This is a genomic window from Kouleothrix sp. (assembly GCF_046328425.1).
Classification (GTDB): Bacteria; Chloroflexota; Chloroflexia; order Chloroflexales; family Roseiflexaceae; genus Kouleothrix.
The window spans coordinates 1-56784 of record NZ_JAXLWP010000004.1 but is presented as its reverse complement, the minus strand read 5'-3'; the positions used below and the strand labels follow the sequence as shown (position 1 = coordinate 56784).

The 56784-nt window shown below is 67.7% G+C and carries 48 protein-coding genes and 1 pseudogene (1 of these 49 only partly in view); 21 read left to right on the top strand and 28 right to left on the bottom strand.

Annotated elements, in window-relative coordinates; all coding sequences use genetic code 11:
* Both U0177_RS03105 and U0177_RS03100 read left to right on the top strand, forming a co-directional pair.
* Positions 1-776, top strand: partial view of a MurT ligase domain-containing protein gene (locus tag U0177_RS03105; protein ID WP_409569126.1) — the 3' portion only. 667 nt of this gene lie to the left of the window's left edge; only the last 776 of its 1443 coding nucleotides appear in the window; its start codon lies off the left edge, out of view; its stop codon occupies positions 774-776.
* A gap of 105 nt (positions 777-881) precedes the next feature.
* Complete coding sequence (locus tag U0177_RS03100; RefSeq protein WP_409569125.1) at positions 882-2219, top strand: vWA domain-containing protein; 1338 nt, start codon at positions 882-884, stop codon at positions 2217-2219.
* A 168-nt stretch (positions 2220-2387) separates the two neighbouring features.
* Here the strand turns inward: U0177_RS03100 and U0177_RS03095 are convergent, their stop codons facing one another.
* The 9 genes from U0177_RS03095 to infC form a co-directional block, all read right to left on the bottom strand.
* Positions 2388-3314: a PIG-L family deacetylase gene (locus U0177_RS03095; RefSeq protein WP_409569124.1), complete on the bottom strand. Its 927-nt coding sequence runs from the start codon at positions 3312-3314 to the stop codon at positions 2388-2390.
* Between the two features lie 234 nt (positions 3315-3548).
* A complete protein-coding gene (locus tag U0177_RS03090; protein ID WP_409569123.1) occupies positions 3549-5117 on the bottom strand; it encodes a methylmalonyl-CoA mutase in 1569 nt (522 codons plus the stop codon).
* 373 nt (positions 5118-5490) lie between these two features.
* Positions 5491-8031 carry a phenylalanine--tRNA ligase subunit beta gene (gene pheT, locus U0177_RS03085; protein ID WP_409569122.1) on the bottom strand — a complete coding sequence of 847 codons (2541 nt, stop codon included), beginning with the start codon at positions 8029-8031 and terminating at the stop codon, positions 5491-5493.
* Between the two features lie 12 nt (positions 8032-8043).
* The gene (locus tag U0177_RS03080; protein ID WP_409569121.1) at positions 8044-9972 is read right to left on the bottom strand and encodes a glycosyltransferase family 39 protein; all 1929 of its coding nucleotides are present in this window, start codon (positions 9970-9972) and stop codon (positions 8044-8046) included.
* 196 nt (positions 9973-10168) lie between these two features.
* Positions 10169-11209 carry a phenylalanine--tRNA ligase subunit alpha gene (gene pheS, locus U0177_RS03075; protein WP_409569120.1) on the bottom strand — a complete coding sequence of 347 codons (1041 nt, stop codon included), beginning with the start codon at positions 11207-11209 and terminating at the stop codon, positions 10169-10171.
* 536 nt (positions 11210-11745) lie between these two features.
* Positions 11746-12534: a TrmH family RNA methyltransferase gene (locus U0177_RS03070; protein ID WP_409569119.1), complete on the bottom strand. Its 789-nt coding sequence runs from the start codon at positions 12532-12534 to the stop codon at positions 11746-11748.
* Between the two features lie 49 nt (positions 12535-12583).
* Positions 12584-12937: a 50S ribosomal protein L20 gene (gene rplT / locus U0177_RS03065; RefSeq protein WP_409569118.1), complete on the bottom strand. Its 354-nt coding sequence runs from the start codon at positions 12935-12937 to the stop codon at positions 12584-12586.
* A gap of 77 nt (positions 12938-13014) precedes the next feature.
* Positions 13015-13227, bottom strand: coding sequence for a 50S ribosomal protein L35 (rpmI, locus tag U0177_RS03060; RefSeq protein WP_409569117.1), 213 nt, complete (start codon positions 13225-13227; stop codon positions 13015-13017).
* A 3-nt stretch (positions 13228-13230) separates the two neighbouring features.
* Positions 13231-13821 (bottom strand): translation initiation factor IF-3, encoded by a 591-nt coding sequence (infC, locus tag U0177_RS03055; RefSeq protein ID WP_409569116.1) that lies wholly within the window; start codon positions 13819-13821, stop codon positions 13231-13233.
* A 341-nt stretch (positions 13822-14162) separates the two neighbouring features.
* Here infC and groES point away from each other — a divergent pair, with 341 nt between their 5' ends.
* Positions 14163-14468 (top strand): co-chaperone GroES, encoded by a 306-nt coding sequence (groES, locus tag U0177_RS03050; RefSeq protein ID WP_409569115.1) that lies wholly within the window; start codon positions 14163-14165, stop codon positions 14466-14468.
* 130 nt (positions 14469-14598) lie between these two features.
* On the top strand, positions 14599-16233 hold the full coding sequence (gene groL / locus U0177_RS03045) for a chaperonin GroEL (protein ID WP_409569114.1): 1635 nt from the start codon (positions 14599-14601) through the stop codon (positions 16231-16233).
* 305 nt (positions 16234-16538) lie between these two features.
* Here groL and U0177_RS03040 read toward each other — a convergent pair whose 3' ends face one another.
* The 4 genes from U0177_RS03040 to U0177_RS03025 all read right to left on the bottom strand — a co-directional run bounded on the left by U0177_RS03040 (position 16539) and on the right by U0177_RS03025 (position 22300).
* Positions 16539-17162 carry a GNAT family N-acetyltransferase gene (locus tag U0177_RS03040; protein ID WP_409569113.1) on the bottom strand — a complete coding sequence of 208 codons (624 nt, stop codon included), beginning with the start codon at positions 17160-17162 and terminating at the stop codon, positions 16539-16541.
* A 260-nt stretch (positions 17163-17422) separates the two neighbouring features.
* Positions 17423-19333, bottom strand: a complete 1911-nt coding sequence (locus tag U0177_RS03035) for a B12-binding domain-containing radical SAM protein (protein WP_409569112.1) — start codon at positions 19331-19333, stop codon at positions 17423-17425.
* Between the two features lie 51 nt (positions 19334-19384).
* Positions 19385-21268, bottom strand: a complete 1884-nt coding sequence (locus U0177_RS03030) for a histidine kinase N-terminal 7TM domain-containing protein (protein WP_409569111.1) — start codon at positions 21266-21268, stop codon at positions 19385-19387.
* A gap of 18 nt (positions 21269-21286) precedes the next feature.
* Positions 21287-22300 carry an inositol monophosphatase gene (locus U0177_RS03025; RefSeq protein ID WP_409569110.1) on the bottom strand — a complete coding sequence of 338 codons (1014 nt, stop codon included), beginning with the start codon at positions 22298-22300 and terminating at the stop codon, positions 21287-21289.
* A gap of 498 nt (positions 22301-22798) precedes the next feature.
* On the opposite strand from U0177_RS03025, the gene U0177_RS03020 reads away from it, so the two are divergent.
* The 3 genes from U0177_RS03020 to U0177_RS03010 all read left to right on the top strand — a co-directional run bounded on the left by U0177_RS03020 (position 22799) and on the right by U0177_RS03010 (position 26279).
* Positions 22799-23554, top strand: a complete 756-nt coding sequence (locus U0177_RS03020; protein WP_409569109.1) for an RNA polymerase sigma factor — start codon at positions 22799-22801, stop codon at positions 23552-23554.
* 318 nt (positions 23555-23872) lie between these two features.
* A complete protein-coding gene (locus tag U0177_RS03015) occupies positions 23873-24262 on the top strand; it encodes a hypothetical protein (protein WP_409569108.1) in 390 nt (129 codons plus the stop codon).
* Positions 24263-24281: 19 nt separating this feature from the next.
* Positions 24282-26279 carry a hypothetical protein gene (locus U0177_RS03010; protein WP_409569107.1) on the top strand — a complete coding sequence of 666 codons (1998 nt, stop codon included), beginning with the start codon at positions 24282-24284 and terminating at the stop codon, positions 26277-26279.
* Positions 26280-26338: 59 nt separating this feature from the next.
* On the opposite strand, the gene U0177_RS03005 is transcribed toward U0177_RS03010, so the two are convergent.
* Complete coding sequence (locus U0177_RS03005; protein WP_409569106.1) at positions 26339-27436, bottom strand: hypothetical protein; 1098 nt, start codon at positions 27434-27436, stop codon at positions 26339-26341.
* Between the two features lie 142 nt (positions 27437-27578).
* Between U0177_RS03005 and U0177_RS03000 the strand changes: the two genes are divergently transcribed.
* Genes U0177_RS03000 through U0177_RS02985 form a run of 4 tightly spaced genes read left to right on the top strand, consistent with a single transcriptional unit; the run spans position 27579 to position 32054 of the window.
* Positions 27579-28382: a creatininase family protein gene (locus U0177_RS03000; protein WP_409569105.1), complete on the top strand. Its 804-nt coding sequence runs from the start codon at positions 27579-27581 to the stop codon at positions 28380-28382.
* A gap of 10 nt (positions 28383-28392) precedes the next feature.
* The gene (gene hisG / locus U0177_RS02995; protein ID WP_409569104.1) at positions 28393-29391 is read left to right on the top strand and encodes an ATP phosphoribosyltransferase; all 999 of its coding nucleotides are present in this window, start codon (positions 28393-28395) and stop codon (positions 29389-29391) included.
* A 33-nt stretch (positions 29392-29424) separates the two neighbouring features.
* The gene (locus U0177_RS02990) at positions 29425-30192 is read left to right on the top strand and encodes a PP2C family protein-serine/threonine phosphatase (protein WP_409569103.1); all 768 of its coding nucleotides are present in this window, start codon (positions 29425-29427) and stop codon (positions 30190-30192) included.
* On the top strand, positions 30186-32054 hold the full coding sequence (locus tag U0177_RS02985) for a hypothetical protein (RefSeq protein ID WP_409569102.1): 1869 nt from the start codon (positions 30186-30188) through the stop codon (positions 32052-32054). The genes U0177_RS02990 and U0177_RS02985 overlap by 7 nt, the downstream gene beginning before the upstream one ends.
* Before the next feature lie 336 nt (positions 32055-32390).
* On the opposite strand, the gene U0177_RS02980 is transcribed toward U0177_RS02985, so the two are convergent.
* Together U0177_RS02980 and U0177_RS02975 are read right to left on the bottom strand one after the other, a co-directional pair.
* Positions 32391-33008, bottom strand: coding sequence for a class I SAM-dependent methyltransferase (locus tag U0177_RS02980; RefSeq protein WP_409569101.1), 618 nt, complete (start codon positions 33006-33008; stop codon positions 32391-32393).
* 15 nt (positions 33009-33023) lie between these two features.
* Positions 33024-33770 (bottom strand): class I SAM-dependent methyltransferase, encoded by a 747-nt coding sequence (locus U0177_RS02975; RefSeq protein WP_409569100.1) that lies wholly within the window; start codon positions 33768-33770, stop codon positions 33024-33026.
* Between the two features lie 205 nt (positions 33771-33975).
* On the opposite strand from U0177_RS02975, the gene U0177_RS02970 reads away from it, so the two are divergent.
* Positions 33976-34257 carry a DUF507 family protein gene (locus U0177_RS02970; RefSeq protein WP_409569099.1) on the top strand — a complete coding sequence of 94 codons (282 nt, stop codon included), beginning with the start codon at positions 33976-33978 and terminating at the stop codon, positions 34255-34257.
* A 145-nt stretch (positions 34258-34402) separates the two neighbouring features.
* On the opposite strand, the gene U0177_RS02965 is transcribed toward U0177_RS02970, so the two are convergent.
* From U0177_RS02965 to U0177_RS02955, 3 genes are all read right to left on the bottom strand, one after another.
* On the bottom strand, positions 34403-35128 hold the full coding sequence (locus U0177_RS02965) for a hypothetical protein (protein ID WP_409569098.1): 726 nt from the start codon (positions 35126-35128) through the stop codon (positions 34403-34405).
* Between the two features lie 72 nt (positions 35129-35200).
* On the bottom strand, positions 35201-36367 hold the full coding sequence (locus U0177_RS02960) for a glycosyltransferase family 4 protein (RefSeq protein WP_409569097.1): 1167 nt from the start codon (positions 36365-36367) through the stop codon (positions 35201-35203).
* Between the two features lie 11 nt (positions 36368-36378).
* Positions 36379-37392 carry a polyprenyl synthetase family protein gene (locus U0177_RS02955; protein ID WP_409569096.1) on the bottom strand — a complete coding sequence of 338 codons (1014 nt, stop codon included), beginning with the start codon at positions 37390-37392 and terminating at the stop codon, positions 36379-36381.
* A 272-nt stretch (positions 37393-37664) separates the two neighbouring features.
* Between U0177_RS02955 and U0177_RS02950 the strand changes: the two genes are divergently transcribed.
* A complete protein-coding gene (locus U0177_RS02950; RefSeq protein WP_409569095.1) occupies positions 37665-38084 on the top strand; it encodes a BlaI/MecI/CopY family transcriptional regulator in 420 nt (139 codons plus the stop codon).
* A 66-nt stretch (positions 38085-38150) separates the two neighbouring features.
* Here the strand turns inward: U0177_RS02950 and rimO are convergent, their stop codons facing one another.
* The 4 genes from rimO to U0177_RS02930 form a co-directional block, all read right to left on the bottom strand.
* Entirely contained in the window at positions 38151-39626 is a 1476-nt protein-coding gene (rimO, locus tag U0177_RS02945) for a 30S ribosomal protein S12 methylthiotransferase RimO (RefSeq protein WP_409569094.1), read from the bottom strand.
* A 57-nt stretch (positions 39627-39683) separates the two neighbouring features.
* Positions 39684-40181 (bottom strand): YajQ family cyclic di-GMP-binding protein, encoded by a 498-nt coding sequence (locus tag U0177_RS02940; protein ID WP_409569093.1) that lies wholly within the window; start codon positions 40179-40181, stop codon positions 39684-39686.
* Positions 40182-40346: 165 nt separating this feature from the next.
* Entirely contained in the window at positions 40347-41168 is an 822-nt protein-coding gene (locus U0177_RS02935; protein ID WP_409569092.1) for a helix-turn-helix domain-containing protein, read from the bottom strand.
* A gap of 164 nt (positions 41169-41332) precedes the next feature.
* Positions 41333-43042: a DNA repair helicase XPB gene (locus U0177_RS02930; protein ID WP_409569091.1), complete on the bottom strand. Its 1710-nt coding sequence runs from the start codon at positions 43040-43042 to the stop codon at positions 41333-41335.
* 365 nt (positions 43043-43407) lie between these two features.
* Here U0177_RS02930 and U0177_RS02925 point away from each other — a divergent pair.
* From U0177_RS02925 to U0177_RS02905, 5 genes and pseudogenes are all read left to right on the top strand, one after another.
* Positions 43408-45060, top strand: a pseudogene (locus tag U0177_RS02925) (propanediol/glycerol family dehydratase large subunit); the annotation flags it as partial.
* A gap of 84 nt (positions 45061-45144) precedes the next feature.
* A complete protein-coding gene (locus U0177_RS02920; RefSeq protein WP_409569451.1) occupies positions 45145-45642 on the top strand; it encodes a glycerol dehydratase reactivase beta/small subunit family protein in 498 nt (165 codons plus the stop codon).
* A gap of 228 nt (positions 45643-45870) precedes the next feature.
* The gene (locus tag U0177_RS02915) at positions 45871-46284 is read left to right on the top strand and encodes a diol dehydratase small subunit (RefSeq protein WP_409569090.1); all 414 of its coding nucleotides are present in this window, start codon (positions 45871-45873) and stop codon (positions 46282-46284) included.
* An 82-nt stretch (positions 46285-46366) separates the two neighbouring features.
* Positions 46367-46804, top strand: a complete 438-nt coding sequence (locus U0177_RS02910) for a DUF488 family protein (protein ID WP_409569089.1) — start codon at positions 46367-46369, stop codon at positions 46802-46804.
* 19 nt (positions 46805-46823) lie between these two features.
* Entirely contained in the window at positions 46824-48101 is a 1278-nt protein-coding gene (locus U0177_RS02905; RefSeq protein WP_409569088.1) for an MFS transporter, read from the top strand.
* Between the two features lie 63 nt (positions 48102-48164).
* Here the strand turns inward: U0177_RS02905 and U0177_RS02900 are convergent, their stop codons facing one another.
* The 5 genes from U0177_RS02900 to gnd all read right to left on the bottom strand — a co-directional run bounded on the left by U0177_RS02900 (position 48165) and on the right by gnd (position 53598).
* Entirely contained in the window at positions 48165-48638 is a 474-nt protein-coding gene (locus U0177_RS02900; protein WP_409569087.1) for a hypothetical protein, read from the bottom strand.
* A gap of 218 nt (positions 48639-48856) precedes the next feature.
* The gene (locus tag U0177_RS02895; RefSeq protein ID WP_409569086.1) at positions 48857-49966 is read right to left on the bottom strand and encodes a TolB family protein; all 1110 of its coding nucleotides are present in this window, start codon (positions 49964-49966) and stop codon (positions 48857-48859) included.
* A 35-nt stretch (positions 49967-50001) separates the two neighbouring features.
* Positions 50002-51033: a diacylglycerol/lipid kinase family protein gene (locus U0177_RS02890; protein WP_409569085.1), complete on the bottom strand. Its 1032-nt coding sequence runs from the start codon at positions 51031-51033 to the stop codon at positions 50002-50004.
* Between the two features lie 46 nt (positions 51034-51079).
* Entirely contained in the window at positions 51080-52615 is a 1536-nt protein-coding gene (gene zwf / locus U0177_RS02885; RefSeq protein ID WP_409569084.1) for a glucose-6-phosphate dehydrogenase, read from the bottom strand.
* An 83-nt stretch (positions 52616-52698) separates the two neighbouring features.
* Positions 52699-53598: a phosphogluconate dehydrogenase (NAD(+)-dependent, decarboxylating) gene (gene gnd, locus U0177_RS02880; RefSeq protein WP_409569083.1), complete on the bottom strand. Its 900-nt coding sequence runs from the start codon at positions 53596-53598 to the stop codon at positions 52699-52701.
* A gap of 321 nt (positions 53599-53919) precedes the next feature.
* Here gnd and glk point away from each other — a divergent pair, with 321 nt between their 5' ends.
* The 3 genes from glk to U0177_RS02865 all read left to right on the top strand — a co-directional run bounded on the left by glk (position 53920) and on the right by U0177_RS02865 (position 56234).
* Complete coding sequence (glk, locus tag U0177_RS02875; protein WP_409569082.1) at positions 53920-54900, top strand: glucokinase; 981 nt, start codon at positions 53920-53922, stop codon at positions 54898-54900.
* A gap of 10 nt (positions 54901-54910) precedes the next feature.
* A complete protein-coding gene (locus U0177_RS02870; RefSeq protein ID WP_409569081.1) occupies positions 54911-55441 on the top strand; it encodes a gamma carbonic anhydrase family protein in 531 nt (176 codons plus the stop codon).
* Between the two features lie 205 nt (positions 55442-55646).
* A complete protein-coding gene (locus U0177_RS02865; RefSeq protein ID WP_409569080.1) occupies positions 55647-56234 on the top strand; it encodes a glucosaminidase domain-containing protein in 588 nt (195 codons plus the stop codon).
* Positions 56235-56784: the final 550 nt, after the last annotated feature.

The window sequence follows — 56784 nt, the reverse complement described above, 5'->3', positions numbered from 1 at the left end:
CGCCCTACACCTACTCGGCGCTGTTCTACGCGCACATCGGCCACTACGCCTGCCCGCAGTGCGGCCAGCGCCGCCCCGACCCGCAGTTCAAGCTCGCGCGGCTGGAGCTTGGCGGCACCACAGGCAGCCGGCTTATCCTGAGCTACAGCGCCATCCCGGCCAGCGGCTACCTCGAGATTGGCCTGCCGCTGCCGGGGCTGTACAACGCGCTGAACGCGCTGGCCGCTGCTGCAGCCGGGCTGCTGCTGGGCGTGGCGCCCGCGCGCATCCGCGCCACGCTCGAAGGCTTCAGCGCCGCGTTCGGGCGCATCGAGCGAGTGGACGCGGGCGGGCGGCCGCTGCTGCTGGCGCTGATCAAAAACCCGGTGGGCGCCAGCGAGACGGTGCGCATGCTCGCAGGCGAGCAGCCGGCCGCCAGCTCCCAATTGCCGGCTGGCGATGGCCTGCACCTGCTGATCGCGATCAACGACAAGTTCGCCGACGGCACGGATGTGTCGTGGCTGTGGGACGCCGACTTCGAGCGGCTGGCCGGGCGCGTGGCTGCGGCCGTGGTGAGCGGCACGCGCGCCGCCGACATGGCGGTGCGGCTGAAGTACGCCGGGGTGCCGGCCGAGCAGATCGGCGCCGAGCCCGACCTGGCGCGCGCGCTCGACCTTGCGCTGGCGCGGCTGCCGCAGGGCGCCACGCTCTACGCCCTGCCGACGTACACCGCCATGCTTGAGCTGCGCGCCGAGCTGGCGCGGCGCGGCTGGGTGCGCCCGTTCTGGGAAGATTAAAGTCGGCTCCGAATTCGCTGCGCTTGTCTATAGCGGAACCCTTTCGCCGCCGCCGCCGTCTTTGAGCTACGACATACAAAATGCTCAAGACACAGGAGGTCGGCGATGGATCCAATCACACATTCTACCCGGCGGGCCTCGTTGATTGTACTGGCCCTGGCGCTGCTGCTGCCGCTGCTGGCAGCCTGCGGCGGCGCTGCTGTGGCGCCGCAGGCCGCGCCCATACCTGCCCCGGCCGAGGCGGCGGCGGGTGCGATTGCAGCCCAGCCCGCCGCTGCGCCTGCGGCTGCCGCGCCGATGCTGGCGGCGGCCACTGCCGCGCCGGCGGCCCACGCGCCCGCCGCCGGCGCGGTATCCGCCCAGCCCACTCCGCCGCCCGTCGCTGCCAGCCAGCAAAGCGCCCCGCTGCGCGCCGGCGAGGTCGACGACAACGCCGATTTCGAGGCGTACCTCGGCTACCTCAGCCGCTCGCAGGGCGTGCGCGCGCATGCCGTCGACGTGAGCGAGCGCTACGTGCTGACGGTGACCGACGACAATGGTCGGCCGGTGCTCGACGCGCGCGTGCGGATCTTCAGCGGCGACCGCGCCGTGTTTGAGGGCCGCACCTACGCCGGCGGCAAGACGCTGTTTCTGCCGCGTGCGCTCGATCTGGGCGCCAACGACACACAGCTGCGCGTGCGGATCGATAAGGGCAACAGCCAGGCCGAGGGTACGCTGCTGCGTGGCGGCGACACCGCGCCGTCATTCGTGCTGCGCGGCGCCCAGGCGCTGCCCGCCACCCCCCGGCTCGACGTGCTGTTTCTGCTCGATGCCACCGGCAGCATGGGCGATGAGATCGGCCAGATCCAGCAGACGATCGCCAGCATCGCCGATCGCATCGACCAGATCACGCCGCGTCCGGCGCTGCGCTTCGGGCTGGTGGCCTACCGCGACCGCGGCGACGACTATGTGACCCAGGTGCACGATTTCACCGGCGACCTGGATGCGTTTCGCCAGACGCTGCTGCAGGTGAGCGCCGGCGGCGGCGGCGACGAGCCCGAGTCGATGAACGAGGCGCTGCACGCCGCGATCGAGCGCGTCTCCTGGGCCGACGACGCTGTGCGCCTGACGTTTCTCGTGGCTGACGCGCCACCGCACCTCGATTACCCGCAAGACTACGATTACGTGCAGGAGGCGCGCGCGGCGGTGGCGCGCGGCGTGAAGGTGTACACCGTGGCCGCCAGCAATACCGGCGACGAGGCCGAGTACGTCATGCGCCAGATCGCGCAGCAGACGCTGGCGCATTTCATCGTTCTGACGTACCAGCCCGGCCAGAATAGCGGCGCGCCTGGCGACAGCACCGTGCATCAGGTCGACCCGCAGCAGTTTACGGTTGAGCGGCTCGACGACCTGGTGGTGCAGGTGGTGCGGCGCGAGCTGGCTCAGGCCCAGGGCGCGGCCTAGCATCAGTACATTTCAGCTAAAGACGCTGGGAGTATTTGCCACCACGATGCCAAGGGCTTATACCAACTCCGTTTGATCTCTTTCTTTTGTGATGCCCTGCCCGGCGAAGCCGGGCAGGGCATCACAAAAGAAATTCGAGGGCGGCGAAGCCGCCCTCGAACCCCCACTCTAAACGCCCTCGAACAGGTCGCGCTCGGTGGGGCCGCCAGCCCAGGCTGGGATGGCGCGCGTGAAGCTCTCGGCGCCGAAGAAGCGCCGCAGCAGCGCGCGCGGCACCCGCCCGCCGAACGGCAGGCCGCCGCCCTGGCTGCGGTGGCACGCGCGGGCGCGCAGGTTTGCCTCGAGGTACTCGCCGCACGCCACAGTTGTGGTGACGGGCGTCGTCTCCTCGATGATCCGCACCAGGTCGATGTCGTTGTTGCGCCCGATGCGGCGCGGGTCGCGCCGGGCCAGGCGCACGCCAGCGACCGCCATGCGCACAAAGCGCGTGCTGAAGGTGGGGTAGTACAGCTTTTGCGGCTGCCAGGGGGCCAGGCCGCCCGCAAGCTGCTCGGGGAAGCGCGCTGGGTCGCCGGCGGCGGCAAAGGCTGCGCGCGTGGCGTAGTGAATATGGATATGGTCGGGGTGGCCGTAGCCGCCGTAGGAGTTGAACGTCAGCACTACCTGCGGTCGCAGCGCGCGGATCAGCGCGGCCAGCTGCCCGGCTACGCGCTCGAGCGGCGCCTGGATGAACGCGTTGGGGTGCTGGTTGTCGGCCGTGCCGGGCATGCCCGAGTCGCGGTGGCCAAGGAAATGCACTGCCGCCAGGCCCAGCGCGCGCGCGGCGCAGGTTTGCTCGGCGGTGCGCAGCGCGGCGGTGTCGGCGTAGCCCTCGAGCATGTGCGCGTCGACGGTGCCGCACTCGCCGCGCGTGGCGCAGGCGTAGTGTACCGCCGCGCCCTCGGCCACGTAGCGCGCGATCGTGCCGCCATTGCCAAAGCTTTCGTCGTCGGGGTGCGGGTAGGCGATCAGGATCGTGCGCGGCTTCGGCGCGCGGTCGAGCCAGAGCGTGTCGATGCCGTAGGGCGCGAAGTCGAGGTCCGGGGCTGTGGTCATAGCGCTACAATCCGCTCGTATGGCCTGGTTCACATCAGCGTTCCGGTCGATTGCCTCGGAAGCGTGGGGGCGCGATAGGCCACGCCCCGTACAGTGGCAGGCCAAAACCTAGTGAACTGAGCCTAACCGTCACACACAGGCGCTATTGTAGCATATGCGCGCCGGCGCAGAGAAAACCGAGCGGCGCTGTGCTGCCGGTAGCACAGCGCCGCCAAGACCATGCCGACCAGGTGCCTACAGCCGCACCTCCGGCCGGTACTCGCCCCACACCTGGCGCAGCACGCCGCACACCTCGCCAACCGTGGCCAGGCGCTTGAGCGCCTCGCGCATGGGGTAGAGCACGTTCTCGCTGCCCTGCGCGGCCTGGCGCAGCCCGTCGAGCGCCGCAGCCACGGCCGCGCCGTCGCGCTCGGCGCGCAGCCGCGCCAGCGAGGCGGCCTGCTCGTTCGATACCGTCTCGTTCGGCGAGAAGATCGGCACTGCGGCGGCCTGTGCGTCGGCGAAGCGGTTCACGCCCACCACCACCTGCTCGCCCGCCTCGACGCGCTGCTGGTAGGCGTAGGCCGAGTCGGCGATCTGCGATTGCACCCAGCCCTGCTCGATCGCGGCGGTCGCGCCGCCCATGCCGTCGATCTGCTCGATCAGCTGCCAGGCCTTGGCCTCGACCGCGTCGGTGAGCGCCTCGACCACGTACGACCCGGCGAGCGGGTCGGCTGTGGCGGCCACGCCGCTCTCGTAGCCGATGATCTGCTGGGTGCGCAGCGCCAGCGCGGCGGCCTGCTCGGTCGGCAGGCCCAGCGCCTCGTCGAAGCCGTTGGTATGCAGGCTCTGCGTGCCGCCCAGCACCGCCGCCAGCGCCTCGATCGTCGTGCGGACGACGTTGTTGAGCGGCTGCTGCGCCGTCAGGCTGGCGCCCGACGTCTGGGTGTGGAAGCGCAGCATCATGCTCGAATCTTTCTTGGCCCCGAAGCGCTCCTTCATGATCCGCGCCCACATGCGCCGCGCCGCGCGGAACTTGGCCACCTCTTCGAGGAAGTTCGGGTTGCTGACGAAGAAGAACGACAATCGCGGCGCGAACTCGTCTACCGGCAGGCCGGCCTTGATCGCCGCGTCGACATAGGCGATGCCGTCCGAGAGCGTGAAGGCGATCTCCTGGGCGGCGGTGGCGCCGGCCTCGCGGATGTGGTAGCCGCTGATCGAGATCGTGTTCCACTTGGGTATGTGCGCCTGGCAGTAGGCGAAGGTGTCGGTGATCAGGCGCATGCTCGGGCGCGGCGGGAAGATGTAGGTGCCGCGCGCGGCGTACTCCTTCAGGATGTCGTTCTGAATCGTGCCGCCTAGCTGGTCGGCCGGCACGCCCTGGCGTTCGGCCACCAGCTCGTAGAGCAGCAGCAGCACCGACGCCGGGGCGTTGATCGTCATCGAGGTGGTGACCTTGCCGAGCGGGATGCTGTCGAACAGCGTGGCCATGTCCTCGAGGCTGTCGATCGCAACGCCAACTTTGCCAACCTCGCCCTCGGCGCGCGGGTCGTCCGAGTCGAGCCCCAGCTGGGTCGGCAGGTCGAACGCAACCGATAGGCCCGTCTGGCCCTTTTCCAGCAGGTAGCGGTAGCGCAGGTTGCTCTCGCGGGCCGAGGCGAACCCGGCATACTGGCGCATCGTCCACAGCCGGCCGCGGTACATCGTCGGGTAGACGCCGCGCGTGTATGGGTACTGGCCAGGGTCAGGCTGGGCCTGGCCGGCATCGTCGGCGCGATAGACTGGCTTGATCTCGATGCCGGAGTCGGTGCGTATGTCGCTCATGCGAGTCTCCTGAATCAACGACGCTAGCGGGGCTGCCGTATTGATCAATTGCGCAATGCGACGCGATCATACCAAATGGGCCGGCCAGGGCAGTTACGATTTGGCTTTTGCGCGTGGCGAGGTGGTAACCAGAGTATAGGCGCGCCGCCGCCGGGTGTCAATCGCGCTGCGCCGCTGGGGTGCCGTCGAGGCGGCGAAGCCGCCCCGATATTTCTTTTGAGAAGCCCGCCCGGCGAAGCCGGGCAGGGCTTCTCAAAAAGAAAGCGATCAAACATGCCTCAGGGCAGCAACGCAGCTGCTGCGGCGCCCTGAGGCATATGCCACCGGCGCGGCATACGCGGCGGCGTTTTTTTGTCAGCTCATTGCGCGCCGGCTACGCGCGGATCGTCGCCTTCAGGTCGAACTCAAGCCCGCGCACGATCTTGGCGCGCACCTTGTTCACGTCGGCGTCGCTGAGCGTGCGCGCGGCCGAGCGGAACGCCAGACGGTAGGCCAGGCTGCGCTTGCCGGCGCCAACCTGCTGCCCCTCGTATACGTCGAACAGCTCGAGCGCCTCCAGGTCGGGGCCGGCGTACTTGCGGATCGCGGCGGCCACCTGGTCGGCCGGCACCTCGGCCGCCACGATCACTGCGAGATCCTGCGTGGTCGCAGGGAAGCGCGAGATCGCCTTATATTTCGTCGGCTGCGCCATGGCGATCAGCGTCTCAAGATCCAGCTCGGCCGCCAGCGCGCGCGTGGCATCGATCTCCAGCCGGTCGCGCGCCTCGGGGTGCAGCTCGCCCAGCACGCCGAGCTGAGCGTTGGGCTGCTGCCTGTCGGCCGTCCGCTTTGCATCTTTGCCCTGGGGCTGCGCCAGCTCGAGCCTCGCGGCGCGGCCGGGGTGGAAGCGCGGGTCGTCGGTGAGCGGCGTGAAGCGCACCTGGTCGGCCAGGTTCAGGCGCGCCAGCAGCGTCTCGATCACGCCCTTCAGGTCGAAGAAGTCGAACGGCTCGGGCCGGGGCGTCAGCCACGAGCGGCGCTCGCGCTCGCCGGCAATCGCCAGCGTCAGCACGCGCGGCTGGTCGGGCAGCGCCGCGCCCTCGCGCCGCAGGTACACGCGGCCGATCTCGAACAGCAGCACGCGCTCGCGCTCGCGCAGGTTCTGCGCCAGCGCCTCGAGCAGTGTCGGCAGGCCCGAGCGGCGCAGAAACTCGCGCTCGGGGGTGATCGGGTTGGCCAGCTTCAGGTACAGCGCCGGGCTGGCGTCGGCCGGCGCCACGCGCGCCACTGCGGCCATGTTCGTCAGCGAGTAGGTGATCGCCTCGTCGAGCCCGGCGCCCACCAGCACGTCGCGCACCTTTTCTTCGAGCTCAAGCGACGGGTTGGCGGCCTGCTCGGGCAGATCGTCGGCCAGGTGCGTGGTCGGGATGCGGTCGTAGCCGTACATGCGCGCCACTTCCTCGCACAGGTCGGCCAGGATGCTCACGTCCTGGCGGTAGCTCGGCACCGTCACGCGCACCGCCTCGGGCAGCACCTCGCAGCCGAAGCCCAGCGGCCGCAGCAGCTCGGCGATCTCGCTCGCGCTCAGGCCGATGCCCAGGATGCGCCGCACCTCGCGCGGCGTCAGGTCGAGCACCGGCGGCACCCACGGCCGCGAGTAGACGTCGATCATGCCCTGGGCGATCGTGCCGCCGGCCACCTGCTGGAACAGCTGCAGCGCGCGGCGCTGGGCCAGCGGCGCCAGCTCGAGGTCGACCCCGCGCTCAAAGCGCCGCGACGCCTCCGAGGGCAGCTTGAAGCCGCGCGCCATCTTGCGGATGATCCGCGGCTCCCAGTTGGCCGCCTCCAGCAGCACGCGCGTGGTCGTCTCGCTCACCTCGGTGGCCGCGCCGCCCATCACGCCGGCGACGCCGCCGTTCGGGCCGCTCGGATCGCACACCAGCAGCGCCGGCAGGTCGGTTCCGGGCACCGGGTAGACCTCGTGCTGCTTGCCGTCGAGCGTGGTGATCCGCTCGCCGGGGCGCGCCAGCCGAACGATCAGGTGCTGGCCGGCCACCTTGTCGGCGTCGTAGGTGTGGTTCGGCTGCCCTAGCTCGAGCATCACGTAGTTCGACACGTCGACGATGTTGTAGATCGGGCGCATCCCCGCCAGCGTCAGGCGGCGCTGCATCCACAGCGGCGATGGCTTGATCTCGATGCCCTCGATCAGCGTGGCGCTGAAGCGCGGGCATAGATCGGGCTCCTCAACCGTCACCTGCGCGCGCCCCTCGATGCTCGGGCCGGTCGCCGCGATCGTCACCTCGGGGATGTGGAGCCGCGCGCCGGTGAGCGCGGCAACCTCGCGCGCCACGCCGAGGATCGAGAGCGCGCGCGCGGTGTTCGGCAGGATGTCGATCTCGAGCACTTCGTCGCCCAGGTAGTCGCGCAGCGGCGTGCCCACTGGCGCGTCGTCGGGCAGAATGATGATGCCCTCGTGCTCGTCCGACATCCCGAGCTCTTTCTCCGAGCAGAGCATCGCGTCGGACATGACGCCGCGCACCGGGCGGCCCTTCAGCTTGACTTTGACCTTGCCCTCGGCGTGGCCGTCGTACAGCTCGGCGCCCTCTTTGGCGTACACGCCTTTGAGCGGGTGCGGCAGCCGGCCCAGCCCGCGGTACTGGAACAGGTTCGGCGCGCCGGTGACGACGGTGTGCGGCTCGGCCGCGCCGTAGTCGACCTCCGCCAGCACCAGGCGGTCGGCGTTGGGGTGCTGGCGCACCTCTAGAATATTGCCGATCACAATCTTCTCGGGGTCCCAGGCCAGCTCGGCGCCGGGCACGCCGATGCGCGTCACGTCGGCCACCTCAAGCCCCGAGAGCGTCAGCTTCTGGGCCAGCGCGTCGATCGGCATGTCGATGTCGACGAACTCGCGCAGCCACGAGATCGGAACTTTCATATCTGCTCCTTGCTACTCAACATGTATTTTTCCCACCAGGTGGTGGTCGCCGAGCAGGCGCCCGCCACGGCTGAACACGCCCGCGCGCTGCTGGCTGGCCTCATCGAACAAGCCAATGCGCAGCCGGTAGGTGCCGGGCGCCAGGCTGGCCGGGATGCTCAGCGTATGGCGATCCTCGATCCAGTCGCCCGCGACCCACTGGGTAGTCGGGAAGACGCCGCCGCGCGGCCGTGTGTTGTCTTCGGCCACAATCTGGTCGTCGGCGCCCACCAGGTGCACGAACACCGTCCAGTCGTGCGCCTGCCGGCCGCGCGCGTGCCACACCAAGGTCAGCTCGGCCGCTTCGCCCGCGCGCGCCGGCTGCTGCAGCTGCCAGCCCAGCAGCTCGGCGCCAGGGTCGCCCGGCATGCCGAAGCGCGCGTAGGTTGGCTGGCCCAGCCGCGCCAGCGCCGTGGCCTCGGGCAGCGCCTGCGGCGGGTAGGCCGGGCGGATCACGCCGAACGGTAGCCACAGTGCCAGGCAGAGCCAAGAACCGAGAACCAAGAGCCGCGTGCTGTTGGCCCAGAGGCGCTTCTTGGTTGTTGATTCGCGGCTCTGCCAGCTCGCGAGCCCGTACGCCATCACGATCGCAATTGCCGGCAGCGCCGGGAACAGCAGCCGCCCCTGCCACGCCACCAGCCCGGCCGTCAGCGCGAAGCTCACCACCCACGCCAGCGCCAGCGCGGGCAGCAGCAGTACGTACCACAGGCCGCCGACCACCGGCCATCGCCAGCCGCGCCAGGAGGCACCCCGGCCCTCGACCGTCGGCTGCGGATCGTGGGCCAGCAGCCGGCGCCCCCAGCCCGCCAGCGCCAGGGCCTCGAGCAGCACGAACGGCCAGATCGCCCAGCCGGGCGGCTGCACGTTCATCCAGCCGAAGCGCGCCCAGAACGAGGCGTGCAGCTGGCTTAGCGCGCCGCCCCACGCCGCCAGGCTGCGCGGGTCGAACGCCTGGGTGGTGAACTCGGCCTGAAACACCGCCAGCCCGAACAGGTCGCCGTACAATTGCAGGTTGCGCCAGTACCACCAGCCGCACACCAGCAGCGTCGCGCCCGCCAGCAGCGCCAGGCTCGCCAGCGGCCCGCGCCTGGCGCGCAGACTGCGGTCGAGCGCGGCGATCCCAGCCACCGGTGCCAGCAGCAGCGCGCTCTGTTTCGTCAGCAGCGCCAGCCCCAGCACCACGCCGAGCCCCAGCGCATAGCCACCCGCCCCTGCGGCACGCCGGCGCTCATCCGCCCGGCGCAGTGCCAGCCACAGCAGCAGCGCGCTCAGCGCCGCCAGCAGCGCATCGTTTGTCACCAGCGCCGAGACAAAAAGAAACTGCGGGTTAAGCGCCACCAGCGCCGCCGCGATCAGGGCGAAGGATGCAGGGCTCAGGGCGAACGCCGCCCGGTTGTCTGGGTCTTGCGCCCTCCGCTGGCCGCCCGCGAACTCGCGTGCCGCCAGGTAGGTGAACACCACCGTCGCAGCGCCGGCCGCCACCGAGGCCAGCCGCGCCAGGTGCCAGCCCAGCGTCGCGCCGCTCCAGGGCCAGAACTCGCGGCTGCCGTGCGCCACCGCGTTCGGTTCGCGCGCCGGCCCGGCGCCGGCAGCCGGCGCCCAGGTGAAGCGCGGGTTGGCCGGCCAGTCGATCGCGCGATCGGCGGCGGGCAGCCAGGCCACCAGCGGCGCCGCCAGCAGGTAGGCCAGCGGCGGCTGGTGGCCCTCGCCAGGCACCTCGTCGGCGCGCTGGTCGGGCAGGCGCCGCTCGCGCGCCACAAAGAACACATACCCGGCGTGGCCCGGCTCGTCGGGCCCCTCGCCCAGCGGCACCACGGCGCTGTAGAGCGCCGCGAGCGCGATAAACGCCACCACCAGCCCGATCAATCGTGCGTGTTGAGCGTTGAGTTTTGAATCATTCATCGTTGATTCTTTGGCGGAACTACGCAGTTGGCGCGCTCAACTTTGGGCAGAGCGGTACTTTATTTCTTATCTGTGTCGATGTCGCGCGTAGCACGCACATCGACACAGACAGGCGAGCAAGTACCATGCTGCCGCTGGCAAATAGACAGCGCCGCAGAAGTCACTCAAAACTCAGCACTCACAATTCAAAACTCGGCTAGCCGAACTGCTGCAGGAAGCGCTCGTCGCCGCTGAAGAACCAGCGGATGTCGTCGATGCCGTACTTCAGGATGCCAATGCGCTCGGGGCCGAAGCCGCCCGCGAACCCGCTGAACTCGGCCGGGTCGTAGCCGCCGTTGCGCAGCACGTTCGGGTGCACCATGCCGCACCCGCCGATCTCGAGCCAGCCGGAGTACTTGCAGATCCGGCAGCCCTTGCCGCCGCACAAAAAGCAGGTCACGTCCAGCTCGGCGCTTGGCTCGGTGAATGGGAAGTAGCTTGGGCGCAGGCGCACCTGCGTGCCCTGGCCGAACAGCCGCTCGGCCATGCCGTGCAGCGTGCCCTTCAGGTCGCCCATAGTCACGTTGCGCCCCACCATCAGGAATTCGAACTGGTGGAACATCATTTCCGAGCGCGCGGTCACCTGCTCCATGCGGTAGCACTTGCCTGGCAGCAGCACGCGCAGCGGCTCGGGCGCGTAGCGCCGCATGGCGTGGATCTGGCCGGGCGACGTGTGCGTGCGCAGCACTACCGGCGGCGCTCCGGGGGGCGTCTCGACGTAGAACGTATCCTGCATGTCGCGCGCCGGGTGGTCGTGCGGGAAGTTCAGCAGGCCGAAGTTGAACTCGTCGGTCTCAACCTCGGGGCTGTCCCACACCTGGAAGCCCATCTCGGCGAATGTCTCGATCACGTTGCGGATGACGATCGTGCTGGGGTGCAGGCGCCCAACCGACGGCGCGCGGCCCGGCAGGGTCACGTCGATCTGCTCGGCCTCGAGCTTGTCCATGCGCGCGGCGCGTTTCAGGCGTGCGTCGGCTTCGCCAAACGCTTGCTCGAGCTTCTGGCGCACGGCGTTGAACTTGGCGCCAACATCGCGGCGCTGCTCGGGCGGCAGCGCGCCCAGGCCCTTGCTCATGCGCGTCAGCGCGCCTTGCTTGCCCAGGTACGCGCCCTTCCATTCGGCCAGCTCGGCGGCGTTGGCTGCGTTCGCCAGCGCGCGCACCGCTTGGGCCTCAAGCTCGTTTAAATCTTCTAGCATATGTTCTCCTTTGGCGGGCCTCTGCATAAGCCAAACCACCAGCCGCGCAAGCCGGGAAACACAAAAGCCACGCACTCGCCAGGGACGAGGCGTGGCCCGTGGTACCACCCTGATTCGGCACGGCCATGCGGCGCATGGCAGTGCCCTTGTGGCCCCGATAACGGTGGGCGGCCGGATGCGGCTACTTCTCGCAAGTGTGGCGCTGGGTGGCCGTAGCTACAAGCTCAGCTCAACACCTGCGAAGGCTCACCGCTCGGCTCGGAAGGGAACTTCGGCGGGTTTTCCCGGCGGCGAATCACAGCCTCGTTCGCCGCTCTCTGATCGTTTCAGCCCGCGTACTCGCTTCGTCACAGCCATATTCGATTGAGCTAGAACTTACCCAGCTGGCGCGCTCAGCTTTCGGCAGAATGGCTGAGTCCACGCCGCCGCACGCAAAAGCGCCCGATTGCGCGAGCCGAACAACGCAGCTGCGTAAGTCGTATGAGTATTCAGCACTGAAGATAGAAGCACACTGCGCTATGTTCAGTGCTCGAGCGCTAGCTTCTGCCGAGCATACGTTGCCGCTGCGCCTCGAACAGGATAATGCTGCCGGCGACAGCGGCATTGAGCGACTCGGCGCGCCCGCGCATTGGGATGCCGATCAGCTTGCCGGCCAGCGCGCGCGCGTCGTCGCCCAGGCCGTGCGCCTCGTTGCCAACGATCAGCGCTGCGGGCTGCCGCCAGTCGGCGGCGTAGTACGGCATGCTCGCGCCCATGTCGGCTGCATACACATGATCGACGAAGGCCAGCCGCTCGCCAACCTGCTCCCAGCCGAGCTCTTGCTCGGTCGCAAGATGGAAATGCGCGCCCATTGCGGCTCGCACCACCTTTGGGCTATACAGGTCGACCGCGCCACGCACGCACAGCACCTGGGCTGCGCCCACCGCCTCGGCGCTGCGCAGCAGCGTGCCCATATTGCCGGGATCCTGGATCGCGTCGAGTACCAGAATGATCCCCGGCCGGCCGGGCTCAACCTCGGGCCAACGCGCCAGCGCCACCACGCCTTGTGGCTGCACAGTCTCGGCGGCGGCGGCCACCACCTGCGGGCTGGCCGGGTGGGCCCAGCGCTGGCCTTCCAGCCGGGCCAATAGCCCGCGCCCCGCCTCGGTCTGGGCCAGCTGCTCGGGCGCATACAGCGCCAGCTCAAGCGCGCCGGCGTGCGCGAGCGCGTCGGCGACCAGCCGTACACCTTCGAGCACAAACATCCGCTCGCGGCGGCGATCTTTGCGGTCGGTGGCCAGCGAGCGGATATGTTTCACATGCGGGTTTGCCGGGCTAGCGATCATAATGGATCTGCCGCGCGCAGGGCGAAGAGCGCGGCTCGCTGCTGAAGCGCTACCCTGCGCTCGTGGCCTGCTCGACCACGCTGGCGAACCCGGCGGGGTCGCGCACAGCCATATCGGCCAGGATCTTGCGGTCGATCGAGATACCGGCGCGTTTCATGCCGTTGATCAGCCGGCTATACGACGTGCCGTTGATCCGCGCGGCCGCGTTGATGCGGATGATCCACAGGCGCCGGAAATCGCGCTTCTTGTTGCGCCGGTCGCGGTAGGCGTACGACAGCGCCTTCAGCACCGTCTGGCGCGCCACGCGGATGCGCCGACTGCGGCTACCCTGGTAGCCCGAGGCTTCTTTGAGCAGTTTGCTGTGGCGCTTCCGCACCATCACGCCACGTTTGACACGAGCCATGGTTCGCTTGCCTTTTCTCTAAAAATCGTTGCTTCAAGCCGTTTCGCAGGTATCGCTAGCGGCGAACGGGGGTGTGCCTAGCGGCTGTGCTTCGAGCCGTAGGGCAGCGCGGCGCCCACCATGCGGTGGTTGCCGGTATGCGTCTCTTTCAGCTTATCGAGCTGCTGCAGCAGGCGCCCGGCCTTGCGGCGGCGGAAGTGGCCCTTGCGCCCCTGCGACTGCACGATCTTGCCCGTGCCAGTGAAGCGGAAGCGCTTGGCCGCGCCCTTGTGGGTTTTCATCTTGGGCATGAACTATTCCTCTTCGTCTGTATCGTCGTCGTCGTCGTCGTCGGGCGGCGCTGCGGCCGGCCGGGCTGCCTGCGCGCCGCTGGCTTCGCGCTGCGCCTGGGCAAGCTGTTTGTCGCGCTGCTGCTTGGCCTTGGCGTTTGGCGCCAGCAGCAGCGAGAGCGCGCGGCCCTCCATCAGCGGCTTCTGCTCGACCGTCGCGACATCGCGCAGATCCTCGGCCATCTGCTCGAGCATCTCGCGCCCGATGTCGGGGTGAAAGATCTCGCGCCCGCGGAACCGCACCGTGAATTTCACTTTGTCGCCGGCAAGCAGAAATTTGCGCGCCTGTTTCGCCTTCACATCGAGATCGTGATCGTCGGTTTTTGGCTTCAGGCGCACTTCCTTCAGCTCGGCCTGCTTTTGATTCTTGCGCGCCTCGCGATCCTTTTTGGTCTGCTCGTAGCGGAATTTGCCATAGTCCACAATCCGGCAGACTGGCGGGACGGCATTGGGCGCGACTTCCATCAGATCCAGGCCGCGCTGCTCGGCCAGCGCCAGCGCCTCGCGCAGCGAGACAATCCCCAGCTGCGCGCCCTGTTCGTCGATCAGGCGCACCTGTGGTGCACGGATGCGGTTATTTACGCGAAACCGATCTCTAATAGGAGGGCTCCTTCTGGCTAGCCATTAGACAACAAAAACCTAACCGCCACGAAGGCGAGGTCAGTGCGGTAGTATAGCATCTGGCCGCTGTTTCGTCAACTTTTGCAGACTCGGGTGATGAGTGCTAAAATGCTCTTGACAAATCCAATTTCTTTGTTTACTATAAGGGCGGTTAGCACTCGTTGTTCATGAGTGCTAACCGCTTTCATCTATCGCCAGGGGCAGAGCCGCTGCGGCGCGCCGCCCCGTCGTAGAGCAATTTGGTTGTGTAGCAAGGCCAAGGAGGTATAGGAAGTATGGCAGCCGACTTTCGCATCCGGCCGCTCGGCGACCGCGTCGTGGTTAAGCCAGCGGATCGCGAAGAGAAGACCAAGGGCGGTATCTACCTGCCCGACACCGCCAGCAAAGAGCGCCCGATGGAAGGCACGGTTCTGTCGGTTGGCGAGGGCCGCCTCGACGACAATGGCAAGCGCGTGCCCATGAACGTCAAGGCCGGCGACAAGGTGCTGTTTGCCAAGTACAGCGGCACCGAGTACAAGATCGACGACGTCGAGTACCTCATCCTGAGCGAGAAAGACATTCTGGGTATCATCCAGGAGTAGCGAGAAACAAGCAGCCAGAACGGCGCACATTGGAGAGTTCGGCGGGGCGCCTGCCGTGCTCCGATCGCTTCTGACTCTTGATTTCTGACCCCTGGCTTGTATTTTGAACATAGGGAGGATTTCCAAGCATATGCCGAAGCAGCTGCATTTCAACGAAGAGGCCCGGCGCTCGCTCAAGCGCGGCGTCGACATTGTTGCCGACGCGGTCAAGACCACGCTCGGCCCGCGCGGCCGCAACGTCGCGATCGACAAGAAGTTCGGCGCCCCGACCGTCACCCACGACGGCGTCACCGTCGCCAAGGAGATCGAGCTCAAGGATCCGTTTGAGAACATGGGCGCGCGCTTGCTGGTCGAGGTGGCCACCAAGACCAACGATGTGGCCGGCGATGGCACCACCACCGCCACCGTGCTGGCCCAGGCGATCGTCACCGAGGGCCTCAAGGTTGTCGCCGCCGGTGCCAACCCGATGCTGATCAAGCGCGGGCTGGACAAGGGCGCCGAGGCGCTGGTAGCCGAGCTGAAGAGCCTGGCCAAGCCGGTGCGCGACCGCGCCGACATCGCGCACGTCGCGACGATCTCGGCCGCCGACAGCGAGATCGGCGACCTGATCGCCGAGGTGATGGAGAAGGTCGGCAAAGACGGCGTGATCACGGTCGAGGAGAGCAAGGGCATCGCCTTCGAGAAGGAATACACCGAGGGCATGCAGATCGACCGTGGCTATATCTCGGCCTACTTCGCCACCAACCAGGAGCGCATGGAGGCCGAGCTCGAGGAGCCGTACATCCTGATCACCGACAAGAAGATCTCGGCGATCAACGAGATCCTGCCGGTGCTCGAGAAGGTGCTGCAGGTCACCAAGAACCTGGTGATTATTGCCGAGGATGTCGACGGCGAGGCGCTGGCGACGCTGGTGGTGAACAAGCTGCGCGGCACGATCAACGCGCTGGCGATCAAGGCGCCGGGCTTCGGCGACCGCCGCAAGGCCATGCTGCAGGACATCGCCATCCTGACCGGCGGCACGGTGATCTCCGAGGAGATCGGCCGCAAGCTCGACAGCGCGACGGCTGACGATCTGGGCCGCGCTCGTAAGGTGGTGGCCGACAAAGACAACACCACGTTTGTCGAGGGCCGCGGCGACGACCGGGCCATCCGCGCCCGGATCGAGCAGATCCGCGCGCAGATCGAAACGACGACGTCGGACTTCGACCGCGAGAAGCTGCAGGAGCGGCTGGCCAAGCTGGCCGGCGGCGTGGCAGTGCTGAAGGTCGGCGGCGCCACCGAGCCCGAGCAGAAAGAAAAGAAGCATCGCGTCGAGGACGCGCTCTCGACCGCGCGGGCGGCCGTCGAGGAAGGCATTGTGCCGGGCGGCGGCGTGGCGCTGATCAACGCGCTGGGCGCGCTCGAGCGCGTGCAGCCGGCCAACGACGACGAGCGCTTCGGCGTGCAGATCCTGCGCCGCGCGCTCGAGGAGCCGATGCGCACGCTGGCCCGCAACGCGGGCGAGGACGGCTCGGTGATCATCGATACCGTGCGCCGCCACCAGAAGGAGAAGGGCGACACGAGCTACGGCTACAACGTGCTGACCGGCGAGTTCGGCAGCATGCTGGAGCAGGGCGTGGTCGACCCGGTGAAGGTGACGCGGAGTGCAGTGCAGAACGCGGTTTCGATCGCGGGCCTGCTGCTCACCACCGAGGCGCTGATCACGGACATCCCTGAGGATAAGCCGGCCCCGCCGATGCCGGGCGGCGGCGGGATGGACTTCTAGGATCGCTCAGCGAACCTAACTGCCAGGGGCGCCGCTCGCGAGCGGCGCCCCTGGCTTGTTGTTGGAGCGCAACCACACCGGCCGCGCCCAAAGGCGTAGGCTCTCTACGTCCACCGGCGTAGCACCGGATCGTTCGCGCCGACGATGTGCCGTGGCACGCATTGTGCTTTAATAGCGACAGAACAAGTTAATGATTGCGACGGTCATTGACGAGCTGATAAAGGCCTCCAATATCTGCACGTCGCCCTCACTCTTCCCCCGGCTGCCGAAAGGCAGCCGTTTCTGCGTCTGGTATACCGTGTAGGTTACTCACGCGCTGGTGGCTCGGCATCGGGCCAGCTGGCGCTGGCGCGCCGGTAGTCGGCCGGCGTCAGGGCGAACACCAGCAAATCGGCTAGCCCGCCGTCGGCGGCGCGCGCCTGGTTGCGCAGGCAGCCCTCGTAGAGATAGCCCAGCCGCTCGGCGACGCCGCGGCTGCGGGTGTTGCGTGGCTCGCAGCAGATCGCCACGCGCTGCGCGTCAAGCTGTTCGAATGCTACGCGCGTGGCCAACCGCACGGCTTCGCTGGCATAGCCCTGGCCCTGGGCGGAAGGCTCCAGCCAGTAAGCTATATCAAACGCCGGGATCGACCAGTCGGTGGGGCGCAGGCGCATGTCGCCGATCAGCGCGCCGGTTTCGCGCAGGAACAGGCCGCATTGGAACGCCTCGCGCAGCGCCCAGCGCGCCTGGCTGTGCCGAATATGGCTGTGCGCGTCGTCGAGCGCCCACGGGCGCGCAAACCCTGGCAGCCAGGCGCTTAGCGCGGGCAGCGCCGCGTTTACCAGCGCGAGGAGCGCGCCGGCATCGGCCTCGGCGTAGCATCGGGCCGCCACGCGCGGGCCGGAAAATGTATCGGGTATGGCTATGAGGATGGGCCGCGCGCCTGACATCGAGCCTCTATTCTAGCCCCAATATGTTTCAGATAGCCACTAGGTCTTACGCAGTTCGTGCACACTGCCGAAGGCAGAGCGGAGCGCGGAAAACCGCACACAACGCTGCCGCAGGCAAAGCGCCCGATCGAGGGAGCCGAACAAGGCAACTGCGTAAATCCTAAGCCACAAACACGCAAAGATTATGCGGCTGCAGCGCGCATTCGCGACTGTGTGTCTTTGTGGCAAGCGCCTTATGCCCACCGTAAAAGGGATTGATCCTAGCCCCAGATCGGCACGCCGCCGAGGATGCCCCACGATGCGCGATCGAGCGCCGTGCCGCCGGGTAGCCACACGCCCGCGCCGCCGGCCGCGGCCCACGCGCCAAGCGGCGGCTCTTCGCCCTCGGCCAGAGTGTACTGCCAGATGATCTCGGCGACGCTGGCATATGCGGCCGGCTCGGCCTGCGCCGACCAGGGCAGCACCAGCCAGAGCCTTGGGCTTACGCGGGCGTATGCTGCAGCCGCGTCGCCGCCGCTGTACACCGCCACCCGGTCGAGGTAGCTGGCCTGAAATGGCAATGCCGCGCGCCACTGCCGCAGCTGCTCGGGCGCGTTGAGTGGCGTTTCTGCATCATAGTGAATATACACGTCGAATACCGAAAATGGGTTGGCCACGATCGCGGCCGCCAGGAGTGGCGTGTGCGCGGCGCGATCAGCGGCGCGCAGCACCACGTCGACGTGTGCCGCAAGCCGATGGATCAGCTGGCCGCCGTGAGGCGCGGGCGGGCACAGCCAGATCTGAGAGGTGGGGCTGTCGGCGGCCGGCTCCTGGCGCCGCACAAGCGCGTCGTGGCGTGGCTCGGGCATGCCCTCCACCGCGTCGGGTGGCAGGTTGGCGCCGTGCTTGAGCTGCCGGCGCAGCCGCCGCAGGTCGCCGAAGCCGAACGTGCTTGTCGCCAGCACGTAGTAGGGCGGCCGATCCTGGAAGCGCAGCCCATACTCGGCGGATGCCTGGCGCACCGCAGTGCCGGGCAGCACCTGCAGCGTGAAGATATCGTAGGTGCCGAGCGCCTCGCGCCTGATGAAATCGAGCGTCTCGGCGACGCCGGCCGCGTCGTCGGCAGGCAGGCCAAGGATGACGTCGAGGTACACCTCGATGCCGTGCTCGTACAGCCGGCGGGTGCCGGCCGCCCATTTTTGCAGGTCGGTGCGCCGGTGGCTGGCCTTCAGCGCGGCGAGATTCGCCGTCTGCAGGCCGACTTCGACATAGCGCACATTGGCCCGGTCGAGCGCCGCAACCACTTCGTCGGTCAGGTGCTCGCCGCGCAGCTCGGCGTAGAAGGTCATCTGGCGGTCGCGGTTGAGCTCGGCGAGCGCGCGCATCAGCGGCCAGAACAGCGGCACAAGGTTGAGGTTGGCTTCGACGAAATGTACGCGCCGGATACCCTGCTCGCGCCCCCAGGCGATCTCGGCGAGCACGCGCTCCAGGCCAAAGTAGCGGCTGCCGAGCCGCGGGCCCATGTTTCTACCATACAGGCAGAAGCTGCAGGCGTACGGACACCAGCGCGATATCTCGATCATCAGCGTGCCGTCGCGCGGGAGGCCCAGGTAGCCGGCAAGGTATGGCGAGGGTATCGCCGCCAGGTCGCTCAGCGCCGCGCGCTCGGCGGTGAAGTGCGTAGCGCCGTGCCAGCGGTACGCGATGCCGTGAATTGCCGCCAGCGGGCTTTCGGCGGCGCCTACCAGCGGGATGAATGGGCCGCCGTCGTCGCCCCAGTGGCGCAGCAGCTCGGCGAACGTTTGCTCGCCCTCGCCGATCACCGCCACGTCGACTGCGGGGTGCTCGAGCACCCAGCGGTTATCGTTTTGCACCTCGGGCCCGCCGACCACCACGCGTACGCTCGGCAGGCGCCGCTTGACGCGCTCGATGATGCCCAGGCTGCGCTCGCTGTTCCAGGTATACAGCGACACCCCGACGATATCGGGCTCGCGCGCGGCGATTGCGTCCTCTAGCAGCGCGTCGCCGGCGTGGTCGGCCAGGGCGCGCGGCAGCAGCTCGATCTCGAACCGGCTGCCCAGGCCCTGCGCGTAGGCGAACGCCTTGAGGTAGCCCGCCGCCAGCGGCGTATTCAAGCCTGGGTTGTTTGGAACGGGTAGCTGCACCAGCAGTACACGGAGTTTAGGCTTCACGAGAATGCCCCCAGTTTGTGCCGGGGCCATGATAGCACACCGCGCGAGCAGCTATGTAGTGGCGGACAAGCCCTCGGCCAGCTGGGGGGCAACGACGTGGGCCGGCAGCCACGCAATAAACGTTGATCCGACACCTGGCGTGCTGGCGACGCTGATATCGCCGCCCATGAGCCGGCACAGCTTACGGCTGAGCGCCAACCCCAGGCCCGTGCCGCCATGCTGGCGCGACGGCGACATATCGCCCTGCACAAACTCTTGAAACAAGCCCAGCAGCTGCGCTTCGGCTATACCAATGCCGGTATCGACCACCTCGAACGCAAAGCGGGCCTCGCCTGAATGCTCGGCGATGGCCGGCTCGGGCGCGTAGCGCATGACCCGCAGCGAGACAGTGCCGGCGCTCGTGAACTTGGCCGCGTTCGAAAGCAGGTTGAACAGCACCTGGCGCACGCGTAGCGGGTCGGCGTGCATCGCGCCAAGCTGCGGCGGCACCGTCACCTCGAAGCGATTGGACTGCTGCTCGATCATCGGGCGCATCAGCGCGACAATCTCGCCCACCAGCTCGGCCACATCGAACGTCTTGAGGTCGAGCGGTACTTTGCCAGCCTCGATCTTCGAAAACTCAAGGATGCTATTGATCAGGTCGAGCAGGTGGAGGCCGGATGTTTTGATGCGCCCGATATCCTGGGTGATCTCGCCGAGCTGCTGCTCGGCCAGCCCGAGCTCGATCAGCTCGGTGTAGCCCAGAATCGCCGTGAGCGGCGTGCGCAGCTCGTGGCTCATGGCCGAGAGAAAGGTGCTCTTCGCGCGGCTGGCTGCCTCGGCGGCCTCTTTGGCCTGCTGGAGTGCCAGCGTCTGGTGTTCGAGCTGCTGCTTCTGCGCCAGCAGCGCAAGCTCGGCGCGCTTGCGATCGGTGATGTCGCGCCAGACGATCAGCCGGCCGATCGGCTGGCTGTGATCGTCGCAAAGCACCGAGATCTGCAGATCCAGGTAGATCCACCTGCCCTGATACATCAGCGCGACCTCTTCGCGCACTGACGTGGCCGATTGGTAGCGTTTGAACAGGCCGAGCCACTGGCTCAGCACCTGGCCGACCGGCCGCCCAATCACCCCGCCAGGCCACTCGCCGACGATCGTGCGCGCCGCCGGGTTGAGATCGACGATGCAATCGTCCATATCGAGCACGAGCACCCGGTCGGCCATCTGCTCGACGACGCGATGGCGCGCCACCGGGGCCAGGCCGAGCAGCCGGTAGCGAAATACGCTCCAGGCGGCGATCGGGCTGGCCAGCGCAAACGTGATCGGCGTAAGGTCGAGCGAGGCCATGTCGGGGATCGGCACGCTGCCCGAGATCGTCAGCAGCGAGCCGAGCAGTGGGATCGACAGCCCAAATACGATCATCAGCACCTGGCGCTGATACAGCCGCTGCGCGCGCCCGACCTCGATGATCAGCAGCACCAGCGCCGAGACGATCAGCGCGTAGGTATAGGCCAGCGAGCCCCACATCCACGGCCCGTAGCCGTACACCAGCGCCGGGAATGCGCCCGCGCGATCGAGCTGCGGCTGCTGGCGCACCAGGTGGTGCGTCGCGTCGCTCCAGACCATCAGCGTGTTCGCGAGCGGCTCGATCAGCAGCGGCAGGGTTGCGCGGTGCAGCAGCGCATCGCGGCGGGTATACGCCAGCCCGAACGCCATCAGCCCTGCGGCGACGATGTCGGTTCCGCTGAATTGCAGGTTATCCCAGTAGATCTTGGTAGCGAGGCTGGGCGAGGCCAGCTCGGCCATGTAGCCTACTGAGTAGATGCTTGCGCCGGCCAGAAACAGCAGAAATGGCAGCGCCCCCACCACCTGGCGGTGGCGCAGCGCATACAGCATCAGGCTTATTGTCGTGGCAGTGGCCAGAGCCAGCAAAAGTTGAAATATGAGATACAGGCTCATGATAGCTTGAAATAGCCACTATGGCAGCAAATTATGCTCGTATAGCACTGCGCGCAGCACTGGCTCGATTTGCGCTTGGATCGCGGTGTTGGCGTAGCCGACCCACGCGGCGTTGCTCGTGACGTCGAGCGGGGCGGCCAGGCGCGCGCCGCGCTCGTCGGTGACGACCACGCCAGCCGCGCGCGCGACCAGCTCGGTGCACAGATCGTAGGGGTGCGCGCACAGGCCCGGCGCGTGCCCGCGGCTGATCAGCAGCGGGTCGACCAGCGGGCGCAGGTCGGCGATCCAGCGATCGTGGCCCATGATCAGCTCGTAGAGTTGGCCGCCGGTGCTGATGTATTGGTCTTCGAACGCCAGCGCGCGCCCGGCCGGCGCGGGGCCTAGCACGCGCCACACCAGGGCCTCGTCGATCGCGGCCAGCTCGGCGCGCGGCCCAGGGAAGAAGCGCGAGATCCCGCCGTAGCCCTGAGCGATCGTGGTGGCGCGCGAGGGCCGCAGGCTGAGCGGCTGGGTATTGCCGTTCAGCCGGTTCAGGCGCTCGCCGCCGACGCCCGCGCTGCTGGCCCACAGGGTGTCGCACAGGTGCTGCTTCAGCAGCGGGATCTCGGTCATGATCGCCAGCTCGATGTCGGCGAGGGTGGTATCGGGGCCGCGGTTTGGCGCGACGCCGGTAAGGATCCAGGCGCTGCGCTTCTGATACATCAGGCCGCGCGTGCCGTCGATAGGGTCGACGATGATCTGCAGCTCAGCGCGCTCGGGCTCGAAGCTAGTGGGCAGCGTCAGCTGGCCGCTTTCGCCCAGCCCTTCGGCCGTGAGCGTAAACGACCAATCGCGAGCGAGATCGCCGAAGTGCTGGAGCAGCGTAGCCTCCGAGACGCGGTCGATCGCAAAAATCGTATCGCCGGCCTCGTCGGCCACAACCTCGGCAAGCTGCTCGATTGCCGTGCGCTCGCAGGCGGCCACCACTGTATCGCGGATTGCCGCGTGGATGGCGCGCAGGCGCGCGAGCAGCCTGGCCTGATTACGAATCATGGTATCAGAGCACCCCATCAATGCCGTAGCTACGACTACGAGCACCTATCGACGGACATTCGTCGTGAGCGAGCCGGCAGTGTCGTTGGCGGCTGCCCCTGATCACTTGCACCGAACTTTTGCAAAGCCGTACTTGGCCACACCCCGCCGGCGCGCGAGAGGGCGCGCCATTCCGGTAGCTCAACCAGGTGCATCCGCAGGTAGAGACGCCAGAAGGCACCTGAGCGCTGATGCGGGATGCTATTTTAAGTATAGCATAGACGAGTTTATGCGAAAACTCTTCATGGTCAACGTTAAGATCTTGTAAACAAGCTCACCTCGGCCCTCCTCGCGGCACCCGCCGAACAGCGGCTAGCCTGCCGCACACTACCCTCGAACGACTACCGCAGTCTCACCGCAGTGGCGCCGCATTAATACCGCAGTGCGGCTTTGCTATGCTGTGCGCAGAAATATGTTCTGCGCGACCAGCGCAAACCCACGAGCGAAAAGGAGACCGCGATGATGACATTGAACGCAACCACCAAGCTATCGCACTGCGCCAGCGAACGGCTCCAGGCGGCTGCCGCAATCGACCCACGCACCCTGACGCTTTCGGCACTGGCCCAGCGCAGCGCCGCCGAGAGCGAGCATTTCTACCGCGGCCGGCCCCACGACACGCGCTTCGCCTACGAGCTATTCCGACGCGCGCTGACCGAGCGCGATGAGCACGCCTGGGAGTATGTGTTTCTGCACTATGCCCCGCTCGTCGAGAGCTGGGTGCGCCGCAGTGGCGCGTTTGCGGGCTGTGGCGAGAGCAGCGAGTTCTTTGTGGGCGCGGCATTCACCAAGTTCTGGCGCGCGATGTCGCCCGAGCGCTTCGCGACATTCCCGACGCTGGCTGCGCTGCTGCACTACCTGCAGCTGTGCACTAGCTCGGTGGTGATCGACAGCGTGCGCACCCAGTCGTGGGCCGAGATGGTCTCGGACGATGATCTGCCCCCCGGCCAGACACCCCAGGTCTCGCCCGATGAGCAGGCGCTCGAGCGGGTGGAGCGCGGCGAGTTCTGGCGCGAGATCGAAGGCCTGCTGAATGACGACGCCGAGCGCGCCGTGGTGATCGGGTCGTTTGTGCTGGGGCTGAAGCCCGGCGAGATCTACGACCGGCGGCCCGACCTGTTCGGCTGCATCAACGACGTGTATAACGTGAAGCGCAATGTGCTCAGCCGCCTGAGCCGCAACACCACCCTTCGCGGCCTGAGCGGCTATGCCGCATAGTGATACCAGATCCGTTTGATCGCTTTTTTACTACGATGCCCTGCCTGGCTTCGCCGGGCAGGGCATCGTCGTAAGAAAAGAACTTGCGCTAGCGGTTTTCCGCGCGGAGCGCGGAAAAACCGCACACGCCCAAAAGCACGATCGGATAGCGCCGGACTATAGCAACACCCTGGCGCGGCCCGCCATAGCGACAAGGCAACTGCCGACTAGTGCTACAATAGGGCGACTATGCGCCCGGCGAATACTCGCCGGCACGGCCGCATACCGACGATTCGCCGAGCGGCCGCGCCGCTCTTGCAAGCAGATTGCTATGGTGGAATGACTGCGAGACGAAATATGTTGATCTACGCGCTGCTATTTATCGCGATCGGCCTGACTGTCACCGGCGAGGTGCTGCTGAAGCTCGGCATGAACGTCGTGCGCGACGATGTTGGCGCGTTCTCGGCCAGCCTGCCGGTGCTGCTGCGAACCTTCACCGAGTGGCGCGTAGTGCTGGGCTTCGTGCTGATCTTCAGCGGTGCATTGTTCTGGCTTGGAGTGATCTCACGTGCCGACTTCTCGTTCGCCTACCCGCTGCTGGCGCTCAGCTACGTAGTAGCGCTGCTGCCGGCGCGCTTTGTGATCGGCGAGCAGATCAGCGCCAACCGCCTGGTGGGCGCGGTGATCGTAGTGCTGGGAGCGATTATCATTGGCTGGGAGCGGCGCTAGCAGTTCTGAGAAATGAGTTTTGAGCGTTGACTTGTCTGCCGGTATCGCCGGCTGGGCGATAGCCGAGGCGCGTGCGCTGCTCGGCTTTCTGCGCGAGCGGCAGCTGTGGGCCGCGCTGGCGGCCGGGCTGCTGGCGTGGGCACTGGCGTACCAGGCGCCATTCAGCTATCAGCTCGATATTGGCGGCGATCAGGGCAGCCTGAGCCAGAAGCACGACGCGCCGTTTCTGCGCGATTTCAACGACCCCGAGCCGCCCGATCGCTCGGCCGAGCCCCAGGTGACGCCATACCGCTGGACGCAGGATCGCTCGATGATCGTGCTGCCTGGTGTGGGCGGCAGCCGCTGGCGGGTGGCGATCCGCGCCTCGAGCGGGCGGCCCGACGGCCGGCCGACCGCCAGCCGCTGGAGCGACGGCTTCAGCACCACCGAGCTGGCGATCGGCGGCGGGGTTCAGCGCTACTACCTGGCGGCCGAAACCGATGCGGCCGGCGATCTGCGCCTGCGCCTCGACACCCGGCCGCTCGACGCCCCGGCCGACCCGCGCACCCTCGGCATGGTGCTGTTCCAGCTGAAGCTCGAGCCGACTGGCGGGCCGTACCTGCCGGCGCCACGCCAGGTGGGCCTGCTGGCGCTGGCGCTGGCGCTGGCGTACATGCTGGCGCGGCGGCTGGCGCTTGGCCCGCGCGGCGCGCTGGCGCTCGCGGTCGGCCTTGCGGCGAGTGCAGCGCTGCTGCTGATGTTCGCGCGCATGGCGCTGACGCTGGCCACGCCGCAGCTGCCGGCGATTTTGGCGGGCTGCTATGCTTTGGGGCTACTCGGCGACTTGGCGAACCGGCGCGTGCTCGCGGCGACGCTGCCTGGCGGGCACGCCGGCCAGCCGCTGGTAATGGCGCTGGTGGCGCTGGCGCTCGCGGCGCGGCTGGCGGGCATGCTGCACCCCTATGCAATCTTCAGCGACGCCGGCCTGAACACCAATAATCTGATCGAGCTTGTGCAGGGCAAGGTGCTCTTCACCGAGGGGCTGCCGTCGGAGTCGGGCGGCGGCCAGGCGCCCTACCCGCCGGGCCAGTACATTGTGCTGGCGCCATTTCAGCTGCTGCTCGTGCCTGGGCGCGATGCGCTGACCGCGCTGGAAAAGATCGGCAACGCGCTGGCCGATAGTCTGGCCGTGGGCCTGATCTGGTACCTGCTGCGGCGCGGCGGCTACCCCGAGCGCACGGCGCTGCTGGGCGCGGCGCTGTACGTGCTGCCGCCGCCGATGCTCAAATCGCTATCGGTGGGCGAGTTCGCGAATGTGTTTGGCCAGGCGCTGGCGCTGCCGCTGCTGGCCTATGCCGCGCTCAGCGCGCGCCGCCTGGCCGAGCCGCGCGTGTTCGCCGGGCTGGCCGTGCTGCTGGCGCTGGCACTGCTCGGGCACCTCGGCGTCACGATTTCGCTGGTGTGCCTGATGGGCTACCTGGGGCTGGTATGGCTGGTGCGGCCGGCGACGCGCCGGGCGACGCGCGCGCTCACGCTGGCGGGCCTGCTGGCCGGCGGCCTTGTCGCGCTGGTGTACTACGCGCCGCTGGCCGACGTGCTGATGTCGCGGGTTGGCGCCAGGCCGCCGGCCGACGCTGCGCACTTCGCGCTTGCGCAGCGCTTGGCCAACGAGCTGAACTTGACCGCAGTGCTGCGGCTGCACCCGCTGATTGTGGCGCTAGGCGCTGCTGGCGCCGCGCTGGTGGCGTTTCGGCCGCAGCACTGGGCATACCCGTGGCCGCGCCCGACGATTGGCGCGCTGCTGATGGCCTGGTGGGGCGGCACGCTGCTGTCGCTTGGCCTGCTGCTATTCGCAAGCCAGGGCGTACGCTGGCAGGCGTTTCTCTACCCGGCGCTGTGCCTGGGCGCCGGCCCGGCGCTGGCGCGGCTGTGGGCGCGTGGCCGCGCGGGACGGCTGGTGGCGATCGGCGTGTTTGGCTTTTTGCTATGGAATGGCGTCGACTACTGGATCGTGCAGATCTACACCTACCTGCACTGATCCCCGAGCAGACACGCCGGGGAGAATGCATTCCCTGGCCCCCTGGCGCGTGGCACCGGCTACTTTTCCTGGCCGATCTCGCGCGGCCCTCGCTGGCGCGCGCGCAGCCAGAGCGCGATTGCCAGCACCCAGCCCGACCACGCCAGCGCGCCGAGGCCAAAGCGCGCCAGCACCAGCACCGCAAAGATGCCGCCGCGCAGCATCCCGATCAGCAGCCGTCCGCGCAGCGTTGCGCGGCTTCGGGCGCTCCAATCCAATTGCTCCAGCTGGGGCAGCAAGTTGCGCCCCACACAATCTTCGAGCGAATACACATAGATCGTGTCGGTGTGCTCGGCCGCCAGCAGCAGGTCGCGGCGTAGCGCCGGCCAGGGCAGCGGCGCGTGGCCCTCGGTGCCGGGCTCGCCGTCGCCAACGCTGCCAACGCCGATCGCGTCGGCGCTGGCGCCGTAGCTGGCGATCAGCGCGCCACCCAGGTCGTTGCCCAGCAGGTCAATCGGCGCGCTGCTCGAGCACATCAGTACGTCGACATCGGATGGCAGGTCGACGATATCGAGCGCGCGCTGGATCAGGCTGGTGCCGGCGCGGCGGTCGTCGGCGATCACCGGCATCTGGTAGGTATACACCTCGTAGCCATCCAGGTGTATCGCCACGATCAGCTCGGCGTAGGCCGTCTGCGCCGACGGGTAGAGAATATTCTCGCGCGCCAGCCACAGCCGGCGCAGCAGGGCGCGCGGCATGCGCAGCGCGCCGGGCCGCGCATCTGGCGCTATGTCTTCGAGCGGCGGCTCGATGCTCAGGCCCACCGCCTCGAAGCGCAGGCCGTGTGCGCGCGCCCAGCTATGAAACGCGCCGTAGCACTCGAACGCGCGCGGGTAGTTCAGCAAATTGAAGGCGAAGCCCTCGGCGGGCGGCAGGCACAAGCTAGCGATCGCGCCAACGCCGTGCTCATTCAGCAGCCGCACGGCCTCGGCGCGCGCGTCGTCGAGCGCGGGCAGCAGCAGCGCCACCGCCCATCCCTGCGACGCCAGGCGATCCAGCACGCCCGGCCGCCGCAGCGCCCGCAGCAGCGCCGGGCCATCGAGCTCGGTGGCGAAAACCAGGCGCGGCTGGTCGCCCGGCGCTGGCTGGTCGTCGAGAAGATCGTGTTCGGTCGCCAATGCTGCCTGGCCTTTGCTATGCGTGAAGATAATACCGAGCAGTGTACCATATGCGGCGAATCTGCTAACGGCGATCGTACGTTATAATACACCCGCCATCGGCGGCGGGGATGATTATCGCTCGCGCGAATGGCTGACGCATATGACAGACACAGCACCCTGGGGCCGCTACGCCGAGCTGCGCCCCGCCGATCTCGATCGCATCGTCGCCGCGGCGCCGATTGCATATGTTCCTTGGGGCGCGCTCGAATGGCATGGGTCGCACCTGCCGTTTGGCCTGGAAGGCATTGCCGCCGAGGCGCTGGCCGAGCGCGTAGTGCAGCGCACCGGCGGCGTGCTGCTGCCGCCAACGTGGTGGGCGATCACCACGCTGCCACACCGCTTCTCGCTCTCGATCCAGAGCGAGGTGATCCAGGCGCTGTGGGATGGCGTCTTCGCCGAGCTGGCGCGCGCCGGCTTTCATATGGTGGTGGTGATCAGCGGCCACTACGCCGAGGGCCACGAGCTGGTGCTGATCGACGCCGCCGAGCACGCCATGGCCCAGCACGGCCTGCTGGTGCTGGCCATACCGCCGCTTGCGCTCGTCGACGAAACTATGCTCGACCACGCGGCCCACTGGGAGACGGCGTTGATGCTGGCGCTGCGCCCAAAGCTGGTCGATCTGACGGCGCTCGCGCCCGCGCCGCTCGACCCGTCCACCAGCGCGGTGCTCGGCGCCGACCCGCGGCGCGCGACCGCCGGCCAGGGCGAGTCGGCGCTGAAGCTGGCGACCGAGCGCATCGCTGTGGGCGTGCAGTCGCTCATGCAGCACGGCGGGCCGTCGGTGCTGCGCGAGCTGTACGCGCGCCGCCGCGCCAGCTACCAGGCCTACGTCGACCGCTACTTTCGCGGGTCGTGGGAGGAGGCGATCGCGATGTGGTGGGGGGAGAAACGAGTGAAGAGTTGAGAGCCGAGACATGACACTGCGCTTCGCGATCCCCTCCAAGGGCAGCCTCTACGACGACACGCTGGCGTTTTTCGAGAGCTGCGGCCTGAAGATCAGCCGCCCGAACCCGCGCCGCTACACCGCCGGCATGCGCGCGCTGCCCAATGCCGAGGTGCTGCTGCACCGCGCCCCCGATATCATCGAGAAGGTCGCGGCCGGCGAGATCGACATCGGCGTTAGCGGCCTCGACCTGGTAGAGGAGCTGCGCGGCGACCGCGAGGATCTGCTTGTGCTGTACGACGACCTGGGCTTCGGCCGCTGCGAGCTGGTGGTGGCGGTGCCTGAAGCTTGGATCGACGTAAGCTCGTGGCACGACCTGGCCGACCTGGCGGTGGAACTGCACGCCGAGGGCCGCACGCTGCGGATCGCCACCAAGTACCCGGCGCTGCTGCGGCGCTTCTGCTACGCTCATGGGATCAACTATTTTCGCCTGATCGACTCGCAAGGCGCCACCGAGGCCGCGCCCGGCCTGGGCTACGCCGACATGGTCGCCGACATCACCTCCACCGGCACGACGCTGCGCGACAATCAGCTGAAGATCGTCGGCGGGCCGCTGCTGCGCTCGCAGGCCTGCCTTGTGGGCAGCCGCCGCAGCCTGCGCAGCCACCCGGCGCGCATAGCCATGGTGCGCACGATCCTCGAGCTCGTCGAGGCGCGTCGGCGCGGCCGCAACTACGTGCAGGTCACCGCCAATATCGCCGGCGCATCGGCCGAAGAGGTGGGCCAGCGCGTGGCAACCCGGCCCGAGTTCGCCGGCATGCAAGGGCCGACGGTGGCGCCGGTGTACTCGGGTGCGGGCGACGGCTGGTATACCGTCACGCTGTTTGTGCCACACGATCGAGTGCTGCCGCTGGTCGATCACCTGCGCCAGCTAGGCGGCGGCGCGCTGGCGGTAGTTCCGGCACAGTACGTATTCGACGCGCGCTGCGACGCCTACGAACGCCTGCTGGCCGCGCTCGAAGTGGTATAATTTGCGCTCGGTCACGGATGCGAGAAGAAAGCCATGCCCCCGTTCGAAGCGCAGTCGAGCCAGTTTGGCCTGATCAGCGGCATCTATCGCCCCAGCAGCGACATGGTGCTCGAGGCCGCGCCTGCCGGGCTATTTGCCCCCGAGGCGCGTAAAGGCCGGCTGTATATTGTCGCCGAAATTGGCTCCGATGCTGCGCGCGGGCGCGATGCCAGCCAGCTGGTGCTGCAAACCATCCGCCGCCTGTTCTACGACGATAGCTCGTATAGTGTCACCTCGGCGCTGCGCAAGGCAATCAGCGCGGCCAACAAGGCGCTGTACGAGCAGAACTTCAGCGCGCCGCCCGCCAAGCGCGCCGTGGTGGGCATTAGCTGCGCGGTGATCAAGGGCAATGATCTGTACGTGGCCCAGGTGCGCCCGGCGCAGGCCTACGTACTGGCCGGAACGCGGCTGCGTGGCCTGCCGCCGCTGCCGGCAGCCGGCACGCTGGCCGGGCTCGCGTCTGGTGCGGTCGGCGCCAGCCTCTCGGTTGAGCCCGAGTTCTACCGCGCGGTGTTGAATCCGGGCGACGTGCTACTGCTGAGCACCAGCAACCTGGCGCCGCTGTTCGAAGGCCCCCAGGCGGTGCGCATGCTGCGCGCGGCTACTCCCGCCGATATTGCGGCCGCGCTGGGCCAGCATTGCGCCGAAAACGAGATCGGCGAGGCCCACGGGCTGGTCGCAATGATCCGGCCGGTGCTCAGCCCGGCCGCCGAGGCCGAGCCGCTGAGCCGTGCCGGCGTGCAACCGAGCGCGGCATGCTGATGCTGCGCCGCGCGCGCGGCCTGGCCGAGCGCCTCAGCGGCGATGCCGCGCTGCTGCTGCGCGGCGCGCGCGACCAACGGCGTAGGGCCGAGGCGCGCCAGGCCGGCGAGCGCCGCTCGTTCGAGCGGCTGTCTGAGCCTCCCGACGATCCGCCCGCCCCCGAACCCGCGCCGCGCCCCGATCCACTCGACCTTGGCGAAAGCCTCGACGAGCGCATCGCGCACGAGCGCCGCGAGCGCCGCGGCCGGCTGGGCGCGCCGCCTGTGCGCGAGGCCAGCGAGGAGCCGCCACCTTCGCGCCTGCTCGGCGAAGAAGAGTATGATGTCTCGGCGCGCGCCGAGCAGCGGATCGACCTGAGCGATACGCCTGGCATGGCCACGCTTGGCCGCTCGTATGGCGGCCGCAGTACCACACCCGGCTCGGCGCCGACGCTGGGCGAGTGGGCGGCGGCGCCATTCGCCAAGCTCGCCGGCACCGTCAGCGGCATGAACCGGCGCAGGCGCCTGCGCCGCCCGCCGCCGCGCGCGCTGCCCCGCCGCGGCAGCGGGCTCTCGTACCGCCGCCAGGCGCCGCCGTTTCCCTGGCAGTGGTTCTTGGTGCTGATCCTGGTGGTGGCCGCAGCCGTACTCTACGGCGTGAACCTTTCGCGCGAGATCGCCCAGCGCCGCGCCGACGACACGCTTGGCCGCGCCGCAACCGCCGTGGCAGCCCTGCGCGGCGCCGATGAACAATCGGCACAGCGGCTGCTCGACGCTGCCTCGGTGGCGCTGGCCGACGTGCGCAGCTCGGGCGCGATCACCGCCACGCTCGATAGCCGCCAGCGCTACGATGAGCTCGAGCGCGAGTACGAGCGCACGCAGGCCGCCATCCAGAAGCTCACGTATTTCGATGACCTGACGCTGATCGCCCAGCACCCGCTACAGGCCGGCCTGTTCAGCAGCGTGGTGGTGCCGCCGCCGCCACAGGGCATCACCAACACCGCCGCGTTCGCCAGCATCTACCTGCTCGACTCGAACGCCGGCGTGCTCTACCGCATGCCGCGTGGCGGTGGCCCGCTCGATCCAATGCTGCGGCCGCAAGATGCGGTCGGCCCCACCGTGGTGGGTAAGGTGAAGGCGCAGGCCTGGCGTGAGGATAATATCGTGGCGGTTGCCCAGAGCGGCGAGGCTGGTCCATTTACCTTTTATTTCCGCAATGGCGACGGCTGGGGCTACAATACGCTGGCCGGCAGCGAGACATGGGGGCGCGTTAGCGAGCGTTTCCGCGCCGTGAACTACGGCGGCAACCTGTACATCTGGGGCGCTGGCGAGGCTTCCGACCAGCTTCAGAAGTATATCAGCGGCAACTACGGCCAGTTCCCCGACCCGTGGATCAAGGATTTTGGCGGGCAGCGCACCGAGAGCGGCCTCGACCTCGCGATCGACGGCGATGTGTACCTGCTCAAGCCGGACGGCCACATCCTGGTGTTCAGCGCTGGCGCGTTCGCGCGCGAGATAACGCCGCAGGGGATCACGCCGCCGCTGACTACGCCGGCGGGCATGTTTGTCACTGGCGATCCCGAGGGCGGATCGATCTTTCTGATCGACTTCGACCAGCGCATCGTCGAGATCGACAAAAAGACCGGCGCGCTGCTCCAGCAGATCCGCGCGCGGCCCGATAGCCCCTACCAGCTCGAGCAGCTCACGAGCATGTTCGTCGATACCAGCGGCACGCGCCCGATCTTGTACCTGGTGAATGGCGGCCAGCTGCTACGCGGCTCGCTGCCCGATCGCCCGCGGCCGCTTGCTGCGCCCACCAGCGCGCCCATTACCACCACACCCGCGCCTGCCACCAACGCGCCTGCGCCAACGAGCGCGCCATAGGGCAGCTGCGGGTAGCTTCTGCCTGGCTCTTATACCAAATTCGCTTGATGACTGACACTGCGGTACTCTATCTCCATATCGTGTCCATTTTCCGCGCGGAGCGCGGAAAATGGACACAGAAGATGAGCAAGTACCATGCTGCCGCAGGCTCAATTCCGTACTGTGAGGAAACACGCAAGTGCCTAACTCCTATTCTTATTGTGTTGGACAACGTGGCGAAGCCACGTTGTGCAACACAATCTATACGTGATCAAGCGAAAGCGTATCAAACAAACGCGGCCTCAAGGCGCAGGTGCCTAGGGGCCGCGTTTGGCGCGTAGGGGGTACGGCTTTCTGTCAGGGCGTGGCGCGGTCGAGCACATACACGGCGTAATCGCAGATGCCGCTGCGGATGGGGTAGTTGCGGCGCACAGCGAAGAATGGCGCCAGCAGCGCGCGGTACTCGGCGTCGGTGCGAATGTAGCCGCCGCGATCGAGCCAGTGCATCAGGTGCCCGGCCACATTCCACGGGCTGGGCGGCGGGATATCCTCCATCACCAGGAGTGTCGCGCCCGGCGTCAGCACGCGGTGCAGCTCGGCCACAGTAGCGCGCACCAGCGCGTCGGGCATGTGGTGAAACACCCCCAGCACCAGCGCCGCGTCGAAGCGGGCTGTGGCCAGGCCAATCGCCGCCCCGCTGGTCACGGCGAAGCGGCCGGGGTAGTGCGCGCCGGCAAAGCGCACATAGTACGCTGCCAGATCCACGCCGGTGTAGTGCGCCGACGGGAAGCAGGGCGCGAACTCGCCAGTGCCGCAGCCGAAGTCGAGAAACTCGCGCTGCCCGGCGTCGCGCCAGGGATCGAGCTCGCGCGCGATTGCCGCTTTTTCGCCGCGAAAACCGTTCTCCACAATGCGGCGCAGCACATTCCAGGTCTGCGGGTTCTCCGACACGCGGTCGAGCACGTCTTCAAGCATAGAGCACCATCATAGTCAGGCGGGGCGCTGGGCGCGCAGAATAATCGACAGTCCGATCGGGAAGCCGCCGCCGCGCGCAAGCCAGGCTGCTTCGGTGGCGAGCGGCCAGCTGAGCGCCTGGTTGACCAGCGGCCTGGGCAGCACGAGGTCGGAGCTGCCATGCTCGAAGACCGGCAGCGCGCGCTCGAGCAGCCGCTGCGCCAGCGGCAGCGGAAACAGCAGCGAGTTGATGTACGAGCAGCGTTCGACCACCAGCCCGCCAGCTTCGAGCAGCGCGCGCGCTTCGGCGCTGGTGTAGCGCCGGCGCGTATGCACGGCCCGATCGTGGTTGCCGCGCAGAAACTCGTAGGCTGGCAGGCGTATGAGCAAGCGCCCGCCGGGCTTCAGCACCCGGCAGGTTTCGCTCAGGGCCTGCTGTTCGTCGGGCACGCCGCGGTGGTACAGCACGTCGAACGACGTCACCAGATCGAAGCTGGCGTCGGCGAAGGGCAGGTCGAGCACCGACGCGCGCGAGAGCGCCCCTGGCAGGCGCCGCAGGCCGAGCGTCAACGCGGTCGCGGCGATATCGATGCCGACGACGCTGCCATAGCGCGTGAGAAAGCGCGCGTTGCCGCCGGTGCCGCAGCCGGCGTCGAGAATGCGCAAATTCGGCTGGTTGGCGTAGACGTCGTCGAGCAGCGCGGCCACAATTGCGCGCATCCCCCGGTACCACCAGTGGCGGTCTTCGACCGCCGCCATCACTTCATACTCAACTTGTTCCATAGCTCGTGCGTTGCACCGGCCGGTATTTGCCGGCCGGGCGCTAGGCAGTGTACCAGAAGGCGTGGGCATCGGCAAATAGCGCGGCCGGCTCCGATTGACGAACCGCGCCGGGGCGCATACACTACAGAATATACCTGTTCTTGGCAGATGGCGGTTACGATGATGCTTCGATATCAGCGCAAATTGCGCGCATACAGGGGTAGCGATGAAATTATCACCGGAAAAAGTCGAGCAGCTTGCGGCGGCGCTGATCGATCAGCTCGCCGAGATCGACGGCGTGCTGTTTAAGGGCGATGACAGCCAGCTGCGGCTGGCAGCCCAGCAGATCATCGCCGACGAGCTTATGGTCGAAGAGCGCCTCGACGCCGAGATCCACAAGATGCTGCAGGCGTTTAAGTACGAGATCACCATGGGCCGTATGAGCTACGACGAGCTTTTCAAGAAAACCAAGCAGCGCCTGATCCGCGATCGGAAGCTCACGATGTGATGCTAGCCTCGCGCGACGCCTGGCTTGCAACGAGGAGTGCGAGGGGCTATGCCCTTCGCGCACCTCGACCCAAAAAAAGCAATTTCGGGGGCGGCAAAGCCACCCCCGAACCCTGCGCTGAGAATGTGCCGGCGTGATAACCCGATCAGCGCTCGCGCCCAGGCACCACGCCACGCCGCCGCATTAGCATAATCAGCGCGTGATCGCGCCAGAACAGCATCCAGCGCACCAGGAAATACACCGCTCGGTACAGCCGCCCGCGCCGCACGAAATCGTAATCGACCAGCGCCACGTGCGGGTCGGCGCCGCCTACCAGCATCAAGTTATGCGAGCGCAGCAGGTTGCGCCGCACCAGGAAGCTCCACAGGCGGTGTGGCAGCCGGGCCAACGCCCGATCGCGCGCGCGCTCGGCGGCGCTGGCGCTCGAGCGGCCATACAGATCGGGCATGCCGCCGGTGCTGCGGTAGAACGCCAGCGAGCGCCGGATGATCTCGCGCAGCTCGACGGCGATGATGTCGCGCTCGCTCGCGCTCAGCGCCTGGTAATCCAGCCCGAACAGCGTTTGTGCGTCGTGCAGGAATGGCTGGAGCACCAGCACCTGCGCCTTCCCGGCACTGTCGCGCGCAACGACATAGTAGCTAGGGATGGTGTGGCGCTTGCCCAGGCATTCGGCGTAGCGCTCGGCTGCGGCGCGCATCGCCTGGGCATGCGCCACGGCGCTGGCGGGCGTGCCGCCCAGATCGCTCTTCAGCTTCACCACGAATTGCTGATCGTCGGTACGATACACCTCGGTTTCGTTGCCGCCCGCGATACGCGCCAGCTCGAGGTCGCGATCGATCGGGGCGAACACTTCGTCGGCATATGTGATCATTCCGCCGCATTCCCTCGCTGCTTCAACTTGATACTGTGTAGTAGACGCGCCGCAGCGCCGGCAGGTTGCGCTTCAGCGCGCGGCAAGCCGGGCGTACAGCGCTTCGTGCTGCGCCGCAATCGCCTCCCATCCGAACTGCTGGGCCAGTGCCTGTGCGCCGCTTGCCAGCCGCTGGCGCTGGCGTGCATCGGCGGCGAGCATAGCGATCGCCTGGGCCAGCGCTGCCGGGCGCTCGGGCGGCACCAGCAGCACATTCGCGCCGTCGGCCAGCGGCGCTGGGGCCGCGCCTGCCGGCAGCGTAGTAATCGTCGGCAGGCCGTGCGCCAGCGCGGCCAGCAGGCTGCCACGCCGGAACGACGCTCCGTCGCTGTACGGCAGCGCGGCTATGTCGGCGGCCAGCAGGTGCGCCGACACTTCGGCGGCCGGGCAGTGGCCGGTGATAAGCACGCGCGCGCCGAGTCCAAGCGCGTCGATCTGCCGCTGTATGGTCGTGGCGTACGCGCGATCTTCTGGCGCGCTGGCCGCGCCGCCCACCACCAGCAGCCGCAAGGCGCCGGGCAGTATCGCCAGCGCGTCGAGCAGCGTGCCGAGCCCTTTGGTGCGCGAGATCAGCCCGAAATAGGCCACAAGAGTCTGCTCTTCCGGTACGCCAAGCCTGGCGCGCCAGGCCGCGCGGTCGAAGCCTGCAGGTGGAGCCACCGCGATGTTGCTGCCGATCGGGATGATCTCGGGCGGCGCGCCACGGCCGAGCAGCCGCGCGGCACCGGCCGCGTCGTCGCCGTTGGTTGCTACCACGGCATCCGCATCGGCCAGCAGGCGGCGTGTAACCCAGGCGCGCACCGGGCCGGCTTTGGGGAACAGGTATGGCTCCAGCAGGTCGTGCGCCGTCACGGCGATGCGCGGGCGTGCGGCCATGCGACGCAGCCGCCAGGGCAGCAGGTTGATCGCCGGGTGCATGGCGTACGCGCCGGTCTGGTATTGGATATGCAGCACATCGGGCCTGGTGGCGGCGAGCGCCGCAAGTACGGCGGCGTGGCTGCGCCAGCCCCAGCCGGATTGTGGCCTATGGAATACGGCCTGCACGCCGCTCAGGGGTACGGCGCGAAACGTACCGCCGGCGATGCTGAGGACGACGACGCAGTGCCCACGGCTCACGAGCGCCAGCCCAAGCCGCTGGGTGTAATCGCCGATCCCGCCGGGGTCGGGCGGGTATTCGCCGCTCAGAAGCGCGATCTGCATAGCGGGCCAGTTTAGAACGCGCGCCCGAGCAGCCGTTGCGTAATCGCGCGGATCTCGGCCACCGGGGCGCTGTCCGGCAGGCTACCGAGCGCGCTCAGCGCCTGGCGATGGTAGTGCGCCGCCACATCCTCAGTGTACTCTCGCGAGCCGGCCTGGCCGAGAATATCGAGAATCTGGCGAGCCGCAGCGTCGCCGACCTCGGGCTGGCCGTACAGCTGCGCCAGCTGGCCGCGCGCCTCGGCGGCGCCCAGCGCGTGGATGACGGGCAGGCTGAGCTTGCGGCGGTAGATATCGGCGGCGAAGGGCTTGCCAGTGACCTCCGGGTCGCCCCAGATGCCCAGCACGTCGTCTTGCACCTGAAAGGCCAGCCCCAGGTTCTGGCCGTAGTCGAACATCGCGCGGGCGGCGCTGGCGCTGGCCCCGCCCACCAGCGCGCCAAGCCCGGCGGCCGCGGCGATCAGCGCGGCGGTTTTGCGGCTGATCATCGCCAGGTAGTCGGCCTCGCTGATCGCCAGATTTCCCTCGAAGCGCAGATCGAGGAACTGGCCTTCGCAGATCGTCAGGATCGTCTGGTCGAAGCGCTTGAGCACCTCGAGCACCAGCTCGGCGGGCAGGCCGGCCGCGCTCAGCCGGTGCAGCGCCAGGTGTGCCACGGTGAACATGCCATCGCCGGTATTAATGCCCTGCGCCAGGCCCCACAGCTTCCACACGGTCGGGCGGCCGCGGCGCGTGTCGCTGTTGTCCTCGATATCGTCGTGGATCAGCGAGAAGTCGTGGATCAGCTGGATGGCGGCTGCGAGCGGCAGCGCCTGGCGTGCGTCGCCGCCGGCAGCCTGGCAAGCCAGCAGCGTCAGGTAGGGGCGCAGCAGCTTGCCGGGGTCGACATTCGCCGGCGCCAGCGTTTCGTCGCGCCAGCCGAGCTGGTATTGCTGCATGGCGTAGAACTCGGCGACGCGCGCTTCGGCCTCGGGAAATGCTGCGCGCATTTCCGCCTGGATCAGTGTTCGAATATCGGCTTGTGACATCGTTTATTCCATTACTATTATTAATAGTAAAACGACATAGAAATTATTCAATTGAATAATTACGCGCGCAATAGTATGACAAATGCTTGTAATCTTCTAGTAATCTTATGTAACCCGCTAGTAATCAAAGATGCTTGTCGATCGCCAAGCAAACTAATACACTACATACGCGGGCCGCAAATAAACTTGCACTACACTCGAGTAAAGCCACAACGGCCCACGTTATCAACAGTGCAAATCGGCGGACACGCCATTTGAAAGGAGCTCCTCCTATGCCGCTCAACATGCGCTTTCGTTTCAGCCCGACAAAGGACGGCCTTGTCAAAGTGCTGGGTCCGCTCGAGACCGATATCATGCAGATCATCTGGCAGGATGAGCGCAGCACCGTGAAGAAGGTTCACCGCAAACTCTCGCAGCAGCGCGACATCGCCTACACCACGGTGATGACGACCATGAGCCGCCTGGCCGAGAAGGGCGTGCTGAACCGCCACCGCGAGGGCCTGGCGTATGTCTACACCCCGGCGATCACCGAGGACGATTTCGTGACGATGGTCGTTCAGCAGGTGCTCGATGGCCTGCTGGACGACTACAGCGAGACCGCGATCGATTACATGGTCGATTACCTTGCCCGCCGCAACCCGAGCGAGCTGCGCCGGCTTCAGAAAGCGCTGCAGGCCCGCGTCGCCGCTTGAAGAGACCCCGACCCCGAATGACACGACGACAAGATGACAGTTTTTCTCTCCTGGACTGTCATCTTGTCACCCAGTGATCGCGTCATTGCCCACCAGATCGCCCCATAGGTCGTATTCCAGCGCCTGTGTTACTCGCACCCTTGCGAAGCTGCCTACTGGCGCGCTACCCCAAGCAAACACTTGCCCATCGACCTCAGGCGCGTCGCGGAACGAGCGCCCAACAATCAGCGGCTTGCCGTTTTCCGAAGCGCCCTGCCCTTCCACCAGCACCTTGAGCGTACGGCCTTGCCAGCGCAGGTTGCGCGCCAGCGACACGCGCTGCTGAAGCTGCATAACCTCGTGCCAGCGCCGCTCGATCACGCGATCGCGCACCTGGCCAGGCAGCGTCGCGGCAGGCGTGCCGGGCTCTTGCGAGTAGCGAAACACGCCGACGCGGTCGAGCTGCACGTCTTCGAGAAACGCCAGCAGCGCCGCGAACTCTTCGCGCGTCTCGCCGGGGAAGCCGACAATAAAGGTCGAGCGCAGGGCGATATCGGGCATGGCCGCGCGCAGGTCGCGGATAATGCCGCGTGTGCGGTCGGTGTCGGGCGGGCGGCGCATGCGGCGCAGCGTGGCGGGGTCGGCGTGCTGGAGCGGCATATCGAGGTAGGCGCAGATCTGCGGGCGCGCGGCCATGGTGGCGATCAGCCGCTCGGAGATGCCGTGCGGGTAGGCGTACATCAGCCGCAGCCAGGTATCGGCCGGCAGCACCTGGCACAGCTCGTCGAGCAGCGTCGCCAGGCCGTCTTTCAGCCCGAGGTCGCGGCCATAGTCGGTGAGGTGCTGTGCCACCAGCACAAGCTCTTTCACACCCTGAGCGGCCAGCTCCTGGGCTTCGCCGAGGATCGCGCCAAGCGCCTTGGAGCGCATATCGCCCTTGAACGACGGGATGGTGCAGAACGCGCAGCGCAGGTTGCAGCCGTCGGAGATCTTCAGGTAGGCCGACGGGCCTTCGGCGTGGCGGCGGATCGGCGCGGTGCGCCAGTCGGCGTAGGCGCCCGGCACGGCCAGGTCGGGCGATAGGCCGAGCGGGATCTCGGCGGTGGCGGATGCCGGGGCTGGTGTAGGTAGCGCGCTCGGCGCGGCCGCGCCTGCCGTGAGCGGAATGACCTCGGCCCATCCGTGGCCGCTGCCGTTTGCCGGGCGGCTGCCCTGCGTATTTGCCGGCTGGTTTTCGACGAGGTCGCCAATCTTCATCCACTCGCGGGTGCTGAGGATGGCGTCGACGCCGGGGACGGCCCCCACGAGTGAGCCGTGGCTCTCGGCCATGCAGCCGGCGGCGATCAGGCGCTGGCCCGCAGACTTGCCGGCGGCCATATCGCGCAGCACGCCGAGCGTCTCGTCGCGCGCGGCGGCGATAAAGCTGCATGTATTGACGATCAGCACATCGGCCTCGGCCGGCGCGGCCACCGCAGTATGGCCTTGGGCCGCCAGAATGCCGCCCATGCCCTCGCTGTCAACGGCGTTTTTGGGGCAGCCCAGGGTGATAATATGGTATTTCATAACTCCGGGGAGCCAGGGGCTAGGAGCCAGGGCTTTCTGATGCCTGGCGGCTAGCTCTTAGCGGTAATTCGTAAACTGCAGCGCCACAGAAAATTCGTCCTGGCGCTCTTTCACAAGCTTGATCACACTCTGCAGCTCGTCGCGGCTTTTGCTGCTGATGCGCAGCGCGTCGCCCTGGATGCGCGGCTGCACCTTCGGGAAGCTATCGCGGATGAGCTTTTGCAGCTTCTTGACGACATCGTCGGGGATGCCCTGCTGGAGCGTAGCCACCTGGCGCACGCGCATCCCGCCGATCTCTTCGGCGGCGCCCCACTTGAAGATCTTCAGCGAGAGATTGCGGCGCAGCGCTTTGGTTTCAAGAATATCGCGCACGGCGTCGACGTGGATCTCGGAGCCGGCGGTGATCGACAAGTCCTTGTCGTTCAGCACGATCTCGGCCTTGCTGTCTTTCAAGTCGTAGCGCGTGCGCACTTCGCGCTGGGTCTGGTCGACGGCGTTCACCAGCTCTTGCCGGTCGAACTCCGAGACGATATCGAAGGTGCTTTCTGCAGCCATTGCGGGCCTCGTGAGTTGTAGGGGCGGCGCCATCGGCGCGCCGGCGTCTGCAAGCGTTTGTGTCGGCCGGGCCGTACCCCGCGCCAAAGCCGGGCGCTAGTATAGCACACAGCACAAAAGCCTACCCACGGCGGGGTAGGCCAGGGGCGCGGGCGATGGCGGCGATCAGCGCGGCGGCCAGCTAAACGTGATCACGTCGCCGGGGTTGGCGGTGCAACACTGGCGCTGGCCGTTCACCACCACCGACACCACCGAGGCGTTGCCGGCGCGCACCCAGAAATCGCGCTGGGCCTTGAATTGCGGCAGCGACTGGCCGGCGCCCAGCACCTTGCGAAAGACCGTCTGGCCGTCGACCTTGATCTCGAGCCACGACCCGGCGTTCGTGCCAGGGTCGACGCTCACCTCGGCCACGATCGGCGCGTCGGGCTCGGCGGGCGTGGCGGTAGGCGCGGCGCCAAGCGGCACGCCGCCGGCCGCGCTATTGCTCAGATCGGGCGTTGGCGCGAGCGCCAGCTCGGGCGCGCTGGTGGGGCGCGGCGCCGATGTCGGCAGCGGCGGCGGCGTTGGCGCCTGGGTTGGCGCGGCGGCCACCTGCCCCTGCGTGCTCTGGCCGACGAAGTTGAGCGTGCTGAGCATCAGGTAGCTGGCGCCGATCAGCACCAGCACCACAAAGAACACGCCAAAAAAGCTCGGCACCATCAGGTTGCGCACGCGCGGCGCCGATGTGACCGGCACGACGCGGATAGGCTCGCTGATGCCGCGCTCGCGGCGATACAGGTCGATCAGCTCTTCGGCCGGTATGCTGAGGTATTCGGCATAGTTGCGGATGAACCCGCGCGCGTAGACATCGCCTGGGAGATGCTGGAAGTCGCCATCTTCGAGGGCTACAATGTAGCGTTGCAGAATGCGAGTTTCGATGGCGGCCTGCGATATGCTGATACCCTGACTTTCGCGGGCTTCGCGTAACCGCTCGCCAAGCTGACTCATGACCATGCTCTCTTCGTGGACCTTGCACTGCGCCTGGAACTGCCTGGTTCAGGCGACGCCGATTATACCACAAAAGGTGATGTATGCGGCTGACGCCAGGATGACTCCATTAACACAATTTTTACCGCATAAGGCGTGCCATGATACCGCTTTACAGGCAGCTCCTACAAGCTGTCGGCCTCGGCGATCTGGTAGTCGTAGCCTTGCTCGGCCAGAAACAGCTGGCGATTGTGCGCGAAGTCGATTTCGCGCGTGTCGCGGCTCACCAGGGTGTAGAAGTAGGCCGCGCGCCCGCCAGGCTTGGGCCGCAGCACGCGCCCGAGGCGCTGGGCCTCTTCCTGGCGCGATCCAAACGTGCCCGACACCTGAATCAGCAGCTCGGCGTCGGGCAGGTCGAGCGCGAAGTTGCCGACTTTGGAGATCACCAGCGCGGGCAGCTCGCCGCGCCGAAACGCCTCGAACAGCTGGTCGCGCGCGGGCTGCGGCATGCTGCCGCTGACGAGCGGGGCGCCTAAGCTGGTGGCAACTGCGCGCAGCTGCGCCAGGTACTGGCCGATCACCAGGGTGGGCGCGCCGGGGTGCCGGCGCATGATCGTGTGCAGCAGCGCCAGCTTGCGCGGGTTCTCGGCGGCGATGCGGTACATGTCGCGCGGCTCGGCGGTGGCGTAGGCCAGGCGCTCGGCGTCGGGCAGGGCCACGCGCACCTCGACGCAGGTGGCCGGGGCGATCCAGCCGCGCCGCTCGAGCTCGCGCCAGGGCAGCTCGTACTTCTTGGGGCCGATCAGCGAGAATACGTCGGCCTCGCGCCCGTCTTCGCGCACCAGCGTGGCGGTGAGCCCGAGCCGGCGGCGCGCCTGGATGGCAGCGGTTGCGCGAAATACCGGCGCGGGCAGCGCGTGCACCTCGTCGTAGATCACCAGGCCCCACGCGCGCGCGTCGAACAGCCGCAGGTGCGGGAAGCCTGCGCCGCCGCCCGGCCGGTACGTCAGCATCTGGTAGGTCGCGATCGTGATCGGCGCAATGCCCTTGTGCGCGCCGGTGTACTCGGCGACCTGCTCGGGGCGCGCGTCGGTGCGCGCCAGGATCTCGCGGCGCCACTGGTTCACCGAGGTGCGGTTGGTCGTGAGCACCAGCGTCGACTGGCCGACCAGCGCGATTGCCACCAGGCCGACGAGCGTTTTGCCGGCGCCGGGAGGCAGCACGACCACGCCCGACCCGCCGCGCGCGGTGCCGGCCTCGTAGAATGCGGCGGCGGCGGCGCGCTGGTAGTCGCGCACCTGCGTGGTCTGCTCGCGCAGCCCGATCGCGAATGCCTCGCCCTCGGCGTAGCCGGCCAGATCTTCCACCGGCCAGCCTAGCGCCGCGAGCGCCTGCTTGAGCGGCCCGCGAGCGGCAGGCGCCACCGCCAGTGGTTCGCCGGGCGAGCCGCCGGGCGCCAGCAGCTGCGTGATGCTCGGGTCGGTCAGCAGCGCCTCGAGCAGCGCCGGGCTGTCGGCCGTGAGCCAGAGCGCTTCGGGGTGGCCTACCAGCTGCAGGCGGCCCCAGCGCCCGGCGAGCTCGCGCAGCTCGGCGGCAAGCTCGGGCGGCAGCGGGTTGCGCGCGAACGACGCGATCCGCGCGACAATCGTGTCGGCGGCGAGCCCGGCGGCGGCGGCGCTCCAGAGCGAGAGCGGCGTGACGCGGTAGGTGTGCATAGCCGCCGGGCTTTTCTCGAGCTCGGCGAAGGGCGCAATCGCCGCGCGCGCCTCGGCGGCGCGGGGGTGCCGGGTATCGAGCAGCAGCGTGCGGTCGGCCTGGACGATAAGCGGGTTCGTGGGGTCGTAGGCGATCATGGCGCTATTGTACCACTGCGCGCCGCGCTGGCGCTGCCGCAAACCCGGCTGCCTGGTTGATACCAAATTTGCTTGATTACGTACACTTTGGTGGGGGTTTGGGGGCGGCGAAGCCGCCTCCAAATTTCTTATTGTGTTGCACGACGTGGCGTCACGCCGCAACACAATCTATACATGATCAAACGAACAGCGTATGAAAGCGCGCCGTGCCGGCCGCAGCCTTGTGTGCGTATGCCCCAGGGCCAACCAGCAGCTGGCTGCGCGCCCTGAGGCATGCGCCACCGGCGCTGCCCGCGCGCCGGCCTTCATTCTCCCAAAGCCGTCGGCATCCTGGCGCCAGATTTGGCGACATCCGATCGATCGGGTACACTATAGCCCGCGCCGGCTCTGACAGAAAGGGTACCGCTATGTCGCGTTCACGCCGCTTTGCCGTGCTCGACGAGCGCGAGATCAATCGCGAAACGTTTGTCGAGCCGTGGCCCGAGGCCGGGCTGGTGGTGGCCGACAGCCCGCACGACCCGGCGCCCAGCCTGCGGATCGAGGGCGGCCGCGTGGCCGAGCTCGACGGCCGGGCGCGCGCCGATTTCGACGTGCTCGACCGCTTTATCGCCGACCACGCGCTCGACTTAGCGGTGGCTGAGGAGGCGCTGGCGACGCCGTCGATCGAGATCGCGCGCATGCTCGCCGACATCAACGTGCCGCGCCAGGCGGTGCTGCGGCTGGCGCTTGGCTGCACCCCCGCCAAGCTGGTCGAGATCATCCGGCCCATGAGCGTGCTCGAGATGATGGTGGGCCTCGCCAAGATGCGCGTGCGCCGCGCCCCCGCCAACCAGGCCCACGTGACCAACAAGCGCGAGCACCCGGCGCTGCTGGCCGCCGACGCCGCCGAGGCCGCGCTGCGCGGCTTCGCCGAGGTCGAGACGACCGTGGGCGTGGCGCGCTTCGCGCCGTTCAACGCGCTGGCGATCCTGGTGGGCGTGCAGACCGGGCGCGGCGGCGTGCTGACCCAGTGCTCGGTCGAGGAGTCGCTCGGGCTGCGGCTGGCGATGAAGGGCCTCACCAGCTACGCCGAGACGCTCTCGGTGTATGGCACCGAGCGCACGTTTGTCGATGGCGACGACACGCCGTGGTCGAAGGCGTTTCTGGCCTCGGCCTACGCATCGCGCGGCGTAAAAGTGCGCTTCACCTCGGGCACCGGCTCCGAGGCGCTGATGGGCCATGCCGAAGGGCGCTCGATGCTGTACCTCGAGGCGCGCTGCCTGCTGGTGACGCGCGGGGCGGGCAGCCAGGGCGTGCAGAACGGCTCGATCTCGTGCATCGCGCTGCCTGAGTCGCTGCCGGGCGGCGTGCGCGCGGTGCTGGCCGAAAACTTGCTGGCGGCCATGCTCGGGCTCGAGGTGGCCTCGGGCAACGACGCGCTGGCCTCGCACTCGGCCATCCGCAAGACGGCCAAGCTCATGCTGCAGTTCATCCCCGGCACCGATTTCATCTTCTCGGGCTACAGCGCCATCCCCAAGCGCGACAATCTGTTCGGCGGCGGGAACTTCGACGCCGAGGACTTCGACGACTACAATGTGCTGCAGCGCGACATGCAGATCGACGGCGGCACGCGCTCGATCACCGAGGACGAGGCGCTGGCCATCCGCCGCGCCGGCGCCCGCGCCATCCAGGCGGTCTACGACGAGCTGGGCTTCCCGCCGATCGGCGACGCCGAGGTCGAGGCCGCAGTGCTGGCCCACGCCAGCGAAGACATGCCGCCGCGCGACGTGGTTGCCGACCTCGCCGCCGCCGACCGGTTTCTGGCCGGCGACGGGAATGTGCTGGCCGTGGTGGCGGCGCTGCGGCGCCGTGGCTTCGAGCAAACGGCCGCAAACATCCTCGAGATGGGCCGCCAGCGCGTGGCCGGCGACTACCTGCAGCCGGCGGCGCTATTCGACCGCGATTTCCGGGTGCAGAGCGCGATCAATGCGCCGAACGACTACCGCGGCCCCGGCACCGGCTACCGCGTCGACGAGGCGCGCTGGGCCGAGATGCAGCGGATTCGCCAGCAGCGCTCGCCGCGCGACTTCATTGCCGAGCAGATTGGCCGGCCGCTGGCGCAGCTGGCCCCGCTCGGGCCGGCGCGCCCCGGCACCGGCCGCGAGGTGATCGTCGCGGTTGGGCCGGCGTTTGGCACCGCGCTCACCCGCACGATCGGCGGGCTGGCCCACGAAGACGTGCTGGCGGCGATACTGACGGGCGTGGCGCGCGAGGGCCTGGTGGCGCGCGTGGTCAAGGTACACCATAGCTCCGACTGCGCCGCGATCGGCCATATCGGCGCGCAGCTCAGCGGCTCGGGCATCGCGATCGGGCTGCAGTCGCGCGGCACCACGGTGATCCACAAGCGCGGCCTGGCGCGCCTGAACAACCTTGAGCTGTTCCCGCAGTCGCCCAGCCTCACGCTGGCTTCGTACGAACAGATCGGGCGCAATGCCGCGCGCTACGCCAAAGGCGAGCAGCCCACCCCGGTGCCGGTGCAGGTCGACAACTGGGCCCGGCTGCGGCTGATCGTCAAGACCGCGCTGCTGCACCGCCGCGAGACCGAGCAGGTGCGCGACCAGCTGCCCGACGAGCTGATGTTTGACTGGGAGCCGGACATGTGATGACAAGGCTAAAAGAATGCTGCCTCAGATTTGCAGCCTGGTGGCTCATGCCCTGGGGCACGGAAACAGGCGCGTTGCTGCCCTGAGGCATGCGCGCTTGAGATTGCTCGCCGGCACAGCGCTCGTTTAGCCGGAGGGGTTTCAGGGGAACCCGCAGGGTTCCTCTAATCGGGGGGCCGGGGGCGCAGCGCCCCGGAAAGAATAGTGCCACCTTGATCGGAGAACAAGATGACCGACCCTAAGCCAGCATACCCGCTTATGAACCACGCCGCCGACGAGCTGCGGGCGAGCAGCGGGCGCCGCCTGGCCGACGTAACGCTCGACGCGGCGGCGGGCGGCGAGCTCGCCATCGCCGACCTGCAGATCGACGCGGCTACGCTGCGCGCCCAGGCCGAGGTGGCCCGCGCCGCCGGCTACAGCCAGCTGGCCGCCAACCTCACGCGCGCCGCCGAGCTGACGGCGGTGCCAAACGCCGAAGTGCTGCGCATGTACGACATGCTGCGCCCTGGAAGGGCCAGCGCCGCCGAGCTGGCGCAGCTCGCCGATACGCTCGAGCGCGAGTATGCGGCGCCCACATGCGCCGCGCTGGTGCGCGAGGCCGCCGAAGTCTACCAGCAGCGCCGCCTGGCCCGCCGCCAATAATGCACCGCAAAGCCAGCGAGGCCAGGGCGGCGCGAGCATCTGCGCCCACGCGTGCCCCGGCTCTCTGCGGCAGCTCAACAGCATGACAAAACTCTTTACAGCCGGCTACCAGGGCCACAGCATCGAAACGTTCCTCGACCTGCTGGCGGGCCACGGCGTCGCCCACGTGATCGACGTGCGCCAGCTGCCGTTCAGCCGCAAGCCCGATTTCAGCAAGAAGCGCCTGGCCGCGCACCTGGCCGCCGCCTCGATCGGCTATACGCACCTTGTGGCGCTGGGAACCCCCAAGCCGCTGCGCGACGAAGTGCGCCGCAGCCACGATTTTCCGGCGTTCTTCGCAGCCATGGACGCGCTGGTCGCCGCCCAGCCCGAGGCGCTCGCCGAGGCCCTGGCAATCGCCCGCGCCCAGCCCTCGGCGCTGCTGTGCTTCGAGGCCAACCCGCACGAGTGCCACCGCCTCTCGGTCGCCAGCGCGCTCGAGCGGATCGCCGGCGCCGCGCTCGAAGTCGTTCACCTCTGAATACAGAAAGACAGGCCGCATGCAATCCCCGGATCTGCCCGAGCTGAACGAAGCTCGCCCGCTTGTTTCGCCCCGGCGCGACCCCTACTCGGCGCTGCGGTTTCGCGATTTTCGGCTGCTGATTAGCGGAACATTTCTGGCTGTGGTTGGCGAGCAGATGCTGAACGTGGCGATCGGCTGGGAGCTGTACGAGCGCACCCGCTCGGCGTTTCTGCTCGGCCTGGTGGGGCTGGTTCAGGTGGTGCCGGTGCTGCTGCTGGCGCTGCCGGCCGGGCACGTGGCCGACCGATTCGACCGCAAGTGGATCGTGGTAGGCACCACGCTGCTGCTGGCGCTCTCGTCGCTTGGGCTGGCGCTGCTCTCGTACACCAGCGGCTCGCTGGTGCTGATCTACGCTTGCCTGCTGCTGATCGGCGTGGCGCGCTCGTTTCAAAGCCCGGCCACCTCGGCACTGCTGGCCCAGGTGGTGCCGTCCGAGCACTTCACCAACGCGGCTACCTGGGAGAGCAGCGCCTGGCAGGCCTCGGCGATCATCGGGCCGGCGCTCGGCGGCTTTATCATCGCAGCGCAGCAGAGCGCCACGCTGGTGTACGCGCTTGTCGCGGCGCTGCTGCTGGCGATGGGCCTGATGCTCGGGCTCATCCGGCCGCGCCCGGTGGCCCGCTCGGAAGAAGAGCTGTCGGTCGCGTCGCTGCTGGCCGGCGCGCGCTTCATCTTCGACTCCAAGATCATCCTGGCGTCGATTACGCTCGATATGTTCGCGGTGCTGCTGGGCGGCGCCACCGCGCTGCTGCCGGTCTTCGCGCGCGATATTCTGCAGGTGGGCGCGGCCGGCCTCGGCTGGCTGCGCGCCGCTCCGGCACTCGGCGCGGTGCTGGCCGCGGTGGTGATCGCCTACCTGCCGCCGTTCACGCGCGCCGGCCGCACGCTGCTGCTGGTGGTGGCCGGCTTCGGCCTTGCGACGATCGTGTTTGGCCTGTCGCGCTCGTTCGCGCTGTCGCTGGCGATGCTCGGGCTGCTGGGCGCGCTCGACAATATCAGCGTGGTGATCCGCAGCACGCTGCTGCTCACGCGTACGCCCGACGCCATGCGCGGGCGCGTGAACGCGGTGCACTACGTTTTTATTGGCATCTCGAACGAGCTTGGCGCGTTCGAGTCCGGGCTCGCGGCCGCGCTGTTCGGCACGGTTGGCGCGGTGGTGGGCGGCGGCATCGGCACGATCCTGGTGGTTGGCCTCGTGGCTCTGGTGTGGCCCGAGGTGCGCCGCCTCGGTCGCCTCAATCCCGACGAGTCGTAACATGGCGTCAGGCAGGAGGCAAGGCGATGCGCCCTGTGTCTCCTGCCCCGTGGCTTCTGTAGCTTAGCCGCCTAGAATCGCCGCAGCTTGCGCCGCGTGCGCACCATCGGCCTGCACCAGCAGCAGCGCCGCGCCCTCGTTCAGGCGCGCCACCGCGCCGTGTGCTTCATTGTCGGCCAGGCCCGCCGCCACCAAGTCGCGCAGCAGGTCGTCGGCGTGCTTGTGTGGCGCGAAGCTGCCTACGTGGTCGCGCTCGGCGCCGTGGGCGTGGTCGCTGCTGTCGCCAAAGCCACCCACGTGGTCGCGCTCGGCGCCGTGGGCGTGGTCGCCGCTGTCGCCGAAGCCGCCTACGTGGTCGCGCTCGGCGCCGTGGGCGTGGTCGCCGCTGTCGCCAAAGCCGCCCACGTGGTCGCGCTCGGCTTCCGGCAGCGTCACGATCTGGATCGCGCGGCGCTTGATCCCCGCCGCCACTAGCTTGGCCATCGCCTGATCGGCCATGCGCTCGTTCTCGTACAGTGCGAACAGAGGGTGGTTCATCGCAGCCTTCCTTGTCGTTTCAAGCGCACAACATACGCAATTCGTGATGTGCCCCTCGCAGGCAGCACAAACCGTCTGGTCTCCGCATTTTCGTAATCGAAGCGCGAAAACTGCAGAAACTAGCTTTGATTGTGCTCGTTGCGTATATTGTGCCGATTAATGGTAGCTGCGATCTAGTCTCGGGAGAAACGCTGGCGTTACAGCTTTCGAGCGGCAGTTTAGCGCCCCCAGGCTACGCCTGAGTCGGCGTCGAGGTGCATGTCGTGGGTGATCTGGCGCGGCTCGCCGGCCTTGAGGGTGCCTGGCGCGTCGGCCTGCAGGCCGGCAACCCACAGGTCGAAGCTCGTGCTGCCGCCCGGCACGGCCAGAAACGCCAGCGCGCTGCCGTCGGGCGCGAACGCCGGGGCGCGCGCGCTGCCAAGGTGGGTGATCTGCGTGGCTGTGCCGCCGTCCGCCGGCATCACGAAGATGTCGGTTCCCGCGCCGGCGCGCGCGGCGAACGCCAGCCAGCGGCCATCGGCCGAGAACGCCGGGTCGTAGCTCTGCTGCAGCGCGCCTGGCAGCGGCTCAGCCCGGTCGGTGGCGATATGGTAGCGATACAGGCTCGGCGGATCCTCGCCGACCGGGGCTAGCGCGAACACAATCGATGCGCCGTCGGGCGTGTAGGCCGGGCGCCCCACCTGGGCCTCGGCGTTGCCATATGCCTGCGCCGCCCGCCGGCCGGCCGTTGGCACGGTATACAGCGACATACGATACTCGGCGGCGGGCGAGCCGCCTGGTGGGCCAAACTGCGAGGCGAAAGCCAGCGTTGTGGCGTCGGGCGACCACGCCGGGTAGAATGCCCAGCGGCTCTGGTAGATCCGATCGTAGCTGTACACCGATGGGTCGGGGGTGTTGCTCGTGATCTGCTCCGGCACGGCGTCGAGCGCGCGCAGCAGCATAATATCGCTGCCGCTCACGGCGCGCCGCACAAATGCAACCTGCGCCGCATCCGGCGACCAAGCTGGCTGAAACGCGTCGCCGCTATGCGTCAGCTGGCGGCCGCTTGCGCCCTGCCACAGCCACAGGTTGCCATTCTGCACCAGCAGCAGCCGCCCCGGCAGATCGGCGCCGGGCGCGGCCACGGTTGGCGCCGGCTCGGCTGCGTTTGTCGAGCCTGGCGGCGGGATGGCCGCCGGGCGGATCGGCTCAAGCGCTGGCTGAAGCGTGGGCACAGGGGCCGATGCCGCGCTGCAGCTTGCCAGCAGCGCGAGTGCAATCAGCCCGCCGCAGCCGGCCAGGCTCGGCGCGCTGATCCACTCTCGGAGGCGATCGATCAACTGTATCATAATGCGTGTCCGTGGCAGGCCAACGCGGCGCATCGCTAGCGGCGCTCCACCGGCTCGCGCTCGGCGGGCGTGGCGGCTGGCCTGCGGCGGCCGAGCCAGCCCAACAAGCGGCGCCAGGCATAGCGCGGCGGCTGCACTTCGGGCCGCACCAGGTCTTCCGGCAGCGTCGGCGGCAGCAGCGCCAGCAGCGCCCCCGGCACCGCCCGAAAGGTCATCGGCGTCTGGCCGATATGGTCGCCGTCTACCTGCACCGGCAGCGGCCGGCGCGCGCTGATCTTCACCTCGCGCGCGCGGTGGTACTCGAGCTTGGAGTCGAGGTTGTAGCGCTGCGTCAGGATTGAGAGCAGCCGGAATGGCGCGCTCAAGAGCGTGCTGCCCTTGATGATACACAGGTCGAGCAGCCCGTCGTCGATGCTGGCGCGCGCCGTCACTTTCACGACACCGCCATACAGCTGGCTGTTACCCAGCACCAGCATCAGCACGCGGCTGCGAATGGTTTTGCCGTCGATGGTGATCCGTGTCGAGGTGCCGCGGAAGCGCGTGGCCAGGTTGACGGCCCGCAGCAGGTAGGCGAAGATGCCCAGCCGGCGCTTTTCGTGCGCGCGTACCTCCGCCGTCACGGCCGCGTCGAAGCCTACGCCGCACATCAGCAGAAAGTAGCGATCGCCGGCTTGCCCCAGGTCGATCGCGTGTGGCTGGCACGCCAGCAGCGCCTCGGCGGCGGCGCGCGGCTGCAGCGGCAACCCCAGCTCGCGCACCCACACATTCACGGTGCCAACCGGCAAGGCCCCCAGCGCCGTGCGCGTGCCGGCCAGCCCATTCACCACCTCGTTCACCGTGCCGTCGCCGCCAGCCGCAATCACGATGTCGTAGCCCTGCGCGGCAGCCTCGCGCGCGATCCGCGTGCCGTCGCCCGGCGCGCGCGTCGGCTCAATATCGACCATCCAGCCGTGCTCGCGCCACAGGTCGCGCGCCACGAAGATGTCGTGCTCGAGGCTGCCGGCCTGGCCGGCGTTCGGGTTAAAGATGATCAGCGCTCGTGTGGGGTCGTTGGTGGTGTTCTGCATGCCGCAGAGTATACCATACCGGCGCAGCCGCGCTTGGCGCGCAGCGCTAGATCAAGCGCCACGCCCGCCCGTCGCGCTCGATCAGCGCGTCGGCCGAGTCGGGGCCCCACGTGCCGCTCCAGTATGGCGCTGGCTTGGGCGCGTGCCCGGCCTCCCAGCCCTCGATCACCGGCGTGATCAGCGCCCACGCCGCCTCCACCTCGTCGCGCCGGATGAACAGCGTCGCGTCGCCCAGGATCGCGTCGAGCAGCAGCCGCTCGTAGGCCTCGGGCGACTCCTTGCCGAAGCCGCTTCCGTAGTCGAATCCTAGCTCCACCGGCTGCAGCCGCAGCGACGACCCCGGCGGCTTCAGGCCGATGCGCATGGCGATGCCCTCGTTTGGCTGGATGCGCAGGATCAGCACATTTGGCTCGGTCGCGCCGGCTGGGCCGCTGTGTCCGGCGTGGCTGCCGTGCCCGAACAGCATCAGCGGCGGCTGCTTGAACTGGATCATGATCTCGGTCAGCCGCTGCGGCAGCGCCTTGCCGGTGCGCAGGTAGAACGGCACGCCCGACCAACGCCAGTTGTCGATCGCCAGCTTCATGGCTACAAACGTCTCAGTGCTCGATCCATGCACCACGCCCGGCTCGTTGCGGTACTCGGTGTACTGGCCGCGCGCGGTATACTGCCCGGTCTCCTCTGGCGCGATCGGGCGGATCGCCTGCAGCGCTTTCACTTTCTCGTTGCGCACGGCGTCGGCGGTGAACGCGGCCGGCGGCTCCATGGCCGTGAGCGCCAGCACCTGCAGCATATGGTTCTGCACCATGTCGCGGATGGCTCCGGCCGTGTCGTAGTAGCCGCCGCGCCCGGCCACGCCAATCTGCTCGGCCACCAGGATCTGCACGTGGTCGATGTAGCGCCGGTTCCACAGCGGCTCGAAGATGCTGTTGCCCAGCCGGAATGTCAGGATGTTCTGCACCGTCTCTTTGCCGAGGTAATGGTCGATCCGGTACACCTGGCTTTCGTCGAACACGCCCAGCACGTGCGTGTTCAGCGCCTGCGCGCTCGCCAGGTCGCGCCCAAACGGCTTCTCAATAATGATCCGCGTCCAGCCGGCGGTCGCGCGCTGGCTTGGCGGTGGGCCGTTCAACCCGGCCGCTCCCAGGTGCGTCACGATCCGCGGGTAGGCGTCGGGCGGCGTGGCCAGGTAGAACAGCCGGTTGCCCTGGCCCGGCGCCACCCCGCGCTCGGCGTCGATCCGATCGAGAAGCGCGCGCAGCCCGTCGTAGCCGGCTGCGTCGTCGAATGACGCGGTGTGGTAGTGGATCGAGCTGGCGAAGCTGGCCCACTCGGCCTCGTCGATCGGCTGCGTGCGCGAGTGCGCCGCCACGCCCTCGTGCATCTCGGCCCGGAACTGCTCGTCGCTCTTCTCGCGCCGCGCAAACCCCACCAGCGCGAACCCATCGGGCAGCAGGCCGTCGTGCCGCAGGTTGTAGAGCGCCGGCACGAGCTTGCGCTGTGTCAGGTCGCCCGAGGCGCCAAAGATGACAACGGTACAGGGCGCGGCGGTTCGTGCCGGCTGGGCAGAGGTGGGCGAGGGCATCGCGCTTTTCCTTTCTACACGGTGCGGCTGAGTTTTGAGCTCGAGCGACTCAACGCTCAAAACTCAGCATTCAAAACAGCGTACTACGCGCGCTTCACGGCGTGGCCGCCAAAGCCCCGGCGCATCGCCGCCAGCACTTTGGCCGCGAACGATTCGGGCTGGCGCGAGTGGAAGCGCTCGAACAGCGAGAGCGTGATCACCGGCGCCGGCACGTCTAGCTCCATCGCGGCGTGGATTGTCCAGCGCCCCTCGCCGCTGTCGTCGACATAGCCCTTCAGGCTCGTCAGGTCTGGGTCTTCACTCAGCGCCGCCTCGGTTAGCTCAAGCAGCCACGAGCGCACCACGCTGCCATAGCGCCACGCCGAGGCGATCGCGTGCAGATCCAGGCCGAACTCCTTTTTCGCGCGCATGATCTCGAAGCCCTCGGCGTAGGCCTGCATCATGCCGTACTCGATGCCGTTATGCACCATCTTCACGAAGTGGCCGCTGCCCACCGGCCCGCAGTGCACATAGCCGTCGGTCGGCGCCAGCGTGAGAAACGCCGGCTCCAGCCGCTTCACCAGCTCGTTCTCGCCGCCCACCATGATGCAGAAGCCGTTCTCGAGCCCCCACACCCCGCCCGAGGTGCCCTGGTCGATGTAGTTCAGGCCATGCTCCTGCAGCATCGCCGCGCGGCGGATGTCGTCCTTGTACATGGTGTTGCCGCCGTCGACGATCGTGTCGCCTGGCGATAGCAGCGGGATGAGCGTCTGGATCATCTGCTCGGTGACGTCGCCGGCCGGCAACATCACCCAGATCGCGCGCGGTGCGGCGAGCTTGCTCACCAGCTCTTCGATGCTATAGGCCGGGTCGGCGCCCTTGGATGCGAGCTCGTCGATCGGGCCGTGGCTGCGGTTGTGCGCCACCACGCGATGCCCGCCGCGCAGCCAGCGCTCGGCCATGCCCGCGCCCATGCGGCCTAGCCCGGTGATACCAATCTCCATGATGCAGCTCCTTTTCGCTTGCTATTCGCGGATGCTCGGCATTATAACCCTGCTTCGCGGTTAGCGCGGGCCACGGCCTCGCCATGATCTGCGATCTGCCTGCCTTCGGCGGATGCCCGCGCGGCCTGCGATTGAGTAGTCGCGGTTTGCCCTCCGGCGTTACACACTCGACAAAGCTTGCGCCTCGGTGTACCATTTGCCCATCGCGCGTTTGGTTGCTATACAGCGTCTCAGTCGTCTATCTCTCAGCTGGTGCCGCGGATAGAGCGAGCAGATACCGGCTGTTCAATCTACGCCAATGTTGTGTGCTAGGAGGAATCTATGTTGCTGGCAGGTGATATCGGCGGCACCAAAACCGTTCTGGCGATCTATGCGGCCGATCAGCGCGCGCCGCTGGCCGAGCAAACGTTCCCCAGCGGCAGCTACGCCAGCCTCGAGGCGCTGGTGCGCGCTTTCCTCGCGGCCCAGCCGCATCCCGTCGAGTATGCCAGCTTTGGCGTCGCTGGCCCGGTCGTCGCTGGCCGCGCCGAGGTCACCAACTTGCCCTGGAAAATGAGCGAGCCGGGTCTGAAAGCCGAGCTTGGCCTGCGCGATGTCAAGCTGCTGAACGATCTCGAGTCGATCGCCTATGCCGTTCCGCGCCTCGAGGCCGCCGATCTCCACACGATCAACCCCGGCGAGCCTGTCCCCGGCGGCGCCATCGCGGTGATCGCGCCGGGCACCGGCCTCGGCGAGGCGTTTCTCACCAGCGATGGCGGGCGCTACCGCGCGCACCCCTCCGAGGGCGGGCACGCCTCGTTCGCCCCCAACGACGAGATGCAGCTCGACTTGCTGCTCTACCTGCACCGGCGCATTGGCCACGTCAGCTGCGAGCGCGTCTGCTCCGGCCTCGGCATCCCGAACATCTATGCCTTTCTCAAAGCTCACGGCCACGTCGAGCCCGAGTGGCTCGCCGAGCGCCTCGCCGCCTCCGCCGACCCCACTCCCGTGATCGTCACCGCCGGGCTCGACACCGCGCGGCCCTGCGCGATCTGCGTCGCAACACTGCGCCTGTTCGTCTCGATCCTCGGCGCCGAGGCCGGCAACCTGGCGCTCAAGGTTCTGTCTACCGGCGGCCTCTACATCGGCGGCGGCATACCGCCGCGCATTCTGCCGGTGCTCCAGCAGCAGGATTTTATGGACGCATTTCTCAACAAGGGTCGCTTCACCGAGATGCTCGAGCGCATGCCAGTCAATATCATCCTCAATCCCAAGGCCGCCCTGCTTGGCGCCGCCGCGTATGGCCTGGCCGCCTGGGGCTAGAAAGGTTGCTATGCCGAATACCGAATTTCCCGATCTCGGCGATCACCTCGAGATCGATCAAAGCGCCTTCGTCTCGCCGTATGCCTACGTTCACGGCACCGTCTGCATCGGCGCTTGCTCCAGCGTCTGGCCCATGGTCGTTATCCGTGGCGACAAAGGCCAGATCACGATTGGCCAGCGCACCAATGTGCAGGATGGTAGCGTCCTGCACGCCGACCCCGACGCCTACCTTACAATCGGCGATGGTGTGACGATTGGTCACGGCGCGATCGTGCACGGCTGCACCGTCGCCGATGATGTGCTGATCGGCATGGGCGCGGTCATTCTCAACCACGCCCAGATCGGCGCCGGCTGCCTGATCGCCGCCCGCGCGCTCGTCACCGAAGGCACCGTCGTGCCGCCAAACTCGCTAGTGGTCGGCGTCCCCGGTGTTGTCAAGCACCTGCGCGATGGCCAGCTTGCCCGCATTCGCCGCAACGCCCAAACCTACGTCGATCTTGCTGCGCTGTATCTTGCCAAAGCGCGCGAGCTGGCACAATAACAAACTTGCTCCTAGTTCGCGCGGGTATTGCTGCCGAAAAACGCTGTCGGCGCGCGTAAGCTTGCCTCGTAGAGCAATCAGATACCAACGGTACTTTTTGATCAGCGTATGCGGTTTTTTCGCGCGCAGCGGGGTATGGCCCCTCGCGTACCCCCTTTTCAAACAGGCACTAATAAGCATAAGCAGCCATAGAAGGAGCGAGGCTATGCCGTTTTCAGCCGACAGCCCAATTCTCACCGGCTCCATCCTGGCTACCCCCGAGCAGTGCGCCCGCTTTATGCTTGTCCGCGCCCATGGCGAGTATACCGAGGTCGATATTCGCACCGCGATTGTTCCGGCCTACTTCGCGGTCTGCGCCAGCGTCGGCATGGATCCGGTCATGCTGCTGGCCCAGATGATTCACGAGACTGGCAACCTCACCTCGTGGTGGTCGCAGCGGCCGCGCCGCAATCCGGCTGGCATTGGGGTCACCGGCCGCTCCAATGCCGCTCAGCCTGCCGCCGGGGCGTGGGCTATGCGTGATGGTGTATGGTTCGAAGGGGTTTCGTTCGCAAGTTGGAAAGATGAGTCGGTGCCAGCCCATGCCGGGCGGCTGTTGGCCTATGCGCTCCGCGACGATCAGGCCACTCCCGCTCAGCGCGCGCTGATCGCCCGTGCGCTTGGCTATCGGCCGCTGCCAGCCGGCTTTCGCGGTGTGGCTTCCACCTGGCGCGGCCTGAATGGGCGCTGGGCAGTTCCCGGCACCACCTACGCCGACAAAATCGCCGAGCTTGCCAACGCAATCGTTCGCTGATACCGGCACGCAATCCCAAAAATTGCTCGAATCTTGTAGTGGCCACGTGCCGTCGCCGGTGCAGTGCGAAGCGCATTCTGAAGAGCTCTAGCGCCTTTTCACTGGCCGTTCAAGTACGATTTGACAAGTACGGGGGAGGGTGGTATACTCCGCCACGTTGCGAGTGCGGGTGGCCACCGCCGCACGGCTCGCTTCCGTTGACAACCACGCGCTGCTCGCACTCGCCGCTGCGCCGCTGCTCTTGACAGCCCGCCGCACCTGTGCTATACTGCGCCTCGTTGGTCGCCGTCGTCTCACCGCTTCACCGCGGTAGACCCAACAATCCGGGCTTTGGGCTTCTCCCTCCCTCGCGAACCGCGCCGCTGCCTCCGCAGCGGAGACGTCGCCAGGTGGCTCGCACGCCTCCGCGTCGATGCCCCCTGGTTTTTTGTTCGCCTTCCGTCTCGCCCGCCCGGCTGCACCTTCACAACTGAATCGTGATGATGACCACATCGCGTCCAGCGTCGGCTGGTGGTCCGTCGGAGCTCGCTCCGACCCCTCCAGCCATTCT

Bases quoted from the DNA above. Each gene is read 5' to 3' on its own strand.
- U0177_RS03100 (WP_409569125.1), top strand. From the start codon at position 882: ATGGATCCAATCACACATTCTACCCGGCGGGCCTCGTTGATTGTACTG.
- U0177_RS03095 (WP_409569124.1), bottom strand. From the start codon at position 3,314: ATGACCACAGCCCCGGACCTCGACTTCGCGCCCTACGGCATCGACACG.
- U0177_RS03090 (WP_409569123.1), bottom strand. From the start codon at position 5,117: ATGAGCGACATACGCACCGACTCCGGCATCGAGATCAAGCCAGTCTAT.
- pheT (WP_409569122.1), bottom strand. From the start codon at position 8,031: ATGAAAGTTCCGATCTCGTGGCTGCGCGAGTTCGTCGACATCGACATG.
- U0177_RS03080 (WP_409569121.1), bottom strand. From the start codon at position 9,972: ATGAATGATTCAAAACTCAACGCTCAACACGCACGATTGATCGGGCTG.
- pheS (WP_409569120.1), bottom strand. From the start codon at position 11,209: ATGCTAGAAGATTTAAACGAGCTTGAGGCCCAAGCGGTGCGCGCGCTG.
- U0177_RS03070 (WP_409569119.1), bottom strand. From the start codon at position 12,534: ATGATCGCTAGCCCGGCAAACCCGCATGTGAAACATATCCGCTCGCTG.
- rplT (WP_409569118.1), bottom strand. From the start codon at position 12,937: ATGGCTCGTGTCAAACGTGGCGTGATGGTGCGGAAGCGCCACAGCAAA.
- rpmI (WP_409569117.1), bottom strand. From the start codon at position 13,227: ATGCCCAAGATGAAAACCCACAAGGGCGCGGCCAAGCGCTTCCGCTTC.
- groES (WP_409569115.1), top strand. From the start codon at position 14,163: ATGGCAGCCGACTTTCGCATCCGGCCGCTCGGCGACCGCGTCGTGGTT.
- groL (WP_409569114.1), top strand. From the start codon at position 14,599: ATGCCGAAGCAGCTGCATTTCAACGAAGAGGCCCGGCGCTCGCTCAAG.
- U0177_RS03040 (WP_409569113.1), bottom strand. From the start codon at position 17,162: ATGTCAGGCGCGCGGCCCATCCTCATAGCCATACCCGATACATTTTCC.
- U0177_RS03030 (WP_409569111.1), bottom strand. From the start codon at position 21,268: ATGAGCCTGTATCTCATATTTCAACTTTTGCTGGCTCTGGCCACTGCC.
- U0177_RS03025 (WP_409569110.1), bottom strand. From the start codon at position 22,300: ATGATTCGTAATCAGGCCAGGCTGCTCGCGCGCCTGCGCGCCATCCAC.
- U0177_RS03020 (WP_409569109.1), top strand. From the start codon at position 22,799: ATGATGACATTGAACGCAACCACCAAGCTATCGCACTGCGCCAGCGAA.
- U0177_RS03015 (WP_409569108.1), top strand. From the start codon at position 23,873: ATGACTGCGAGACGAAATATGTTGATCTACGCGCTGCTATTTATCGCG.
- U0177_RS03000 (WP_409569105.1), top strand. From the start codon at position 27,579: ATGACAGACACAGCACCCTGGGGCCGCTACGCCGAGCTGCGCCCCGCC.
- hisG (WP_409569104.1), top strand. From the start codon at position 28,393: ATGACACTGCGCTTCGCGATCCCCTCCAAGGGCAGCCTCTACGACGAC.
- U0177_RS02990 (WP_409569103.1), top strand. From the start codon at position 29,425: ATGCCCCCGTTCGAAGCGCAGTCGAGCCAGTTTGGCCTGATCAGCGGC.
- U0177_RS02985 (WP_409569102.1), top strand. From the start codon at position 30,186: ATGCTGATGCTGCGCCGCGCGCGCGGCCTGGCCGAGCGCCTCAGCGGC.
- U0177_RS02980 (WP_409569101.1), bottom strand. From the start codon at position 33,008: ATGCTTGAAGACGTGCTCGACCGCGTGTCGGAGAACCCGCAGACCTGG.
- U0177_RS02975 (WP_409569100.1), bottom strand. From the start codon at position 33,770: ATGGAACAAGTTGAGTATGAAGTGATGGCGGCGGTCGAAGACCGCCAC.
- U0177_RS02970 (WP_409569099.1), top strand. From the start codon at position 33,976: ATGAAATTATCACCGGAAAAAGTCGAGCAGCTTGCGGCGGCGCTGATC.
- U0177_RS02965 (WP_409569098.1), bottom strand. From the start codon at position 35,128: ATGATCACATATGCCGACGAAGTGTTCGCCCCGATCGATCGCGACCTC.
- U0177_RS02960 (WP_409569097.1), bottom strand. From the start codon at position 36,367: ATGCAGATCGCGCTTCTGAGCGGCGAATACCCGCCCGACCCCGGCGGG.
- U0177_RS02955 (WP_409569096.1), bottom strand. From the start codon at position 37,392: ATGTCACAAGCCGATATTCGAACACTGATCCAGGCGGAAATGCGCGCA.
- U0177_RS02950 (WP_409569095.1), top strand. From the start codon at position 37,665: ATGCCGCTCAACATGCGCTTTCGTTTCAGCCCGACAAAGGACGGCCTT.
- rimO (WP_409569094.1), bottom strand. From the start codon at position 39,626: ATGAAATACCATATTATCACCCTGGGCTGCCCCAAAAACGCCGTTGAC.
- U0177_RS02940 (WP_409569093.1), bottom strand. From the start codon at position 40,181: ATGGCTGCAGAAAGCACCTTCGATATCGTCTCGGAGTTCGACCGGCAA.
- U0177_RS02935 (WP_409569092.1), bottom strand. From the start codon at position 41,168: ATGAGTCAGCTTGGCGAGCGGTTACGCGAAGCCCGCGAAAGTCAGGGT.
- U0177_RS02915 (WP_409569090.1), top strand. From the start codon at position 45,871: ATGACCGACCCTAAGCCAGCATACCCGCTTATGAACCACGCCGCCGAC.
- U0177_RS02910 (WP_409569089.1), top strand. From the start codon at position 46,367: ATGACAAAACTCTTTACAGCCGGCTACCAGGGCCACAGCATCGAAACG.
- U0177_RS02905 (WP_409569088.1), top strand. From the start codon at position 46,824: ATGCAATCCCCGGATCTGCCCGAGCTGAACGAAGCTCGCCCGCTTGTT.
- U0177_RS02900 (WP_409569087.1), bottom strand. From the start codon at position 48,638: ATGAACCACCCTCTGTTCGCACTGTACGAGAACGAGCGCATGGCCGAT.
- U0177_RS02895 (WP_409569086.1), bottom strand. From the start codon at position 49,966: ATGATACAGTTGATCGATCGCCTCCGAGAGTGGATCAGCGCGCCGAGC.
- U0177_RS02890 (WP_409569085.1), bottom strand. From the start codon at position 51,033: ATGCAGAACACCACCAACGACCCCACACGAGCGCTGATCATCTTTAAC.
- zwf (WP_409569084.1), bottom strand. From the start codon at position 52,615: ATGCCCTCGCCCACCTCTGCCCAGCCGGCACGAACCGCCGCGCCCTGT.
- gnd (WP_409569083.1), bottom strand. From the start codon at position 53,598: ATGGAGATTGGTATCACCGGGCTAGGCCGCATGGGCGCGGGCATGGCC.
- glk (WP_409569082.1), top strand. From the start codon at position 53,920: ATGTTGCTGGCAGGTGATATCGGCGGCACCAAAACCGTTCTGGCGATC.
- U0177_RS02870 (WP_409569081.1), top strand. From the start codon at position 54,911: ATGCCGAATACCGAATTTCCCGATCTCGGCGATCACCTCGAGATCGAT.
- U0177_RS02865 (WP_409569080.1), top strand. From the start codon at position 55,647: ATGCCGTTTTCAGCCGACAGCCCAATTCTCACCGGCTCCATCCTGGCT.